Genomic DNA, 55,571 nt, shown 5'->3' on the forward strand with positions numbered 1-55,571 from the left:
GGACGCTCTTCAAGGAGTGGGGGCGGGCCGGGCTCTTTCCCTGGTACGTGGCGGTGCTGTGCCTGGTCTCCTCGGTGGTGTACCTGCGGCTCCCGGAGACGGCGCACCGGCCGCTGGAGCGCTGAGCGCGGGGGCGCGGGTGTGCCCGTCCGCCTCGCGCGCGTACCCGCTCGGACCCGGCCCGTACCGCCCGTGCCCGGTGCCGACCCGATCGGCGCCCGCGGACTTGCCGGGCGCCGTGCGGCGCGCGAGCGTCGCAAGCGAGGGCCCGGCGCGGCACGCGGGCGGTCTCCGGCTCGGAAACGGGAGTGGGCACCATGGGTACGCGGAGCAGGCAGGTGGCGATCGACCTGGGCAGTGCGCGGCTGCGGCTGCGCGACCAGCGGCAGGCGTGGTCGGCTCCGCACGCCGCGATCGTCGACGAGGAGGGTTCACTACGGGCCTGGGGCGATCAGGCGCTCGCGATGGCGGGGCGGCTGCCGCCGCGGCTGCGGCTCGTGCGCCCCGTCGTGGCGGGCGCGGTGGCGGATCTGCCGCTCGCCGCGCGGCTGCTGGGCTCGGCGCTGCGCGCGGCTTCGGGCAAGTCGCGGCGGTTGCGCGGGGCGCAGGCGGTGGTGTGCGTACCGGATCACGCGACGTCGCTGGAGCGGCACGTGCTGCGGCAGGTGTGCAAGGACGCGGGCATCAACCAGGTGCGTTCCGTGCCGCACTCGGTCGCGGCGGCGGCGGGCGCCGGGGTGAGCGGGAGCCCTGCCGGGGCGCTGCTCGTGGACATCGGGGAGCACCGCACGTCGGCGTCGATGATCGCGCTCGGCACGGCGCTCGTGACGCGGACGGTCAAGCGGGGCGCGGGCAGTGTGGACGCGTGGCTGATGCGGCACGCGCGCGAGGAGCACGCGCTGACGATCGGGGCGCAGGTCGCCGAGGAGGCGAAGCTCGGGGCGGCGCTTGAGACGGGCGCGCGGCTGCCGGTGCGGGGACAGGACAGGGACGAGGGGCTGCCGCGCGTCGGGGAGCTGACGGTGGCGGAGGTCCGTGCGGTGCTGCGCCCGGTGTACGAGGACGTGGTGCGGCTCGTCACGGGGGTGCTCGACGCCTCGCCCCCCGAGCTGGTGGACGACGTCTTCGAGCGGGGTGTGCTGCTGCACGGCGGCGGGGCGCGGCTGTACGGCCTCGACGCGCATCTGCGGCAGGAACTGGGGATGCCCGTGCACCTGGTGGAGTCGGGGGCCGAGACGGCGGTGGAGGGGGCGTGGCTGCTCGCCGCCGAGGGTCCTGTGCTCGAACTCGCGTGAGGGAGCGGGTCGATGGAGCGGAGAGGTGAGGGCGTATGACGGCTGCGGCGGGGCTGGCGCTGATGATCGTGGGGGCTGTGCTGCGGTACGCGGTGACGTGGCGGTTCGCGTGGGTGGATCTGCCCGTGCTGGGGAACATCCTGCTCGTGGGCGGTTTCGCGGGGCTCCTGCTCGGTCTGGTGCTCGCGCGCAGCAGGCGGCGGCTGGCGCTGGCGGTGGAGCGGGCCCGGGATTCGGCGACGTGGTCGGCTTCGGGCAGTGACGCGTATCCGCCGGAGCCGTACTACCGGGACCAGTACCCGCCGCATTGAGCGGGGGGCGCCTTGCGGGTGCGGGGTCGCTCGGGCCCGTACCCGCAAGGTGCCCGGACGCGGGACGCCGCCGCACCCTTCCTCGGGTGCGGCGGCGTCGCGTGCGGGTGCTGCGGCTGGGTCAGGCGGCGTGCCGGGCGCGGGCGCGGTGGCCGGCGACGAGCTCGGCGTAGCGGCGTCCGGAGGACTTCACGGTGCGTCCTTGCGTCTTGTAGTCGACGTGGACGAGGCCGAAGCGCTTGTCGTAGCCGTAGGCCCACTCGAAGTTGTCCATGAGGGACCAGGCGAAGTAGCCGGCGAGCGGGGCGCCCTTGCGGGCGGCGCGGGCGCAGGCGGCGAGGTGGTCCTCCAGGTACTGGATGCGCTCGGGGTCGTCGACGGAGCCGTCGGAGCCGACGACGTCGGGCCAGGCCGAGCCGTTCTCGGTGACGTAGATCTTCCGCGCCCCGTACTCCTCGGTGAGCCGGAGCAGCATGCGTTCGATGCCGTGCGCGTCGATCTCCCAGTCCATGCCGGTGCGCGGGACGTGCAGGCGGCGGACGGCGCGGGCGTGGGGCTGGGGGCCGCCGGGGTCGTCGGTGACCACGGACGGGAAGTAGTAGTTCAGGCCCAGCCAGTCCAGCGGCTGCGCGATGGTGTCGAGGTCGCCGGGCTGCTCGGGCAGGGTGACGCCGTAGACGTCGACCATGTCCGCGGGGAAGCCGCGGCCGTGCACCGGGTCGAGCCACCAGCGGTTGGTGTGGCCGTCCATGCGGCGGGCCGCCGCGGCGTCGCCCTCGGACCCGGTGGCGGGGTCGACGGGGTTGAGGTTGAAGACGATGCCGACCTCGGGCTCCGGCGCGGCGGCGCGGATCGCCTGGGTGGCGAGGCCGTGGCCGAGCAGGAGGTGGTACGAGGTGCGGACGGCGGCCTCGATGTCGGTGAGCCCCGGGGCCATGGTCCCTTCGAGGTGCCCGATCCAGGAGGAGCAGAGCGGTTCGTTGAGGGTGGCCCAGCGCTTGACGCGGTCGCCGAGGCGGTCGGCGACGACCTCGGCGTAGCGGGCGAAGTGCTCGGCGGTCGCGCGGTTCGGCCAGCCGCCCCGGTCCTGGAGAGCCTGCGGGAGGTCCCAGTGGTAGAGGGTGACGAAGGGTTCGATGCCCTCGGCGAGGAGGCCGTCGACGAGCTTGTCGTAGAAGTCGAGGCCCTTGGCGTTGACGGGGCCGTCGCCGCCGGGGACGACGCGGGGCCAGGCGACCGAGAAGCGGTAGGCGCCCGCGTTGAGTTCCTTGATGAGCCCGATGTCCTCGCGCCAGCGGTGGTAGTGGTCGCAGGCCACGTCGCCGGTGTCGCCGCCGGCGACCTTGCCGGGGGTGTGCGAGAAGGTGTCCCAGATCGAGGGCGCCCGGCCGTCCTCGGCGACGGCGCCCTCCACCTGGTACGCGGCGGTGGCCACGCCCCAGGTGAAGTTCTCGGGGAGTGCGGCGTAGTCGAGTCCCTCGGTCACGGGGGTCCTTCCGTCGCGGGTCATTTGACGGCTCCCGCGGTGAGGCCGGTGACCAGGTACTTCTGGAGCAGCAGGAAGCCGGCCACGACGGGCACGCTGACGACGAGGGAAGCGGCCATGACCTGGTTCCAGTAGACGTCGTTGAGCGTCGAGTAGTTCTGGAGTCCGATGGCGAGGGTGCGGGTCTCGTCGTTGGTGAGCACGGAGGCGAAGAGGACCTCGCCCCAGGCCGTCATGAAGGCGTACACGGCGACGGCGACGATGCCGGGGATCGCGGCGGGCACGACGACGCGGAAGAGCGCGCCGAGCGGACCGCAGCCGTCGACCATGGCGGCTTCGTCGAGTTCCTTGGGCACCGAGTCGAAGTAGCCGATGAGCATCCAGATCGCGAAGGGCAGCGAGAAGGTCAGATACGTGATGATCAGGCCGAGCCGCGAGCCGAAGAGCGGGATGCCGGTGGCGTTGCCGACGTTGACGAAGAGGATGAACAACGGCAGCAGGAAGAGGATGCCGGGGAACATCTGGGTGGAGAGCACCGAGACGGTGAAGACGCGCTTGCCGCGGAAGTTGTAGCGGCTGACCGCGTAGGCGGCGAAGATCGCGATGACCACCGAGCAGATCGTGGCGGACCCGGCCACGATGAGCGAGTTGCTGAAGTAGTGCGCGAGCGGCACCGTCTTCCAGATGTCGATGTACGGCCGGATGGTCAGGCCGCTCGGTATCCAGCGGAACTGCCCGGTGACGTCCTTGAGGGGCTTCAGCGAGCTGGTGATCATGACGAAGATCGGCAGCGCAACGAAGATCGTCAGGATCGTCAGGAAGACGACGCGGATGGCCTGGAAGGAGCGCGGGGGCGCCATCGGGGAGCGCCCGGTGTGGAGCACCTGCGTGCTCTTGGCCGCGGGGGTCTTGCCGGGGGGGCCGTCGGTCTTGGCGACGGGTGCGGCGCTAGACATCGGAGCCCTTCTTCCTCGACGTGAAGAACAGGTACAGCCCCGTGACCACGAGCAGGAACAGGAGCAGCAGGACGGACATCGCCGAGCCGGTGCCGAAGTTCCAGGTCACGAAGGAGGACTGGTAGATGTGGATGGAGATGAGGTCGGCGTTCTTCGGTGCCGAGTCCCCGAAGAGGAGGTACGGCGTGTTGAAGTCGTTGAACGTCCACAGGAACAGGACGAGCACGAGGACCTGGTTGACGGGGCGCAGCGAGGGCAGGGTGATCTTGCGGATCTGCTGCCAGGTGCCGGCGCCGTCGAGGGCCGCGGCCTCGTAGAGGTCCTTGGGGATGTTCTGGAGCGCGGCCATGACGATGAGGAAGGCGAAGGGCCAGGTCTTCCAGACCGCGACGACGACCAGGGAGATGAAGCTGTTGTTGCCGATGAGCCAGAAGGAGCGCTCGTCGGTGAGGTGGAGCTGGTCGTGCAGGACGTGGTTCACCATGCCGTTGTCGTGCTGGAGCATGAAGTTCCAGGTGATGACGGCGGCGTAGATGGGCAGCGCGTACGGGGTCAGGAAGAGCGCCCGCAGGAAGCCGCGGCCCTTGAAGTTGTCCTGGAGGAAGATCGCGGCGGCGACGCCGATCAGCCAGCAGAAGGCGACGGCGAGGACGCAGAAGGCGCAGGTGACCCAGAAGGAGTGGAGCAGGGCTTCGCCGACCGGCTTGTCGAAGTCGACGGCGAGCTTGAAGTTGTCGAGGCCGGCCCAGGGGGCCTGCCCCCAGTTGCGGATGTAGAACTGGGTGAGCTCCTTGAAGGCCATGAAGATCCCGACGACCATCGGGATCATGTGGATCAGGAGCTCGAAGAGCAGGGCGGGGAGGAGCAGCAGGTACGGGAGTCCCACGCGGCGGACGCGGTCGGGAAGGATCGGCTTGCGCCGTTTCCTCTTCCCGACCAGGCCGGGCCCCGCGACGGGGCCCGGCGTCGCCTGCGCTTCAGGCAGGGTGTCGGTCATGGTTCAGTTGCTCACTTCGGCATCTGCTGCTCGGCCTTGGTCAGGGCGGCCTTCACGTCGGCGGTGGTGATCTCCTTCTTGCCCGCCGCGTCGGCCCACAGGTCCTTGATGGCGGTACCGACCGCCGTCTCGAACTGGGCCTCGTTGGGCACCTGCGGGAGCGCGGTGGCGCTCTTGAGCAGGGTGTCCTTGATGGTGCCGGCGCCGCCCTGGTTGAACGCGGGGTCCTCCTGCGCGTCCTTCACCGGCGGGACGGAGCCCCACGTCTTGTTGAGGAAGGTCGACTCCTCCTTGCTCGTCATGAACTTGACGAACTTGAGGGCGCCTTCCTTGTTCTTCGTGTTCTTGAAGACGGCCATGTTGATGCCGGCGACCATGGAGTTGGTCTGCTTGTCGGTGCCCGGGGTGCCGGACTGCACCGGGACGGGCGCGACGCCGTAGTCCTCGGCCTTCATGCCGTGGGCCTGGAAGGTGGTGTCGGCGGCCTGCCACAGGACCATGCCGACCTTGCCGCTGGCGAAGTCGTTGAGGCTCTGGTTCTGGTTGTACTCGGCGTTGCCGGGGGCGATGATCTTGTCCTTGCCCATCCAGTCCACGTACTGCTTGACGGCGGCGACCGCGCCGTCGGAGGTGAAGGTGGGCTTGCCGTCGGCGTCGAAGAAGTCGGCGCCCCTCTGCTTGCCGAGGACGAAGGCCTGGTGGATGTTGTTGGAGAGGTTGCTGCCCTCCAGCGCGGTGCCCCAGGTGTTGCCCTTGGTGAGCTTCTTGCCGTCCTCGACGAACTCGTCCCAGGTGACCGGGGGCTTGGCGATGCCCGCGTCGGCGAAGAGCTTCTTGTTGTAGTAAAGCGCGTAGGCCAGGGAGTACAGGGGCACGGCGGCCGGGTTCTTGCCCTCGGCGCCGGTGGAGCCCACGGCCGAGTCGACGAAGCGGTCGCGGCCACCGATCTTCTTGTACGCCGCCTCGTCCCACTCCATGAGGGCGCCGGTGGCCTGGAGCGAGGCCGACCAGGTGTTGCCTATGTTGAGGACGTCAGGGCCCTCACCGGAAGTGGTGGCGGTGAGGATGCGGTTGAGGAGGTCGGACCACGGGATGACCTCCAACTTGACCTTGATACCGGTCTGCTTGGTGAACTTCGCGAGTTCCTTGGTCAGGACCTTCTTGTCCACCGCCACGCTCGCCCCCTGGTTGGAGGCCCAGTACGTGAGGGTCTTGGGCGAGGAGTTGTCACTCCCGCCGTCGCTCCCGCCGCCGCAGGCGGAGGCGGTGAGGGCGAGGGTGGTGACGAGACTGGCAGCGGCAGCGGCTCGCAGTCTGCGCATGTCGGTATGCCCCTTTCCGGGGGGTGGCCAAGGAAGAGTGAAGGCGTTCAGTCCCTGAACGGCCTCACGACTTAATTTAGGACGTGAGTTAAAACCTGAGAGAAGGTCGCGTCAAGGGCTCCGGCGGGGGTATGTTGCGGTCCGGGAAGGGGCAAGATGGTGCAACGGCACAGACGAACCGTGCGTGACCTGCGAAGAGGCAACCGCGCAGCAGTTTTGCAACGGTTGTATTTCGACGGCCCGATGAGCCGTCAGGCACTACTCCCCGCCACCGGCTTGAGTTCGGGTTCCATCAGCAACGTCGTCACTGAGCTGACGTCGGACGGGCTCCTGGAGGAGGCGGGTGTCGTCGAGTCGGACGGCGGCAGACCGCGCACCCTGCTGCGCGTCGCGCGCGGCGCCGGGTACCTCGTCGGGGTCGACATCGGCGAGACGAAGGTGCGCACCGAGCTGTTCGACCTGGCGATGTCCGAACTCTCCCGCACGGAGACCAGCCTGACGGGTGTCGGCTACGACGTCGACCTCATCGTGCGCGCCGTCGCCGAGGGGATCACGGCAGTGCTCGCGGAGGCGGGGGTCCCCGCGGACCGGCTGCTCGGCGTGGGCGTCGGCGTGCCGGGCATCGTGGAGCGCCCCGACGGCGAGGGCGCGCTCGTTTTCGGGCAGACGATCGGCTGGGACGCGGTCCCGTTGGAGACGCTGCTGCGCACGGCGACCGGACTCCCCGCCGAGGTCGGCTTCTTCGTCAACAACGGCGCGAAGGCCCTGGGGCAGGCCGAGTTGTGGTTCGGCGGCGGCCGGGGCAGCGAGGACGTCGTCATCGTGCTCTTCGGCTCGGGTGTCGGCGCGTGCATAGTGACCCGGGGCGCGATCCAGGGCGGGATGCACGGCAGCCCGAGCGAGTGGGGTCATCTGACTGTCAATGTCCGTGGCAGGCGCTGCCGTTGCGGGGCCCGGGGCTGCCTGGAGGCGTACGCGGGGGCGGAGGCGCTCCTGGAGCGCTGGCGCGAGGTGGGCGGGTCGCTGCCGGCGGGGGCCAGCGAGGAGGAGGGGGTCACGGCACTCCTGGCGGCCGCGGACCCGGGCAGCGGGGGCGGGGCCGACCCTGTCGCCGTCGCGGTCCTGGAGGAGACCGCCGAGTACCTCGGCGCCGGGCTCTCCGACCTCATCAACCTCTTCAGCCCCGAGCAGGTCCTGATCGGCGGCTGGGCCGGGCTGCAACTCGGCCCGCACATCCTCCAGTCGGTACGCCGTCACGCCGACAGCTTCGCGTTGCGGCGCCCGGCGGGGAAGGTCTCGATCGGCCTCGGCCTGCTCGGCGCGGACGCGGTGACGGTCGGCGCGGCGACGCTCGTGCTGGCCGACTTCTTCGCCAACGGAGGGCGCAGGGACGCCCCGCTGCGCGAGGAGGATGTCGCCGAGGCGGGGACCGAACGGCGGGCGGCCCACGTGCTGGGCGGCAACTAGGCCGCGTCCGGCGGATCTTCGCGGGTCCGCCGGACACGGCCTGGGGCGCGTACGTGCGGAGTCGGCCGGGACCGTCCGCCATGAGGCGGGCCCCTCGTCGAGCCACGCCGGGCGGGCGCGGTCACCGGTCGCGCCCGAAGCACGCCGGCACCACGGGCGGGAGAGCGTAAGGCACCAACCGGCGTGCGGGGGCGGGGTTTTCCGTCCGCCGGGCGGACGCGTGGGGGACGCTCTTCCGCTCCGGGGGCCTCCGCCGCGCGCGTCCCCAGGCGCGGTGGTGCCCGCTCCGGCTCGTACTCCCGACGGTTCCGGCGGCGTGAGCCGTGCGCCGCCGCGGCGGCCGGGCGCGGGCCCGTCGCCCACAGGCCCGCGCTCACGCCTTCTCCCGCCCCTCCCCCGTCACGCCTTCGGCCGCACGTTCCGCCGTCCCGTGGCCCCATTCGGGTGTGCGGGACGGGTGACTCCCCTTCGTGAGCGGCGAATCCGCGGGGCGGGATGCAGGGTGGTCGAGTCCGTCGGGCAGCCCTCGGCTCCTGGTGGTTCACGAAATGGACCCGGCACCGGACGGTGCGGACGGGTCACGTGACTTGCGCCCGGGGACGGGGCGCGCCACGTTCGTACTGTTCCCTGTCCCTCCCCCGTCCGGAAAGGCGCGGTGCTTTCATGCGGATCACCGTCTTCGGTGCCTCCGGTCGCGCAGGTCGCGCCTTCCTGCACGCCGCCGCGCGCGCCGGTCACGAGTGCACCGCCGTCGTGCGCGACCCGGAGCGACTCGCCGGGGCGCCGGCCGCACGGGTCGTCCGCGGCGGGCCCTTCGAGGAGGGCGGGGTGAGCGAGGCGCTGGCGGGCGCCGACGCCGCCGTCGTCGCCTACGCGCTGCGCGGCGGGCGCCGCAACGTGCCGCTGTACTCGCGCGGGACGCGCACCATCGTGGACGCGATGCGCCGGACACGGGTGTCCAGGCTCCTGGTGCTCTCGGAGGCGGCGTACGGCCCGCACACGGCGGGGCCGCTCAACCGCACCGTCTCGGCGCTGTACCGGGCGACGGCCCGGCCCGTGATCCGGCAGCGCGAGGAGCAGGACGCGATCATCGCGGCGAGCGGCCTGGACTGGACGATCGTGCGGCCTGTCATCCTCGTGGAGGGTCCCGCGCACGGGCATCGCAGGGCACCCTTCACGCCGCACCACTCGCGCGCGCCGCGCACGACCTACGCGGACCTCGCGCACGTCCTGCTCGACGCGCTGGACGACCCGGCGACGTACCGGCGCGACCTCTACCCCTGATCAGCCCGGAGCGGCCCCGAGCGGCAGCGCGCTCTCCTCGCGCCACTCCCCCTCCGCCGTGTACACGGTGAGGCTGAGCCGGCTCACCCCGGCGTGCAGCGGGAGCGCCGCGCCGTACTCCTCCTCCAGCGGTCCGTAGACCGCTCGGTCGGTGCCGGGCGCGGCGTGGGTGGCCAGGGTGAGGTGCGGCGGAAGGCCGTCGGGACCGAACAGGCCCCGGTACGGGATCGCCTGCGGCCAGGCGCGGCGCAGCGCGGCGGACAGTGCGTGGAGCACCGGGTGGGGCTCGGGGGCGAGGTGCAGGACGCCGGGGAAGTGGCCGAAGCGCGCGAAGCGCAGCGTGAAGGGCGGGTGGGCGGCGACGAGGGCGGCCAGTGCGGCGCGGGACGCCGGGCCGAGCGAGGAGCGCGGCACGAAGGGATGCAGCACGCTCACGTGGGCCGGGAAGCCGGTCCTGACGAGCGCGTCGGCCGCCGGGACCCGGATGCTGAGCGAGGTGTCGCCCACGCGGTCGCCCCAGTCGGCGGGAGCGGGCTCGGTGGCGGGGGACGGCGCGGGCACGGAGGGCATCGTTTCACGGGGCGGCGGTACGGGCACGGGGTGGTCCCGCGCCCGTACCGCCCTCGCCCGCTCGCTCAGTGCACGGTGTGGAGCGCTGCCGTGTGTTCGCGGATCTGGTCGGGGGTGAGGTAGACGTCCGTGTGCTCGAACTCCTGGAGCGTGCCGGCCTTCTGGTCCTGGAAGCCGGTGCGGACGAAGTCGTCGCCCGCGAGCGCGTTGAGCATCCAGTTGGTGAGGACGCGGGTCTTCGCGACGCCGGTGCGCAGCGCCGACCAGTGGTAGCCGCGGGCGACGGCCTGCGCGGGGACGCCGCTGAGGTTGATGCCGAGCGGGCGCGAGACCGCGTCGTGGCCGCCGAGGTCGACGACGAGGCCGAGGTCCTTGTGGACGTACGGGCGCAGCGGCTGGTGGAGGATCGTGGCGAGGACGTTGTCGGCGGCGATGCGGCCCTGGCGCATGGCGTGCTGCGCGGTGGGCGGGCAGATGGCGTCCTCGCCCTTGGTGAGGTCGGGCACGGCGGCGGCGTCGCCGAGTGCGAACACGCCGTCGAGCCCGGGAACCGTCAACTCGGGGGTGACGGCGAGCCTGCCCCGTACCGTCTCGCGCTCCAGCGTCCTCATGAGCGGGCTGGCCGCGACGCCGGCGGTCCAGATGAGGGTGCGGCAGGGCAGGGTGCGGCCGTCCGTGAAGGTGACCTTCTCGGGGCCTGCCTCGGCGATGGAGACGCCGAGCGAGACCTCGATGCCGCGCTCGGTAAGGACGTCGAGCGCGGCCTTGCCGAGTTCGACGCCCAGTTCGGGCATGAGCTTGGGCGCGATGTCGATGAGGTGCCACTTGATCAGCGAGGGGTCGAGGCGCGGGTAGTGCTTGACCGCGCTCGTGGTGAGGCGCTGGAGGCAGGCGGCGGTCTCGGTGCCCGCGTAACCGCCGCCGACGACGACGAATTGCAGGCGCGAGGCACGTTCCTCCTCGTCCTCGCTCGCGTCGGCGAGATCGAGTTGGGCGATGACGTGGTCGCGGATGTAGGCGGCCTCGGCGAGCGTCTTCATTCCGCGCGCGTTCTCGGTGAGCCCGGGGATGTCGAAGGTGCGGGTGATGCTGCCGGGGGTGAGGACGAGGATGTCGTACGGCTCGTCGACGATCTCTCCGGTGACCTTCTGGACGATGCACACCTTCTTCTCGGTGTCCACGCCGATCGCGCCGCCGGGCAGGATGCGGGTGCGGTGCTTCTGGCTGCGGCGCAGCGAGACGGCGACGGACTGGGGGGTGAGGACGCCGGAGGCGACCTGCGGGAGGAGCGGCAGGTAGAGCTGGTACGAGAACGGCGCGACGAGAGTGATCTCCGCCCGGCCCGGTGGGATGCGGCGTTCGAGCCTGCGGACGCACCCCACCCCGGCGAAACCGGCGCCCACTACGAGAATCCTGGGTCGTGCCACGATTGCGTCCCTTCTCAGGGGTCTGTGCGGTCTCCGGGCCGGTGCGTGCGTCTCCGGTCCCGGACGGCTTCCGCTCGCCTGCCCGCTCAGCGGCGTGTGTCACGGACCATCTTTGCCGAAGGGGCGGGCGCGCGCTTGTCGAACGGGGCGGACGGGGGCGTACCGGACGCGGGCGGCGGGGCGGCGGGCAGGCGGTGGGCGGTGGGCAGGCCGGGGCACGTGGCCGCGGACGCGGGCGGCCCCGTATCCGGGTGGGATACGGGGCCGTGTCGCGCGGGTGCGCGCGTGTCGTGTCGCCGTGCGGGCGGGCCGGTCAGCCGGTCGTGGCGGCGAAGACGTGCAGGATGCCTCCTTCGGCGGTCTTCGGGAGGGTGACGCTCGCGAGGGTCTTGCCGCTCGTGAGGGTCACCGGCGCGGTGGCGAAGAGGTAGGCGTTGACGGGGTCCTTCCCGCCGCCGAGGGTGTCGCGGTAGGCGGAGGTGACGGCGACGGTGTTGCCGTAGGAGGGCTTGTCCCCGCCGCCGCCGAGGGTCCAGTCGGAGAAGCCGAGGTCGGCCTGCTGGGTCGTGCCGTCGGTGTAGGTGAGCGTCATGGTGCCGTGCGTGTCGCCTTCGGCGGCGCTGCCGAGCAGGCTGAGGCGGGTCGCTCCGTCCTTCGTGGGGACGGTGAGGGTCTGCCCGCCGCCGGCGACCTCGATGTTGTCGGGTTCGCCCGCGCCGGTCTCCGGCAGCGTGAAGGTGAAGTCGCCCGAGGTGACGGTCTTGCCGGGGGCTGCGCCGCCCGCCGCGAGGGCGGTCGCGGAGTAGCTCCAGCCCTCGCCGTCGAAGTTGGCGCCGGCCTTGGCGTCGTCCTCGGAGACGCCGTCGTTGTTGAGGTTCCACAGGACGCTGTTCTTCGCGGCGACCGTGACGGTGAGCTTCGCGCTGGGCAGTTCCTTGCCCGAGGCGGTCCGCAGGGTCACCGGGATCTGGCGGAAGCCCTCCTTCGCGCTCCCGGTCGCGGCGACCGAGAGCGTCGTGCTCGCGGTACCGCCGGAGGGGACGGCGAGGGTGCCGGACGCGGGGTTGACGGTGAGTCCTTCGGGCGCTTCGGCCTTCCAGGTCACGGTCTCGGCGCGGTCCTGGAGGGTGCGCACGGTGAGGTCGGTACGGGTGTCGGCGCCGCCGGGCGAGGCCTTGAGGGCGCTGGGGCTCGTACTCGTGAAGTACGTGTCACCGCCGCCGGGGAAGGACGGCGGGGCGTCGGACGCGGCCGTGCCCCACGCGGTGTCGGGGTGCGTGCCGAGCGTGTAGTCGAGGGTGCCGCCGTGCTTGACGAGCGTGTCGGGCACCCAGGTCTTCGTGCTGGTCCTGCCGTTGACGCGCAGGCCGTGGATGTACGTGTGGCTGTCGTCGGCCGCCGGGGCGTTGACCGTGATGCGCTTGCCGTGGCCGGTACGGACGACGGCGCGGGGGAAGAGCGGCGCGGTCAGGACGAGGTCGGCGCGGCTGGGGTTCTGCGGGTACATGCCGAGCGCGGAGAAGACGTACCAGGAGGACATGGTGCCCGCGTCGTCGTTGCCGGGGATGCCGCCGGGGGTGTCGGTCCAGAGCTGGTCGATCTCGGCGCGGACGGTCTCCTGGGTCTTGGTGGGGGCGCCCAGGTAGTTGTAGAGGTACGGGGTGTTGATGTCGGGCTCGTTGGTCGGGTCGTAGCGCGTCGCGTCCTTGGCGGAGAAGTCGAACTTCCCGTCCTTGTCGCGGAAGAAGGCGTCGAGGCGGGCGCTCGCCTTGTCGTCGCCGCCCATGGCGCGGGCGAGGCGGGCGACGTCGGAGTAGACCATCCAGGTGTAGCGGGCGCTGGTGCCCTCGACGAAGCCGTTGCCCGTGCCGGGCGTGAAGACGCCCGCCCAGGTGCCGTCCGCGTTGCGGTTGCGGATGTAGCCGCCGTCCGGGGTCGCGGCCGGGTCGAAGACGTTGGTCCAGTTCCCGGAGCGGTCGAGGAACTTCTTCTCGTTCTTGCGGTCGCCCGTGGCGCCCGCGAGTGCGGAGATGCCGTAGTCCGCTGCCGCGTCCTCCAGGGTCTCGGCGGCGCCGCCCCAGCAGTGGCAGTCGTCGGCGGGGACGTAGCCGAGCTTGAGGTACTGGTCGAGCCCGGGGCGCTGGCCGACGCACTCGACGTTGCAGCCGGAGCTGTCGGAGTCGTTGGCGGTGGGGACGGTCGCGGCCTTGACGAGGGACTTGAGCGCGCCCTTGACGTCGAAGTCGGTGCCGCCGAAGGCGTGGATGCCCGCGAGGGCCGGGCCGGCGGGGTCACCGGACATGACGCTGGTCTTGCCGTGCTGGAGGAGCCAGCGGTCCCACTCGCCGCCCCGCTGGGAGGCGTACTGGTAGAGGGACTGGGCGTAGTCGCTGCCGGCCTTCGGATTCAGGAGCGCCATGAGCTGCACCTGCGCCCGGTACTGGTCCCAGCCGGAGAAGGTGCCGTACTGGGCCTTCTGGCCGTGCGAGAGGCGGTGCGTCTTGTCGTCGGCGCCGGTGTAGCGGCCGTCGCTGTCGCTCGTGAGGGTCGGCTCCAGCATCGAGTGGTAGAGCGCGGTGTAGAAGGTGCGGTACTGGGCGTTCGTGCCGCCGCCGACCTGGATGGCGCCGAGCGCCTTGTCCCAGGCGCGGCCCGCGTCGCGGGCGACGGCGTCGAAGCTCTTGCGGGACGGGTTCTCGGCGCGGAGGTTGGCCTCGGCGCCCGCGTCGCTCACGTACGAGAGGGCGACTTTCGCGCCGACCTCGGTGGTGCCCTTCGGGAACGTGACGTAGGCGCCGGAGCCCTTGCCCGCGACGGGGTTGCCGCTGGAGCTGTAGCCGGTGCCGCCGCTCGCGTCGGTGGTGTCCGGGCGCAGGGTCTGGTCCTGCCAGGTGCCGGTCTTCGCGAAGGGGGTGTCGAAGTGGATCGTGTAGTGCAGCGTGTAGAGCGCCTTGCGGTTGTTGGCGCTCTGCGGGCCGCAGAAGTTGCCGGCGTCGATGGAGCCGGTCACGGTCTTCTTGGCCGCGTCGATGTGCACGCGGGCGTCGGCGCTGCCCGACTCCGCGTTGGAGCCGCGGACGAGGAAGCTCGCCGCCTTGCCCGCGGGGAAGCCGAAGCGGCCCGAGCCGGTGCGCTCGGTCGCGGTGAGGTCGGCGGAGGCTCCGTTGGCGAGCTTCACCTCGTAGCGGCCCGCGCTCGCCTTCTCGTCGTCGTGCGAGAAGGCGGAGGCGTAGACGGAGTCGTTCGTGTCGGCGGTCGGGGAGGTGGTGACCTCGCCGGGGTAGGGCATGAGGGGCACGTCGCCGTTCGCGCCGGAGCAGCCCACGCCGTTGAGGTGGGTGAGGCTGAAGCCGCGGATCGAGGTGGCGTCGTACTGGTAGCCGCCGGGGGCCGGGTTGGAGACCTGGTTGCCGCGGGTGGTCTGGGGGCTGAACGCGAGCATGCCGAAGGGGCGGACGGCGCCGGGGTAGGTGTTGCCCGCGTTGGCGGAGCCGATGAGGGGGTCGACGTAGGCGGCCGGTTTCTGGACCAGGGCGGGGTGCCCGGTCTTCGCGGCCGCGGGCGTGGCGGCGGTGGCGGCCGGGGCGAGCGCGGTGAGCCCGAGGGCGGTCGCCGCGGTGAGGGCCAGGAGGCCACCGGCCTTGGTGCGGACGGGACTTCTGCGTTGCGTCACTCTCTTGACACTGTTCCTCTCCCCGGGCGGGCCCGGGACGGCGCCGGACAACGTTGTCAAACGCGAGCGATGCTCCTCCCGAGGCTGAAGCGACGTCAAGGGGTGCGCGACAAGATCGTCCCTGAATGCCAGTCAGGTCGGCCCGTCGATCGCGCACCGGAATCAACGCAACCACGGGTTGACGTTCTCCCAGTCGTCAACCTAAGGTTGCCCGCATGACAGAGCAGACACCGGCACATCGCGCAGTACGGCTCGATGATCTGATCGACGCCATCAAACGGGTCCACACCGGACCCCTGGACCAGCTCACGGACGCGGTGCTCGCCGCGGAGCACCTCGGAGAGGTCGCGGACCACCTGATCGGCCATTTCGTCGACCAGGCACGTCGTTCGGGTGCCTCCTGGACCGATATCGGCACTTCGATGGGCGTGACGCGGCAGGCGGCGCAGAAGCGGTTCGTACCGAAGGACACCGGAGAGGTGGCGGCCCTCGACCCCGAACAGGGCTTCAGCCGCTACACAACGCGAGCCCGCAAGGTCGTGGTGGCCTCGCAGACCCGGGCACGGGAGCACGGGCACACGCGCATCGCGCCCGCGCACCTCGCCCTCGGCCTCCTCGACGAGCCGCAGAGCCTCGGTGTGGTCGTCCTCGCGGATCAGGGCGTGACGCGCGAGGCGGTACGGGAGGCGGCGGAGGCGGCGCTGCCGCCGCGCGGCGAGGAGGACCTGCCGACGCTCATCCCCTTCGACGCGGCGGCGAAGAAGGTGCTCGAACTGACCTTCCGCGAGGCCCTGCGCCTGGGCCACAACTACATCGGCACCGAGCACCTGGTCCTCGCGCTCCTGGAGCACGAGAACGGCGCGGGCGTCCTCGCGGGCCTCGGCGTCGAGAAGGAACGGACGACGGAACTGCTCGCCGGCCACCTGCGGCGCATCCAGGCACAGGTGGAGGAGGCCCGGCAGAAGGAAGGCGGCTGAGCCGGCGAGGGAGCAGCCGAGCAGAGGGAGCCCTCCGCTACCCTAGGTTGACAGAGGAGCGGAGGGCTTCGTCACCCTCCGACGCCTAGCTCTGCTCTGCCCCCCTCCACGGCCGGAGCGTCGTCGTCGTGTCGGACGGAGCGGACCTCAGACGCTGTCGCGGGAGCGCGGCTTGGCGACGGAATCCGTGGCCGCGTCCCCGCCGAAGACCCACAGTGCGAGCCCGAGGCAGCTGAACGCGGCGCCGAGGGCACAGACCGCGCCCCACCCGGCCACCGCGTACAGGGAGGTCGCACAGAGGGCGCCGGTGGCGCTCCCGATCGCGTAGAAGACCATGTAGCCGCCGATGAGCCGACTGCCCGCTTCCGGGTACAGCGCGTGAATGAGCGTCTGGTTGGTGACGTGGACCGCTTGCACGGCGAGATCGAGCAGGACGATGCCGGCGGCGAGGGCCCACAGCGAACTGCGCGTGAAGGCCAGCGGCACCCAGGAGATGGCAAGCAGGGCCAGGGCGGTGCCGGTCGTCCACCGGGCGAGCCCGCGGTCGTTCAAGCGTCCCGCGACGGTCGCGGCGAGGGCGCCGGAGACACCGATCAGCCCCAGGGCCCCGATCGCGCTGTGCGACCACCGGTAGGGAGGTTCACTGAGGGGCAGCGCGACGCTGCTCCACAAGGTGCTGAAGGCGGCGAAGATCAGGAGGCAGAACAGAGCGCGCGAGCGCGGAAGTCGCTCCTTCAGGAAGAAGGTGACGGTGGAACGCAGCAGCGGTCCGTAGCGCGTGAGGGCGGGGCGCGGGACGTCGTGGCGCGGCAGTACGCGGCTCAGTACCAGCGCGAGCAGTGCGGTGAGGGTCGCGGAGGCAAGATAGACGGCGCGCCAGCCCGCGAGGTCCGCCACAAGACCCGAAACGGTACGGGCGACGAGAATTCCGGTGACGACACCGCTGGTGACAAGGCCGACGACCCGGCCGCGCTCCGCGGGCGGCGCCAGGGAGGCCGCGAAGGCCACCAGCGTCTGCGTGACCACGGCCAGCAGTCCCGTCGCGGCCACACCCAGGAGCAGGATGACCGCCGTCCGGGCGGTGGCCACGACGGCGAGCGCGAGGACCAGGAACAGAAGCTGGGTCACGACGAGCCGACGGCGATCGGCCATGTCGCCGAGCGGCACGAGCAGGAAGAGTCCGAGTCCGTATCCGGCCTGCGTCAGGGTGACGACGCCGCCGACAAGAGCCGGGCTCATGCGCAGATCATGACCGATCGTCACCAAGAGCGGCTGGGCGAAGTAGACGTTCGCGACCGCGGCCCCGCAGGCGATGGCGAACACCAGACTGAGACCACGGGACAGGGCGGACGGGAAACCACCCTCGGACCGGGCCTCGTCGACCGGCGCCACGGCGGCGCCCTTCGTGCGCGCGACGGTCTCGTCGTCACCTGGCATCGACACTCCCCCACCGATTCGGTTTCATCTTGCTACCAGGCTGGACCTTAGCATCCTGGTAGCATGTTGCAACCATTCCGGAACGAAAGAGGAGCCGCCATGGTCGCCAGGACGCGCTTCGACACCAGTGATTGCCCTGTCGCGCGATCGGTGGACGCCATCGGCGACTGGTGGTCACTGCTGATCGTGCGGGACGCCTTTGACGGGAGCAGGCGCTTCGGGGAGTTCCAGCGCAGTCTCGGCGTGGCCAAGAACATCCTCGCCGCGCGGCTACGGACTCTTGTCTCCGGCGGCATCCTCGCCGCCGTCCCCGCCTCGGACGGCAGCACCTACAAGGAGTACGTGCTGACCGGCAGGGGCGAGGCGCTCTTCCCCGTCATCGTGGCACTGCGGCAATGGGGCGAGCAGAACTTCTTCGCCCCGGACGAACCGCATTCACAGCTGGTCGACCGCCGGGAGGGACAGGTGCTCAGGCCGTTGGAGGTCCGGTCCCGCGACGGGCGCAGCCTGAACCCGGCGGACACGACGGTCTACAAGGTCACCGCGCCCGAGGACTGACATGGGGTCCGGGCCACGCGGCCGGGCGGCAGGCGGCGGCGGTCGGTACGGACGCGTCGGAGCGACGTCGCGTGGGGAGGTGACCGGCCGCGCCGGCTCGTCCGGTGGTCCCCCGGCGGGGCGGGTGCGACGGTCGAGGAGGGGGCGGGAGCCTGTGCACTCCCGGCCGGTGCGCGGAGTTCACCGGCGCGGCGCACGGTGGTGCGCGGCGACTCGCCCCGGGCGCCGGGGCTTGTCGCGTACGAGAGCACGACGCCGTGGTAGGGGCCGTGGGGTGACGCGGGCGGGGACCGGCGTCGGGCCCGTCTCCCGCGCGGTGCGCGGCGCGCCGGGCGGGGATCAGCCCCTGCGGCTCGGCGCTCCGCTCAAGACGCAGTCGCCGCACAAGGAGCCGCGTGGGGTGCGGTAGTAGAGGCAGCAGCTGTTGCGGCGGTAGGCGACGCCGAGGTCCGGGTCGTACAGGTAGGTGCCGTCGTCGCCGAGGTCGCGGGTGCGCAGGAGGCGGGCGGCGAGGGGACCGGGGTCCTGGGCGGGGTCGGGGACGCGGTCGAGGAGGACGCGGACCGTGCCGGTGAGGGCGGAGGCGGTGTTGCCGCGCAGGATGCGCGGGGAGAGGCCGTAGCGGGCGCGCAGGTGGGTGTGGAGCGGGGCGAGGTGGGCGGTGAGGAGGGTGTGCAGGGCGGGGACGGGGTCCTCGGCCGCCGGGCGGGCGGTGGGCCCCGGTGCCCAGAGGCTGGGCGCGCCTTCGGGCGAGAGGGTGAAACGGAGCCGGTCGGGGCCGAGCTCGGGAACGCCGCCGCCGAGTGCCACGGTGCCGAGGGCGAGGGACCACAGCCGGGCGACGTGCCCGAGGTGCACGGTCGAGGCCGCGACGCGTCCCGCGCCGGTGCCGAGGCGGGCGCCGACGAGGGCCGTCCAGTCGTCGAAGGCGGCGCCGGGGAGCGCGGCGAGGGGCCGGTAGGCGGCCGCGTCGGACGGAGTCGTGGTGGCGACGGCGAAGTAGGGGCCGAGCGGGGCGAGCCGGGCGAGGAGGCCGGCTGTGGTGGGGGCCGTCATGGGCTGGTGTCCGTTCCCGGCGCGGGGCGCGCCGCGCACGGGATCGTTTCACAGTGCCGGGTGGCTGCCGCCCGGGGTGGGCACGCTCGTACGCTGAACCCGGGACGCGACCGGTGCTCCGGGAGTCCGTGGCCGCCGCGGGCGGCCGTCCGGAGGTCGCGTGAGGACGGCGCGACGCGCCCGTACGGCCCGGTACGGCGCTCGTACGACTTGGGACGGAGCAACGCGCACACCATGAGGATCGATCTCACCGACACCACTTCCAGCGACATCAACAAGGCCCTCGTATCGGCCCGCCGGGCGCTCGGCACCCCGACCGTGGGGCGGGTGCTGACCCTGCTCGTCGTCACGGACGAGGAGGACGCGTACGACGCGCTGCGCGCCGCGGGCGCCTCCGCGCGCGAGCACCCCGCGCGCATCCTGCTCGTCATCCGCCGCACCTCCCGCTCCCCGCACCGCCGCGCGCTGGCGCGTCTCGACGCCGAAGTGCGGGTGGGCGCGGACGACGCGGGCGCGGGCGAGATCGTGGTGCTGCGCCTGTACGGGGAGGTCGGCAAGCACGCCGACTCGGTCGTGCTGCCGCTGCTGCTCCCCGATGTGCCGGTCGTGACCTGGTGGCCGTACGGCGCCCCGGAGAACCCGGCGGCCGACCCGCTCGGCGCCCTCGCGCGGAGGCGTATCACCGACGCCTACGCCTCCGAGGACCCGATGGCCTTCCTCGCCGGGCTGCGCCGCTCGTACACCCCCGGCGACACGGACCTCGCGTGGACACGGCTCACGCTGTGGCGCTCGACGCTCGCCGCCGCGCTCGACCAGGTCCCCGGGCCGGTGCGGTCCGCCGTGGTGGAGAGCGAGGCGGACAACCCGAGCGCGGAGCTTCTCGCGCGGTGGCTCGGGGCGCGGCTCGGGGTCGACGTCGGACGGGTCGTCACGGGTGGTCCCGTGATCACGGCGGTACGGCTCGGCACGGCGGCCGGGGAGCTGAGCGTGGAGCGGCCCGACGGCCCGCTCGCGAGCCTCGCGCTGCCCGGACGCCCGCCCCGCCCGCTCGCCCTGGGGGTGCGCGCGCTGCCGGAGCTGCTCTCGGAGGAGTTGCGGCGGCTGGACCCGGACGAGGCGTACGCGGAGGCGTTGCACGCGGAGGCGGGGGCGGGCGCGAGGCCCTGAGCCGCGAGCCTCGCGCGGGCCCCGCCCCGGGCGGTACGTACGCCGGGGCGGGGCCTTCGCGCCGCGGGGGGCCGCCCGGCTGGCTCCCGTACGTCCGCAGGGCACGTCGCGCGGGCCCGCGCGTACACAGGGGAGGGCGGCCCGCGCGTGCGGGATACCCGCGTGGCCCGCCGAGCTGGGGTCGCGCCGGAGAACGTGAGTGCGTCGCGGTGTCGGATGCGGGGCCGGTGCGGGAGATCCCGTCCTCACAGGTGCGCGAACGCGCCGCGCGTCCCACACTTGTGCCTGCGCCGTGTGTCCGTCCCGGTCCTCGTGCCCGTGGCGGGCGGCACCGCGCGACGGAGACGCCCACGCCATCGGAGGCACCGTGAAGATGCTGATCAACGTCGCGGAGACCGTCGTCGCCGACGCCCTGCGGGGCCTCGCCGCCGCGCATCCCGAACTGACGGTGGACATCGAGAACCGGGTCGTGGTGCGCCGCGACGCGCCCGTCGCCGGGAAGGTCGCGCTCGTCTCCGGGGGCGGCTCGGGGCACGAACCGCTCCACGCCGGCTTCGTCGGGCCCGGGATGCTCGACGCGGCCTGCCCCGGCGAGGTCTTCACCTCGCCCGTGCCCGATCAGATGGTGCGCGCCGCCGCCGCGGTCGACAGCGGTGCGGGGGTGCTCTTCATCGTGAAGAACTACACCGGGGACGTCCTCAACTTCGACATGGCGGCCGAACTCGCCGAGGAGGAGGGTATCGGGATCGCGAAGGTCCTCGTGGACGACGACGTCGCCGTGACCGACAGCCTGTACACGGCGGGGCGGCGCGGTACGGGCGCGACGCTCTTCGTGGAGAAGATCGCGGGCGCCGCGGCCGACGAACGCCGCCCGCTCGCCGAGATCGCGGACCTCGCGAGCCGCGTCAACGCCGCCTCGCGCAGCTTCGGCGTCGCGCTCTCCGCCGTGAGCACCCCCGCCAAGGGCGGCCCCACCTTCGACCTGCCGCCCGGTGAGCTGGAACTCGGCGTCGGCATCCACGGCGAACCCGGCCGCGAGCGGCGTCCGATGATGACCTCGGGCGAGATCGCTGACCACGCCGTGCACGCCGTGCTCGACGACCTCGGCGGCGAAGGACCGGTGCTGCTCCTCGTCAACGGCATGGGCGGCACGCCGCTTTTGGAGCTGTACGGGTTCACGGCGGAGGTGCACCGCGTCCTCGGCGAACGCGGCGTCCCGGTCGCGCGTTCGCTCGTCGGCAACTACGTCACGTCGCTCGACATGGCGGGCGCCTCGGTGACGGTGTGCCGGGCGGACGAGGAGATGCTGCGCCTATGGGACGCGCCCGTCGCCACGTCGGGGCTGCGCTGGGGGCGTTGAGACCGGCTCCCAGCCGTGGACGTGCGCACGTACGGGCACGGCGGGCGGCAGCATGGGGCACGATCGGCCGCGCGGCACGACAGGCGCGCACCACGGCACGAAGGGGTGACGGGACGGACATGGGCGACGACGACAGGGACAAGGGCGGCCCGGGTGGTCCGGGCACGCTCGACGCGGCGTTCTTCCGGCGGTGGCTCGACGCCGCCGCCGCGCTGATCGACGAGGAGGCCGAGCGGCTCACCGCGCTGGACTCGGCGATCGGCGACGCCGACCACGGCTCCAACATGCGGCGCGGCTTCTCGGCCGTGCGCGAGTCGCTCGCCGCCGACGAGCCCGCGAGCCCGCAGGCGGTGCTCGCGCTCGCCGGGCGGCGGCTCGTCTCCACGGTCGGCGGGGCCTCCGGCCCGCTGTACGGGACGCTGCTGCGCCGGACGGGGAAGGCACTGGGCGAGGCGCTCGGCGAGCGCACGGACCCGGACCGTACGGAGTTCGCCGCCGCGTTGCGCGCGGGGATCGAGGCGGTCTCGGCGCTCGGGGGCGCGCAGCCGGGCGACAAGACGATGATCGACGTGCTCGTTCCGGCCGCGGCGGCCCTGGACACCTCGTGGGAGGCGGCGGCCGAGGCGGCGCGCGAGGGCGCGGCGGCGACGGTGCCGCTGCGGGCGCGCAAGGGGCGGGCGAGCTATCTGGGCGAGCGCAGCGAGGGGCACGAGGACCCGGGAGCGACCTCGGCCGCGCTCCTCGTCGGGGCGCTCGCCGACACGGCGGGGAAGGCGGGCGCGTGAGTACGGAACGGGGTGGTGTGGGGCTCGTCGTGGTCTCGCACTCGGCGACGGTCGCGCAGGCGGTGGCACGGCTCGCCGCGCAGCTCACCGGTGCGGCCGACGACGTCAGGATCGAGGCGGCGGGCGGTACGGAGGACGGCGGGCTCGGGACGAGCGCGGACCTCGTGGTGCGGGCGGCGCACGCCGTGGACCAGGGCGCGGGGGTCGCGATCCTCGCCGATCTCGGGAGCGCGGTGCTCACCGTCAAGGCGCTGCTCGCCGACGGCGGCGAACTGCCGGAACAGAGCGTGCTCGTGGACGCGCCGCTCGTCGAGGGGGCGGTGGCGGCGGCCGTCGCCGCCTCGGCGGGCGCGGACCTGGAGGGGGTACGGGCGGCGGCCGCCGAGGCGTACGACTACCACAAGCGGTGACGCGTAGGCGCGGGCCCCGTCAGGGTGCCGTCTCGCGCAGGTAGCGGGCGACGCGGGCCCGTCCCGCCGCGTGGGCCGCTTCGGGGTCCTCGACGGGGCGGACGCGGGTGTCGGGGAAGAGCAGGTACAGGACCTCGTCCTGTGTTCCCGCCGCCTGGGGGGCGCCGCCGAGACCGAGCGAGAGCGCGGCGGCGTACGAGGCCTCGCCGATGACGTCGACGGGGCCCGTGTCGCCGACGACGGCGTACCGGACCCGGCTGCCGTGCACGAGGACGGCGAGCGTGCCGCCCGTGACCCCCGAGGTGGCGGGACGCCAGCGCGCCGAGGGGCCGGGGACGACGACGTAGGGGACCTTGTCGGCGCTCAGCGGGCGCCCGTCGGAGCCGTTCCACGCGGTCGTCGCTTGGAAGTACGGGCCCGAGGCCGCGTTGCAGACGGGGCCGGGCCGCCCGTCGCAGTCGACGTCGAGGTCGGCGGTCCAGTGCAGCGTGCCGCCCTCGCCCGCGCACAGGGGCACTTCGGGCGCGCGCGCCGCGTCGCGGCGGAAGAGCCCGGCGGAGATTTGCCGGCAGGAGTGGGCGGCGCGGGAGCGGAGGGCGCCCGCGGTGACCGGGGCGGGGCGGGGAGTGGGGGGCCGCGAGGCCGTCGGGGAGGCGGAGGGGGACGGCGAGGTGGCGGGGGCCTCGGTGGGGGACGCGGGAGCGGTAGGGGCCGGGGGCCGCGTCGCGCGCGAGGCGAGGGTGGGGGTGCGGGGCGGGGGCGGTGTCCGGGGCGAGGCGGCGGGGGCCGGGGGCGCCGGGCGGGACGCGGGGGTGGCGGGAGGGCCGCCGCGGAGCGGCCCGGTGCGTGGCGGTGGTGTCGCGCGCGGGACGGGCGGCCCGGGGTGCGGGGACGCCCGGAGGGGCGCCGGGGGCGCGGGCGCCCCCGCGGGAGGGGGCGGAGCGGGGGGCGCGCAGGCGAGGGGGACGAGGGAGAGGGCCACGGCGAGCAGGGCTTGGCAGGACCTGCGGGCGGCGGCCCCCGGCCGCGGGCACGACGGCATCGAGGACGTCAACCGATCTCCAGCGAACGCACGAACGGATGAACAAACCGTCGGGGACGCTAACCCCCCGCCGCCCCGGGCCCGGCTGAGCCGGGGCGTGACGCGCGGGAGGTCACCCGGCTACCGGTACGGCGGTGGGGCCGCCCGGGCCCCTCAGGCGCCCGCTCCCCCGTCCACCGGCAGGATCGCGCCGGTCACCATCGACGCCCGGTCGCTCAGCAGCCACGCCGCCGCCTCCGCCACCTCGCGGGGCTCGGCCATGCGGCCCAGCGGGACCGTGGAGGTGATGCTGTCGACGACGCCGGGGGTCGCCGCCTCCCACGCGTCGATCATCTCCGTCGCCGTGCCGCCCGGCGTGATGCCGTTGACGCGGATGCCCTCGCGCGCCCAGGTCACGGCGGCGCTCTCGGTGATGCTGTTGAGGGCGCGCTTCATCGCGCCGTAGGCGGGAAGCGCCGGGTTGGCGCGGCGGCTGCCGATGCTGGACGTGTTGACGATCGCTCCGCCGCCGGAGCGCCGCATGAGCGCGGCCTCCGCGTTCATGGCGGTCCAGTGCGCGCGGAAGTTGACGGCGAACTGCTCCTCGATCACCTCGTCCGCCGTCGTGTCGAGCGGACCGGGCTCCTGGCCCGCCGCACCGTTGTTGAAGGCGCCGTCGAGGCGGCCGTGCAGCTCCGCGACGCGGTCGACGGCCGCGCGGATGCTCGCGGGATCGGCGAGGTCCAGCGGGACGGCGTCGGCGACGCCGCCGCCGTCGCGGATCTCCTTGACGATCACGTCGAGCGCCGCCGTGCCGCGTGCCGCGAGGACGACGGAGGCGCCCTCGGCCGCGAAGAGGCGGGCCGCCGCCGCGCCGATGCCGCGGCTGGCGCCGGTGACGAGGACGACCTTGCCGGTGAGGAGGCCGAGGGGGGTGTGCGCGCTGTTCTCTGTCATGCCCTCAGCCTCGGCCACGCGCCGTGCCGGATACAGGCACAAGCGGTACCAGGATGCCGCCGCGCGCGGGGAGGACACTGGGCGTATGGACAAGCAGGAGCTGGGTGCCTTTCTCCGCAGCCGCCGCGAGCGGCTGCTCCCCTCGGACGTCGGTCTCCCCGCGGGCCCGCGCCGCCGTACCCCGGGGCTGCGGCGCGAGGAGGCCGCGGTGCTCGCGCACATCTCCACTGAGTACTACGTACGGCTCGAACAGGGCCGCGCGCCCCGCCCCTCCGGCGAGGTCCTCGCCGGGATCGCGGGCGCGCTGCGTCTCACGGAGGCGGAGGCGGCACACCTGCACGTGCTGGCCGGGACCCTGCCCGTGCACGACACCGCGCCCGAGCGGGAGGTGCGGCCGAGCATCCTCGCGCTCCTGCGACGGCTGCCGCACACGGCGGGGTTCGTCCTCTCGGCGACGTTCGAGGTGCTCGCGTGGAACGATCTCGCCGCCGCGCTCATGGAGGACTTCGGGACGCTCGACCGCGCGGAGCGCAACCTGGCGCGCCGGGCGTTCCTCGCCCCGGAGGAGCCCGGCGCGCCGCTGTACGGGATCTCCGACGCCGCCGAGTTCCGCCACCACGTCGTCACCGAGCTGCGGGCCGCTCTCGCCCGTTATCCGAAGGATGCCGGTGTGACGGGGCTGATCGACGAACTGCGCGCGGGTTCCCCGGACTTCGCGCGGTTGTGGGAGCGGCACGACGTGCAGGCCGCGCACGTCCTCACGAAGACGTTCCACCACCCGCTCGCCGGGGAGGTCACCGTCGACTGCGACATCCTCGGCCTCGACGGGAGCGGGCAGCGGCTCGTGCTCTACAGCGCGCCGCAGGGGTCCCCGAGCGCCGAGGCGCTGGCGTTCCTGGGCGTGCTGGGGGCGGAGGCGGGCCGGGGCCGCTGAGGGTCCCCGGCCCGGGAGAGGGCGTCGGGCCGCGGCGGTCCGGCGTCCTCCCCGCGCTCAGTGGGCGAAGCCCCAGTCCAGCACCTTCGTGGCATCGTCGAAGCGGCCCGTGTCGTCGCCCAGGATGACGCCGATCAGGGTGCGGTTGTCGCGCTCGGCGGCGAAGACGACGCAGTAGCCGTCCTCCGGGCCGCTGCCGGTCTTGACGCCGAGGGCCCCGTCGTAGGTGCTCAGCAGTTCGTTGGTGTTGTTCCAGGTGTAGTACCGGGTGTGGCCGTTGGCCGCGGGTGCCTCGGTCTTGTACTGCGTGTTCTTGACGACCTCGGCGAACACCGGCTGGAGCATGGCACGCTGGCCGAGCTTGGCGAGGTCGCGGGCCGTGCTGTGGCCGTTGCCCTCGTTGATGCCGTCGACCGAGTCGAAGTGCGTTCCCTTGAGGCCGAGTTGCTGCGCCTCGGCGTTCATCTGCGCGATGAAGTCGGCGATCCGCGCCTCCTCGGTGTCCCCGTTGCCGAAGTTGTCGGCCAGGGCGCGGGCGGCGTCGGCGCCGGAGGGGATCAGCATGGCGTGCAGGAGCTGCCGGGCCGTCAGGGTGTCCCCGGTCTGGAGGTCCGCCGTGCTGGCGCCGACCTTCGCCACGTAGTCGCGGTACTCCTGCTTGACGGTGATCTGCCGGTCGAGCCACTCGGGGTGCTTGAGCACCACGACCGCCGTCATGATCTTGGTGGTGCTGGCCACCGGCACGCTCTCGTCGGCCTTGGCCCCGGCCCACAGCTCCCGCTCCTGGCTGCCGTCGCGCGCGTCCAGGAGGAAGGCGTGGTCGGCCTTGATGGCGGGGCCGGCCTGCTCGTCCGTCCGGGCGGCCGTTCCCTGGTCCGTCTCGGTGGCCGTGGCGTGCGGGGTGTCGTCCGGGGTGGCGGCCTGCGCCAGTCCTGCGGCACCGATCGGGAGCGCCGCTCCCACGAGGGCGACCGAGGCGATGCGGACACCGGTGCGGTGAAAGCGGTTGGGACGGGCGTGTGCACCCATGAAGTCTTTTTCCTCCTACCGGCGTGGACGCCGGACCGTACGTGCCCGGGGCCCGGCGGGCGTGACGCCGGCCGCGACGCCCGGGATGGCCCCCGGGAACGTCCCGGGGATACACCACTCAGACGATCATGGCGGGCACGTTTCGCTCAAGGAACCGCATGATCTCGTCACAGGGCCCACACGCGACGGTCCGATCATCACCATGTGGGACAAAACCTGCGGCGGGTTCAGTGCCGGATCAGGCCCCCGACCGGGACGGGCGCCACGTGCCCGGTCGGCGGGCGCTCGCGCGCCAGGGCCAGGCCGACATCGACGAGGGAGGAACGGACGAGCGCCGGGACGTCCGCGAGCGGGGTCCACACAGACTCCGCGATCGCGCCGCCGGGTTCGGGGCGCGGGGTGCCACCCGTGACGCGGACCTCGTAGAAGACGCCCACGTTCTGGTGGTCGGACAGGCCGGGCGCGGGACGCTCGGCGGCCGGGATGAACCGGGAGTCGACGCCGAGGAGCCGCTCCACGACCGCCGTGCACCCCGTCTCCTCGGCGACCTCGCGCAGCACCGCGTCGAAAGGGTCCTCCGCGTGCTCGACCCGGCCGCCGGGCAGGGTCCAGGTGCTCCCGCCGCCCGGCGGGGCGTGCCGGGCGAGCAGCACGCGGTTCTCCCGGAGGCACACGGCGTACGCGGCGAGGCGGAGGCTCATCCGGGGACCGTAGCAGGACGGCCCGTCAGCCCAGTTCGCCGAGCACCACCTCCGCCAGCGGTCCCGCCGACGCCGGGTTCTGACCGGTGTGCAGGGTGCGGTCGCTCACCGTCTTCGGGGCCCAGGGCTCCCCCTCCTGGACGTCGGTGCCGAGGGCGGTCAGGCGGTCCTGGAGGAGCCAGGGAGCGCGGGAGGCGAGGCCCGACCCCGTCTCCTCGGCGTTGGTGAACGCGGTGAGGCGGTAGCCCGCGAAGGGGCTGTTCCCCTCGGCGTCCGCCGTGGCGAGGAGCGCGGCGGGGCCGTGGCAGACGAGGGCGAGCGGCTGCCCGGAGGCGAGGGAGCGGGTGAGCAGGGCCGCCGAGTCGGGGTCGTGGGAGAGGTCCTCCATGGGGCCGTGGCCGCCGGGGTAGAAGACGGCGGCGTACGCCTGCGGGTCGGTGCCGGCGAGGGGACGCGGGCGCAGCAGCGGGGTCATCGTGTCGAGCGCCGCGCGCAGCCGTTCGGCGCCCTCGGCGCCGCCCGTGAAGGAGGGGTCGAGGCTCAGCGGGTCGACGGTCGGGACGACCGCTCCGGGCGTCGCGACCTCGACGTCGTACCCGGCCTCGGTGAACACGCTCCACGGCGCGACGGCCTCGTCGGCCCAGAAGCCGGTGGGGTGGCGGGTGCCGTCGGCGAGGGTCCAGTGGTCGGTGCCGGTGAGGACGAAGAGGATCGTGGGCATGAGGGGCTCCTTGGTACGGGGGGTCAGGGGGTTCTTGTGCCCCGGCCGGTACGGGTCACGGGGTCCCTGCCCGTGCGGGCGCCCGGGTCCCGGCGGGGCTGGGCCGGAAGGATGAGGTCTTCACCTGCGCGGCGGCAGCCGGGGGCCGCGCGGGTGCGGTGGGCCCGGCGCGGACGTGGGCTGGGCAGCGGCCCGCACGGTCCTCCCGTCGCGCGCCCGCCCGGGCGCCGCCGTGCCGCGCCCGAGGACGGTCCCCATGCCTTGCGCGACTTCCCTGACAGCGACCGTGCTGGGCGCCTGCGCCCTGCTGACGTTCACCCCCCGCGCCCACGCGGACGGCGCCCCGGCGCGGGACCCCGTGACGGTCCGCGCGCAGGGCTCGACGGTCCGCCTCACGACGTCGGCGTGCCCTCGGGGCGGCACGGCGACCCTCGTCCCCGTGGGGCGCGGCGCGGCGGACGCGGGCTACGCGGTGGACCTGGCGCCCGGTGGTCGTGTCCGTACCGCCTCGTGGCTCGCGGTCGACGACGGGCGGTACGCGGCCCGGGTGCGGTGCGCCGACGGGACGCGGCTGAGCGGGTCCGCCGTCCGGGTGCCGGGGCCCGTACCGTCCCCCAGCGTGACTCCGGAGCCGGAGGGCACGGGCACGAAGGGGTCCCCGGTGCCGCATCGCAGTGGGCCGGCGACGGCGAGCGCGTCGCCCTTGGACCCGTACGCGGACGCGGGGATGGCGGAGTCCCCGGCGGGCGTACCCGGTGAGATGCCGAAGGGCGGGGTGCGGGGCGGGCTCGGCGGCAGCGCGAAGGCGGAGCGGGACGCGCCCGGCGCCTTCGACGCGGGGATCGCGCTCGTCGCGGCGGGGGGCGTGGGGGCGCTGGTGTGGTGGCTGCGCAGGCGGGTGTGGGGGCGGTGAGGGGCGGCTCACGGACGGAGGGCCGCGGCCGGGACGGGCATCGGGCGCTCACCGGTTCGGCTCCGCCCGTGCGGCCGGTCCCCGCCGCGTTTCAGCTCCGCCGCTCCCCCGGCAGCGCCTCGGCGATCCAGCCGATGGGCAGTTCCTCGTTGTCGACCGTGACCGCCTCGACCGCGTCGTTGTCGGGATTGATGTCGGCCTCGACGCCCTCGCCCGCGAAGCGCGGATAGCCGCTCGTCCCCTCGGCGCCCGTGGGGCGGACGACCGCGCGGCGCAGTTCCGTGCCGTGGTCGAGGTGTCCCGCCTCGTCGGTGACCTGGGGCTTGAGCACGACGGTGTACGTGGGATCGGCTGGCGTCGGTGTCATGGGCCCGGAGTCTAGGACGGCCGGGCGCGGGGGCCGGGGCGCCGCGCCCGGCCCGCGCCCCCTAAGAGCGCCGCACGGCCGGGGAGGCGTCGTGCCGGAAGGCCGTGCGTGGCGCGGTCCCCGGCGCGAGACTGGGCGCATGGCGATTCGGCGCAGCGCGGGCCTGCTGGTGCACCGCACGACGAACGAGGCGGGGCTCCAGGTGCTGCTCGGGCACATGGGCGGTCCGCTGTGGGCGCGCAAGGACGCGGGGGCCTGGTCGGTCCCGAAGGGCGAGTACACCGAGGAGGAGGCGCCACTCGACGCGGCGGTGCGCGAGTTCGCCGAGGAGCTGGGCGCCCCTGCCCCGCCGGGGCCGTACACGCCGCTCGGCGAGGTCCGGCAGGGCGGCGGCAAGCACGTGACGGTGTGGGCCGTGGGCGGGGACTTCGACCCGGCGGCGCTGCGCCCGGGGACGTTCACGATGGAGTGGCCGCCGCGTTCGGGGCGGCGCCAGGAGTTCCCCGAGCTGGACCGGGTCGGGTGGTTCGCTCCCGAGGAGGCGCGCGGGAAACTCGTGAAGGCGCAGGGCGCGTTCGTGGACCGGCTTCTGGAACACCTGGGCTGAGGCGGCCGGGGCATTCGGTCTCGCACGCGGGGCAGGTGTCCCGTACGGCCCCGTTTGCACGCCTGTCGCAGGCGCGCGAGCGTGGGAGAGGACGAGTACCTGCCAGGAGGAGAGCCATGCCCATCGCGACGGTGAACCCGGCCGACGGCGAGACGGTCCAGACGTTCGACGCGCTGTCCGGGGACGAGGTGGAACGGCGGCTCGCGCGCGCGGACCGCACGTTCGCCACGTACCGTACGACGTCCTTCGCCGAGCGCGCGCGGCTGCTGCGCGCGGCCGCCGATCTCCTGGAGAAGGAGGAGGCGGAGATCGGGCGGACGATGACCCTGGAGATGGGCAAGACGTACGCGGCGGCGCGCGCCGAGGCGGCGAAGTGCGTCAAGGCGATGCGCTGGTACGCGGACCGCGCCGAGGGCCTGCTCGCCGACGAGCACCCGGAGCAGGGCGACGTGGAGGACTCGGGGGCGCGCGCCGCGCGGGTCGTGTACCGGCCGCTGGGGGTCGTGCTCGCGGTCATGCCGTGGAACTTCCCGCTGTGGCAGGTCGTGCGCTTCGCCGCGCCCGCGCTGATGGCGGGGAACGTGGGGTTGCTCAAGCACGCGTCGAACGTCCCGCGGACCGCGCTCTACCTGGGCGATCTCTTCCGTCGCGCGGGCTTCCCCGAGGGCGCCTTCCAGACGCTCCTGGTGCCCTCGTCGGCGATCGAGGCGATCCTGCGCGATCCGCGCGTGAAGGCGGCGACGCTCACGGGGAGCGAGCCGGCCGGGCGCTCGGTGGCCTCGATCGCGGGCGACGAGATCAAGCGGACGGTCCTGGAGCTGGGCGGCAGCGACCCGTACCTCGTCCTGCCCTCGGCGGACGTCGGGAAGGCGGCGCGCACGGCGGTGACGGCACGCGTGCAGAACAACGGGCAGTCGTGCATCGCGGCGAAGCGCTTCCTCGTGCACGCGGACGTGTACGAGGAGTTCGCACGTGACTTCGTCGCAGGGGTCGCGGCGCTGCGGGTCGGCGACCCGATGGACGAGACCACGGACGTGGGACCGCTCTCCAGCGAGCGGGGCCGGGCGGACCTGGAGGAGCTGGTGGACGACGCGGTCGCGAAGGGCGCGCGCGTCCTGACCGGCGGGAAGCGGCCCGAGGACCGCTCGGCGGGCTGGTTCTACGAGCCGACGGTGCTCGCGGACATCACGCCGGACATGCGCATCCACCGCGAGGAGACCTTCGGGCCGGTCGCGACGCTCTACCGCTTCGCCGACCTGGACGAGGGCATCCGCCTCGCGAACGACACGTCGTTCGGGCTCAGCTCCAACGTGTGGACGCGGGACGCCGCCGAGAAGGAGCGCTGCGTGCGCGACATCGAGGCGGGCGGGGTGTTCTTCAACGGCATGACGGCCTCGCACCCGGCGCTCCCCTTCGGCGGCGTCAAGCGCTCGGGGTACGGGCGCGAGCTGGCGGGGCACGGGATCAAGGAGTTCTGCAACGCGACGACCGTGTGGGAGGGTCCCGAGGACTGAGGGGTCTTCCGGGACGGGAGGACTTCCCGCGGTACGGGAGGGGGCGCCCAGGGACGGCCGGGGCGCCCCCTCCCGTACCGCACGCCCTCAGTCCCCCTCCCCCGCCAGTCCCGCGAGGATCTTGTCCGGCGTGAGCGGCAGGTCCCTGAAGCGGACGCCCGTCGCGTGGTGGACGGCGTTGGCGAGGGCGGCGGCGGTGCCGACGATGCCGATCTCGCCGATGCCCTTGCTGCCCATCGGGTTGAGGTGCGGGTCCTCCTCGTCGAGCCAGTCCGCCTCGATGTCCGGCGTGTCGGCGCAGGCCGGCACGTGGTAGGCGGCGAGGTCGGCCTCGACGAAGGCGCCCGAGGCCGGGTCGAGCGAGCTGCCCTCGGTGAGGGCCATGCCGAGGCCCATGACCATGCCGCCCCTGAACTGGGAGCGGGCGGTACGCGAGTTGAGGATGCGGCCCGCCGCGTAGTGGCCGAGCAGGCGCCGGGCGCGCACCTCGCCGGTCACGGTGTCGACCTGGACCTCGGCGAAGTGGGCGCCGAAGGCGTGCCGCGCGTACGGGGACTCGGCGCCCGCGAGGTCGGTCGTGTCGGAGGTGACGGTGAGCCCTTCGGCGGGGACGGAACCACCGGTCTCACCGAGTGCTTCGAGGAGTTCCGTGCACGCCTGGTGGACGGCCCAGCCCCAGGATGCCGTGCCGGAGGAGCCGCCCGCGAGCGGGGCGCGGGGCAGGTCGCTGTCGCCGAGGGCGAGCGTGACGCGGTCGAGCGGGACGCCGAGCGCGTCGGCGGCGATCTGCGCGAGGACGGTGCGGGCGCCCGTACCGATGTCGGTGGCGTTGATCCGTACCGCGTACGTCCCGTCGGGGCGCGCGGTGACCTCGGCCGTCGACGGCGAGACGAGGACGGGGTACGTCGCCGCAGCCACGCCGGTGCCGAGCAGGAGGCGCCCCTCGCGGCGCACGCCGGGGCGCGGGTCGCGGTCGTGCCAGCCGAAGCGCTCCGCGCCTTCGCGCAGGCACTCGACGAGGTGGCGGCTGCTGAAGGGGCGGCCGGAGTCGGGCTCCGTGGCGGGCTCGTTGCGCACCCGTAGCGCGACGGGGTCGATCCCGGCGGCCTCGGCGAGTTCGTCCATCGCCGATTCGAGCGCGAACATGCCGGAGGCCTCGCCGGGGGCGCGCATCCAGGAGGGGCTGGGGACGTCGAGGGGCAGGACGCGGTGGGTCGTGCGGCTGTGGGGCGAGGTGTACATGACGCGGGCGGGGACGGCGGCCTGTTCGACGAACTCCTTGATCCGCGAGGTGTGCGTGATGATCTCGTGGGCCAGGGCGCTGATCGTGCCGTCCTCGGCGGCGCCGAGCCGCACGCGGTGCAGGGTCGGGGCGCGATGCCCGACGACGGCGGGCAACTGGCGGCGCGGCAGGGCGAGTTTGACGGGCCGCCCGACGTGCAGCGCCGCGAGTGCGGCGAGGACGGGTTGCGGGCGCGGGGTGCCCTTGGAGCCGAAGCCGCCGCCGACGTGCGGGGAGTGGACGGTGATGTCCTGTTCGGGCATGCCGAAGAGCGTGGCAAGGGCGGTGCGGACGGCGTTGGTGCCCTGGCTGCTGTCGTGGACGACGAGCCGGCCCCCCTCCCAGGTGGCCACGCTCGCGTGCGGCTCCATGGGGTGGTTGTGGAGCGGGGCGATGCGGTAGGTGCGGTCGACGCGGACGGGGGCTCCGGCGAAGGCGTCGGCGAAGTCGCCGCGTTCGCGGTCGGCGGGGTTGCCGCCGTTCGCGTCGTGCGGGCGGTAGATGCCGGGGTGTCCCGGGCGCAGTTCCACGTCGTGCGGGTCGGTCTCGTAGTCGACGCGCAGGGCGAGCGCCCCGGCGCGGGCCGCCTCCAGGGTCTCGGCGACGACGAGGGCGACGTACCAGCCGAAGTGCGGGACGCGCGGGTCCTGGAGGACGTGCAGCGTGGGGTCGTCGGGGACGGCGAGGGGGCGGGCGTTCTCGTGGCTGAGGACGGCGAGGACGCCGGGCAGGCGCAGGACCTCGGCGTCGTGCACGGCGGTGACGCGTCCGGAGGCGACGGTCCCGGGGACGGGCCAGGCGTGGACGAGGCGCGGTGGGAGGTGCTCGGCGGCGTATCGGGCGGTCCCGGTGACCTTGGCGCGGCCCTCGGCGCGCGGGACGCCGGTGCCGAGGACGGGGGCGGGGGTGTTCACGGCTGCGGCTCCGGGGCGGTCTGGGCGGTGGCGAGGTCGGCGAGGGTCGCGACGGCGAGTTCCCTGGCGAGGGGGACCTTGAAGGCGTTGTCGGCTTGGGGGTCCGCCTGGGCGAGTTCGGCGTCGGCGGCGCGGCGGAAGGTCTCCTCGTCGGCGCGGGCCCCGGTGAGGACGTCCTCGGCGCGCAGGGCTCGCCAGGGCCGGGGCGCGACGCCGCCGAGGGCGAGCCTGGCCTGCCGGACGGTGCCGTCGGCATCGAGGCGCAGGACGGCGGCGACCGAGACGAGGGCGAAGGCGTAGGAGGCGCGGTCGCGGGCCTTGCGGTACGCCGAGGGGGCCTGGGCGGTGGCGGGCGGCAGCGTGACGGCGGTGATGAGTTCGCCGGGGGCGAGGGTCGTGTCGCGTTCGGGGTGGGCACCCGGCAGGCGGTGGAGTTCGGTGACGGGGAGGGTACGGGTGCCCTCGGGTCCCTCGACGGTGAGTTCGGCGTCGAGCGCGGCGAGGGCGACGGCCATGTCGGAGGGGTGGGTCGCGACGCAGGAGGGGGAGGCGCCGAGGATCGCCAGGTCGCGGCTGTGGCCTTCGATCGCGGCGCAACCGCTGCCGGGGGCACGTTTGTTGCAGGGCTGGGCGAGGTCCTGGAAGTAGGGGCAGCGGGTGCGCTGGAGGAGGTTGCCGCCGGTCGTGGCGGCGTTGCGGAGCTGCCCGGACGCGCCGGCGAGGAGGGCCTGCGAGAGGACGGGCCAGTCGGCGCGGACGCGGGGGTGCGCGGCGAGGTCGCTGTTGCGGACGTTGGCACCGACGCGCAGGCCGTTCTCGGGGGTGTCCTCGATGGTGTCGAGCGGCAGGGCGCTGAGGTCGACGAGGGTCGCGGGGGTCTCGACGCCGAGTTTCATGAGGTCGACGAGGTTGGTGCCGCCGCCGAGGTAGCGTGCCGCCGGTCCGCGTGTGTGGGCCTCGATCGCCTCGGGAACGGTGCGGGCGCGGACGTAGCCGAAGGGTTTCACCGGGCGGCCTCCGCGACGGCGCGGACGAGGTGCGGGTAGGCGCCGCAGCGGCACAGGTTGCCGCTGAGCCGTTCGCGGATCTCGGCGTCGTCGAGCGGTACGGGCCCGGGCGGGCGGCCGGGCGGTGTGACGAGCGAGGGGTGTCCGGCCTCGGCCTCGGCGAGGACGCCGAGCGCGGAGCAGAGCTGGCCGGGGGTGCAGTAGCCGCACTGGTAGGCGTCGTGGGCGAGGAACGCCTCCTGGAGCGGGTGCAGGCGCTCCCCGTCCGCGAGTCCCTCGACGGTGGTGACCTCGGTGTCCTGGCACGTGACGGCGAGGACGAGGCAGCTGTTGACGCGTCGTCCGCCGAGGAGGACGGTGCAGGCGCCGCACTGGCCGTGGTCGCAGCCCTTCTTGGTGCCGGTGAGGCCGAGGTGTTCGCGCAGCAGGTCGATGAGCGCGGTGCGGTGGTCGAGGGCGGGAACCTCGTACACGGTGCCGTTGACACGGAGGGTGAGGTCCGAGTGGTGGAGGCTCTCGGCGCTGAAGCGGGGCTCGGCGGGGGCGTTCTCCGGCTGGGGCACGGGCTTCCTTTCCTGGGTACGCGGTCGGGCGGCCGTCCGGCGGGCCGCCTCGGGCTGGGGCGTCCCGCTCCTGGTCACGGGGGTGCGGGGGCCGTGGTGCCGGGTCAAGACTGCGGTGGCGCGGGCTCCGAGGCCCGCCGGGCACGGGCGGGAGGGGGCCCCGTCACTCGACTGCCACACGCGGCGGCGAGGAGCGTGACCCGTTGTGTGCCCGCGCGTTGGAGAGGGCACAGCGGTCACGGGGTGTGGCCGCTGCCTCTTGGAAGGAATACAGACATGTCGCGTATCGCGAAGACCGCCGCCGTTCTCGCGGGCACGGGTGCCCTGGTCGCCGCCGGCGCGGGCCTCGCCGCCGCCGACGCCGGTGCCCAGGGCCTGGCCGCCGGTTCCCCGGGCGTCCTGTCGGGCAACGCCGTGCAGGTCCCGGTCCACATCCCCGTGAACCTCTGCGGCAACACGATCGACGTCATCGGTCTGCTCAACCCGGCGTTCGGCAACACCTGCGCCAACGTCGACGGCGGCCACGACCACGGTGGCTACGGCGACGAGGGCTACGGCAACTGAGCCGACCGGCCCCGTTGTGACGGCGGGCCGACCGGGCACCCGTGCGATCCGGTCGGCACCCGCCGGTGACGAGGAACGGCCCCGGAGCGCGCTCGCGCTCCGGGGCCGCCGCGCGTTGGTTCACGCGTACCGGTAGATCCCGCTGTGGTCGAGCAGTTCCGAGGGCTTCACGTCCCACGGGGGCATGGGGTCCCCCAGGGTCGGGACGCGGCCCCGCTGGGAGTTGCCGAGCGGGAGCGGCCGGTCGGGCAGGTAGCCGGAGCGGGGGTTGGCCTGCTGCCAGCGGGACCAGACGAGGTCGACGAAGGCGTGGTGGAGCCAGAAGACGGGATCGTTGGGCGAGGCGCCGCTGAGCATCGTGCCGCCGACCCAGCGGTGGACGCGGTTGTGGTTGCGCCAGCGCGCGTTGCCCCGGCCGCTGCCCCAGCCCTCCAGCTTGTTGCGGAAGCCGCGCGAGGCGGTGGAGTCCCAGGGCGGCGAGTCGTACGTGGGGTCGGAGACGGCCTCGTCCAGGTCGCGTGCGGTGGGCAGGTCCATGGGGTCCTGGGGGCGGCCGAAGGCGCGGCGCAGGTAGGGGCGGTCGTCGGTGGACTCGGTGAGGGTCCAGTCGCCGCGGGCGTGGGCGAAGGCCCCGGTGGTGACCTGCTCGTCGGAGGCGCGCCCGTTCCCGCCGAGGAAGTCCTCGCGCCACAGCGCGGCCTTGGCGGTGCGGTCCTTCGTCCAGTCCCAGTAGGGGACGGTGACGCGCGCGTCGATCTTGCGCAGGTCGCGTTCGAACTCCAGGAGGAACCGGCGGTGCCAGGGCAGGAAGGAGGGCGTCATGTGGGCGGCGCGCAGGCCCTTGGAGCCGTCGGAGGTGTAGTAGCGGATGTGGGTGCGGACGTAGTCGTCGTAGCGCCCCGAGCGTTTGAGCGCGAGCACGGCGGCGACGAAGCGTTCGCGTTCGGCGGCGCTCAGGTCGCGCTGGTTCTTGCGGGTGTACGTCATCGGGCGGTCTCTCCTGCGGGTCACTTGGCCGCGCGTCAGGCGCCGTACGCGGGGGTGCTGAGCCGGGCGCCGCCGAGTTCGTCGACGGCGGCGCGCGCCGCGGCCCGGGGGCTGGGGTACGAGGTGAAGTGGTCGACGGCGCTGACGAAGCCACCGCCCGCGCGGGGCATGAGGTGCAGGGCGCGGCCGTCGATCGTGGCCCAGTCGGGGCCGTACGCGAGGCGCCTGCCCCGGTAGGTCTCGGCGGCCGCGGCACCCGGAGCCGGTGCGGCGGTCTCGCCGGTGGTGCGCAGGAGCGGGGCGAGGGCGCCCGCGGTCCCGGCGAGACCGGTGAGGGCGAGGAGGGCGCCCAGGAGGCCGCGGCGGTGGGGGCGCGGGGGCGCGGAAGGTGCGGGCGGTGTGGCCTCTGGGGGTGCGGAGGGGGCCTCGGGGAGCGGTGCGTGTTCGAGGGGGGTGAGTGCGGCCATACGGGCGGGGCTCCGTCCTCGTCGTCGAGTGCGCTGGTGGGGGCGGGGGTGCCACCCGCCGGGCACAACGAGCGGTGCGGGGCGCGGTTGCTCGCCCGTACGGCTTCATCGGTCAGGGTCCGAAGGCGGGAGAGGCGTGGGAGGGGCCGTGAAAGCCCTCAATTCCTGGTGAATCGCCCTGGATAACAAGGAATCAGGAAACAGGAGTTGAAGGCAATGAGCGGCCAAAAACCCATCCGTGCACAGGACTTGACGTGTTCGTAACATCGGTGAAGCATCGTCACGCACAGTCCGCGACCCTTGGAGTGGCGCAGATGCCCTTTCCCCCCACGAAGTCCCGCACCGATCCCCCCACCGGTTCTCCCCACAGAACCGCCGGGTCCCCCCGTTCGCGCGGCTGGCGCCGCGCGACCGTACTCACCGCCGTCTCGGCCCTGCTCACGCCGCTGTTCCTGCTCGCACCCACGGGGCAGGCGACGGCGGCGGACCTGCCGGGCGGCGGGGACCTCGGGCCCAACGTGAGGGTCTTCGACCCCTCGACCCCCGATATCCAGGGTCAGGTCGACACGATCTTCAAGCAGCAGGAGTCCGCCCAGTTCGGCGACGGGCGCTACCAGCTTCTGTTCAAGCCCGGCACGTACGACAACCTCAATGTCCAACTCGGCTTCTACACCTCGATATCCGGGCTCGGCATGAGCCCGGACGACACCACCTTCAACGGTGACGTCACCGTGGACGCGGGCTGGTTCAACGGCAACGCGACGCAGAACTTCTGGCGTTCGGCGGAGAACCTGGCGCTCAACCCCGTCAACGGCACGGACCGCTGGGCCGTCGCGCAGGCCGCGCCGTTCCGCCGGATGCACGTCAAGGGCGGGCTCAACCTCGCCCCGGACGGGTACGGCTGGGCCAGTGGCGGCTACATCGCCGACAGCAAGATCGACGGCGAGGTCGGCCCGTACTCGCAGCAGCAGTGGTACACGCGTGACAGCACGGTCGGCGGGTGGACCAACGGCGTGTGGAACATGGTGTTCTCGGGGGTGAACGGCGCCCCGGCGCAGGGCTTCCCCGAGCCGCCGTACACCACCTTGGACTCGACGCCCGTCTCGCGCGAGAAGCCGTTCCTGTACCTGGACGGGAACGACTACAAGGTGTTCGTCCCCGCCAAGCGGGAGAACGCGCGGGGCACCACCTGGGAGGGCGGCAACCCGGCGGGCGAGTCCCTCTCGCTCGACCAGTTCTACGTGGTCAAGCCCGGTACGAGCGCCGACACGATCAACCAGGCCGTCGAGCAGGGCCTGCACCTGCTCTTCACGCCGGGCGTGTACCACGTGGACAAGCCGATCGAGATCAACCGTCCCGACACGGTCGTGCTCGGCCTCGGCTACGCGACGATCGTGCCGGACGGCGGCGCGACCGCGTTGCGCGTCGGCGACGTGGACGGCGTGAAGGTGGCCGGTCTCCTCGTGGACGCGGGCACCACCAAGTCGGACGCGCTCGTCGAGGTCGGCACGAAGGGGACGCACACCGATCACGCGGCGAACCCCACCTCGCTCCAGGACGTCTTCATCCGGGTCGGCGGCGCCGGTCCCGGCAAGGCGGACAACGGCATGGTGATCAACAGTGACGACACGATCATCGACCACACCTGGATCTGGCGGGCCGACCACGGCGACGGGGTCGGCTGGGAGACCAACCGCGCGGACTACGGGTTCACGGTGAACGGCGACGACGTCCTCGCGACGGGGCTGTTCGTCGAGCACTTCAACAAGTACGACGTGCTGTGGAACGGTGAGCGCGGGCGCACGATCTTCTTCCAGAACGAGAAGGCGTACGACGCGCCGAACCAGGCCGCTGTCCAGGACGGCACCACGAAGGGCTTCGCGGCGTACAAGGTCGCGGACTCGGTGCAGACCCACGAGGGCTGGGGGCTCGGCAGTTACTGCAACTTCACCGCCGATTCCTCGATCCAGCAGGACAACGGTTTCCAGGCCCCGGCCAATCCGGGCGTGAAGTTCCACGACCTGCTCGTGGTCTCGCTCGGCGGCATGGGCCAGTACAACCACGTCATCAACGATGTCGGCGGCGCCACCTCGGGCACCGACACGATCCCCTCGCAGGTGGTGTCCTGGCCGTAGGGCCCGGCAGCCAGCACCCCGAGGACAGCCGGGGCCCGGTCACCTTCGCCGGACGGTGACCGGGCCCCGGCCCGTGTCGTGGCAGGGGCGGCGGTACGGGGCGCGGCGGTCCGGCGCGTACCGGCTGCGCTCAGCGGCCCCCCGTCACCCGCAGGACCGCGCCGGTCGCGTACGAGGACTCGGGCGACAGGAACCAGGCGACGGCGGCGGCGATCTCGGAGAGTTCACCGATGCGCCGCAGCGGAACCCCGGCGGCCATCCGCGCCGGGCGCTCCGGGTCGGGGTGGAAGTCGGTCACCACGGCGCCGGGGGCGACGGAGTTGACGCGGATGCCGGAGGGGCCGACCTCCTTGGAGAGCCCGATGGTGAACGCGTCGACGGCGGCCTTGCTCGCCGCGTAGTGGATGAACTCGCCGGGCGAGCCGAGCGTCGCGGCGCCGGAGGAGATGTTGACGATCGCGCCTTGGATGCCGTCGCGCTCCCAGTCGCGCACGGCGCGGCGCGCGCACAGCAGACAGCCGAGGACGTTGACGTCGAGTGCGCGGCGCATCCCTGCGGCGTCGGCGTCGGCGAGCCTGCCGATCGGGCCGCTGACACCCGCGTTGTTGACGAGCCCGGTGACCGGGCCGAGCGCGCTGGCCGCCTCGTCGAAGAGCCGCTCGACGTCGGCCTCGTCGGCGGTGTCCCCGCCGATGGCGACGGCCTTCACGCCCCGGGCCCGCGCGTCCTCGGCGACGGCCTCGGCCTCCTCGCGGCCCGCGTGGTAGCCCACCGCGACATGGTGGCCCTCGTCGGCGAGCCGCGCCACGACGGCGGCGCCGATCCCCCGGCTGCCCCCGGTGACCACGGTGACCTGCTGACCGGACATGACCCCTCCGCATGACTCGCTCGCTGTGGCCCACACTCTAGACAGGACGTCACCTGCCAAGACGCCCGGCCCCGGCACGCGCGAGGCGTACCGGGGCCGGGCGGGGGCACCGAGCCGGGGAGGTGGCTCGGCGCGGGCTCAGCGCCTGCGGAAGGACTTCAGGTAGCCGCCGGCCGGGGTGCCGACGCCGGTGACGTCGTCGTAGCCGGGGACCGCCTTGAGCGAGGCGTCCTTGCCGAGGACCCGCAGCGTGGTCCTCGTTCCGTCGCTGTCGTCGTAGCTGTTGACGTAGTCGGTGCGGACGACCGCGAGCCCCTTGCCCTGGCCGAGCGGGCTGTCGGTGACGTCGTGGTAGGCCGAGGTGCCGTACCGGTCGTAGATCGCCGGGTTGGCGAAGCCGATCGGGACACCGTGCTGCGCCTGCTGCGCGAGGGCCTGCACACCGGCGACGACGGGCGCGGCGAGGGACGTGCCGCCGATGCGGTACTCGCTGTACTGGAGCGAGCCGTCGGGGAAGGTCTGCGTCTGGCCCACGAGGAAGCCGGTGTTCGGGTCGGCGACCGCGGCGATGTCGGGGACGGTGCGCATGGCCTTCTCGCCACCCGCCTTGGCGAGTTTCCCGGGCACCACTCCGCGCTGGTAGAACGGCTGCGCGATGAGCTTGCTGGTGCCGCCGCCCGCGCCGGAGGTGTAGGCGCCGGGGAAGCCCGTCCAGGAGTCGCCGTCCGCGGCGAGCGGGGCGTTCTGTGTGCCCCAGCCGGTCTCCCACTGGTACTTGTCGCCCTTGCCGACCGCGAGCGAGGTGCCGCCCACGGCGGTGACCCACGCGGAGTTCGTCGGCATGTCGACCTGCTTCGTCCCGCTCGACGCGACGTTGTCGCCGTTGTCGCCGGAGGAGAAGTAGAAGCCGATGCCCTCGACCGCGCCGCGCTGGAACACCTGGTCGTAGGCGGCGGCACTGGCCGTCGTCTCGTTCGACTCCAGGTCGCCCCAGGAGTTGGAGACGATGTCCGCGAGGCGCCCGTCGACGACCTTGTTGAGCGAGTCGAGCAGGTCGTCGTCGTAGCAGGAGGCGGCACCGGCGTAGACGATGTTCGCGTCCGGGGCGACGGCGTGCACGGCCTCGACGTCGAGGGTCTCCTCGCCGTACCAGCCGGAGGCGCCGCATTCCTCGGTGCTGTTGTAGTCCGTGGGCAGGACCTGGGTGAGCTGGCCCTTGCGGTACTTCTGGTCGCCGTTGCGCTTGGCGTACTGGCTCGCGTCGGCGGCGATGGTGGGCGAGGCGTAGGCGTCGGTGATGGCGACGGTGACGCCCTTGCCGGTCTCCTTGCCCGCGCCGTACGCGGCACGCAGCTGCTTGCCCGTGTAGCCCTTGACGGCGTACGGGGCCTTCGAGCCGAAGGCCGAGGGCAGCTTCTTGTTCGTCTTCGAGCCGAAGTACGTGGAGAAGGGCCCGGCGTTGCGGAAGACGGCGTCCGGCGGGGGCAGTGTCTCGTCGTGCCGCGCCTTGTGCGGGGCGTTGTCGAGACCCGTCACGGTGAGGACGGCGCCGTGCAGCGAGGCCGGCACCGAGGGGGCCGAGAGCGGCGCGTGGTAGGTGTGGCCGCTACGCGCGTAGTTGTGCAGCTTGGTGGAGAAGGCGCGCTCGACGGCGGAGGCCCGGCCGCTGACGGTCAGGTAGTTCTGGTTCTGCTCGGTGACCTTGAGCCCGGCACCGTGCAGCCAGGACGTGATCTCGCTGATCTGCCGCGCGTCGGCGCCGAATCGCTCCTGCGTCTGCCGCGCGGTGAGGTACTTGCCGTAGGAGGGCGAGGAGGGGTCGGAGACCTGGGTGGCGTAGCGGGCGAGGCCCGCCGCGTCACGCCCGGCCAGGTAGACCCGGACGGTGAGCTGCTTGCCCGCGGACAGGGCGCCGCGGTCGGCGGAGCCCTTGGCCCAGTGCGGAGTGAGTCCGGCGAGGGTCTGACGGTTGGCGGAGTGGCCGGAGTCGGCGGACGCCGCGGGAACGGCGAGCGCGAGACACCCGACGGCCAGCGGCAGCGCGGCGGCCCGCACCAGCGCGGCGCGCGAACGGGGACGAACAGGTCTCATGAAACCCCCTGGGGTGACGGAGGGATGAGGTGCGGTCTTCCAGGACACGGCCGCACGCATCGTTCACTCTGTCGATCAAGTGTTCACGTGGGGTCCATGCGTTGGTCTGGGAAGTACCAAGGGCGGACCACGGCAACGCCAAAGCGTCCCTCAAGTAGGCCCGCCACAAAGGGACATGACGCCCTTTCCGGCACCACTCCCCCGCCTCACGCCACCCCGCACACCTCTCCGTACACGCGTATTGTACATTTGTTCTTATGAAGCAGGAGGACAGCCCCGGCACCGATCCGGGAAAGAGTGGGCCACGGCGCCCGCGCCGACACGATCCGGCGCGCAGGACGCGTGTGCTCGACGCGACGCTCGGCGTGCTCGTGAGCGACGGCGCCGCCGGAATCACCCACCGCAAGGTGGCCGCCCGCGCCGACGTCCCGCTCGGCTCCGTCACGTACCACTTCGCGAGCCTCGCCGAGCTGCGGGCCGCCGCCTTCGCCCGCTACGTCGCCCTGCGCACCGAGGAGTTCGCCGCCGCCTTCGCGGAGGTACGGGACCGGGCGGGGCTGCTCGACGCGCTCGTCGCACAGGTGCGGGAGGCGACGGAGCGGCGGCGGAGCGCCGTCCTGGGCTTCGAGCTGCACCTCGCCGCGCTCCGCGACCCGGGGCTGCGGGCGCTCACCGAGGAGTGGACGGCGGCGAGCCGCGCCGTCCTCGCCCGCTTCACCGGCCCGGCGACGGCGAGCCGCCTCGACGCGCTCCTGGAGGGCCTGATCCTGCGCGCCCTGCTCGCCACCGCTCCCGAGCCCGAGGAGGAGACGCGCGCCGCGCTCTCCGGGCTCCTCGGCCTGCCCGCCTGACCACCACCCCTACGACATCGCGGAGTTCCCCGTGCCCGACCGCCCCCTCCTCGCCGTCCCCGACGCCGCGCTCGACGACCTGCGGGCCCGCTTGCGCGCCGCGCGCCTGCCCCGGGCCTGGCCGGGCGTCGCCCCGTGGGCGGCGGGCACCGAGCCCGCGGAGCTGCGGCGGCTCGTCACGTACTGGGCGGAGGGCTTCGACTGGCGCGCCCGCGAGAGAGAACTCAACGCGCTGCCCTCGCACTTCGCCGACATCGACGGCACCCCGGTGCACTACCTGCGCTTCGACGCCGAACGAGCGGACGCGCTGCCGCTGGTCCTGACCCACGGCTGGCCCAGTTCCGTGCTCGAACTCGTCCCGCTCGCCCGCCGCCTCGCCGAGCCCTCGCGCCACGGCGGCGCCTCCCGCGACGCCTTCACTGTCATCGTGCCCTCGCTCCCCGGCTTCGCCTTCTCACCCCCGCGTCCCGCGCTCGGCGGTGCGCGGCAGACGCACGAGGTGTGGCACCGCCTGATGCGCGAACACCTTGGCTTCACGCGGTACGGGGCGCACGGCGGCGACCTCGGGGCGGGCATCACGGCACGGCTCGCCGAGGCGTACCCGCGGGAGGTCACCGGCATCCACGTCCTCGCGGTACCCGCGCCCGCGGAGCCGGAGGGCCTGGACGCCGAGGAGCGCGCGTATCTCGACGAGGTCGCGCGGTGGCAGCGCGGCGAGGGCGGCTACCAGCACGAGCAGAGCACGCGCCCGCTCACGCTGAGTCCCGCTCTCGCGGACTCCCCCGCCGGGCTCCTCGCCTGGATCGTGGAGAAGTACCGCGCCTGGACGGACTGCGGCGGGGAGCTGCGCACGCGGATGAGCGACGACTACGTCCTGACGCAGGCGTCGCTGTACTGGTTCACGGACACGATCTCCACCTCGTTCCTGCCCTACTGGGAGTACGACCAGGGTGTGACCCGCCGCGTCACGCGTGTCCCCGTCCCCGCCGCCGTGGCCGTCTTCCCCGCCGACCTGACCCGTCCGCCGCGCCGCTGGGCGGAGCGCACTCTCGACGTCGCGCGCTACACCGCCATGCCGCGGGGCGGTCACTTCGCGGCATGGGAGGAACCGGAGCTTCTCGCCGCGGACTTGAGGGAGTTCTTCCAGGGCGTCCAAGCCGCGTCCTGAGCCCCTGTCACGATGCGGACGCCTCGGCGCCGGTCCCGTAGCGCTCCGCCGCTGCGCGGGCGTGGGCCGCGCAGCGGGCGCGCAGGGTGGGCGGGGCGAGGACCTCCGCGTCGGCGCCGAGGGGGGCGAGCTGCTCGAAGGCGACGTCCTCGGACTCGGTGGGGACCGTGACGGTGACGCGGCCGTCCGGGGCCGGTGGGCCGGGTATCGGCCCGTCGGTGCTCGCCGGGCCGAGCGCGGCGGGCAGGCGGCGCAGTCCCTCGGGGGTCAGGCGCAGCGTGACGGGGGTGCGCAGCAGGGCGCGGGCGAAGCGCTCCGCCTCGGCGCGCCAGTGGGCGGCGAGGTCGAAGGAGGCCACACGCGTGAAGGGCTCGCCCGGTTCGAGCGCCGTGAGGCGTTCGACGCGGTACGTGCGCCACGCGGCCGTACGCGTGCCCTCGCCGGGGACCCGCCCGACCGCGTACCAGACCCCGGCTTTGAGGACGAGCCCGTACGGCTCGTAGAGGCGGCTGATGGTGCGGGCGGGGCGGTCCTCGCGCGCGGGGCGCGCGTAGCGGAGACGGACCGTGCGGTCGTCCCACACGGCGCGGGCGAGGTCCGGGAGGAGCGGGGGCGCGACCGGTTCGCGGAACCAGGCGGGGGCGTCGAGGTGGAAGCGGCGGACGGAGGACTCGGCGGCGGCGCGCAGCGAGGGGAGCAGGGTGGCGGCGAGCTTGAGGCGCGCGGTGCCCGCCGCCTGGGCGAGGCCGAGGTCGGCGAGCGCGGTGGGCAGCCCGCCGAGGTAGAGGGTCTCGGCCTCGGTGGGGTGCAGGCTCGTGAGGCGGGTGCGGTGCCCCGGGGCGAGGTGGTAGCCGCCCGCCCGGCCGCGCTCGGCCCGTACCGGTATGCCCGCCTCCTGGAGCGCCCGCGCGTCGCGGATCACGGTGCGTTCGGAGACCTCCAGCTCGCGCGCGAGCGCGGCGGCGGTGAGGCCGGGCGAGGACTGGACGAGCAGGGCCATGCGCAGGAGGCGGGCGGCGCGCATCGGCTCAGAGCGCCGCGGCGTTCCGGCCGTCCACGTCGGCCTGGGTGCGCGCGAACCAGGCGGACTCCTCCGTATCGAGCGCGCGCTCGATGCGGAAGAGCGAGAAGCGCTCCAGCGGCGGGAGGGCGTCGAGCGCGAACCAGCCGACCTCCAGGGACTCCTCGTCGGCGACGAACGCCTCGCCGCCCGTGGCGCGGCAGCGGAAGGTGATGTCGAGGAACTGGCAGCGGTCGCCGTTGGGGTAGACGATCGGCTTGAGGGTCTCGACGAGGACGAGGCGCTCGGCCTCGCAGTGCACTCCGGTCTCCTCCAGGACCTCGCGGACGATGGTCTCGGCGGGCTGCTCGTCCGGTTCGCAGATCCCGGCGGGCAGTGCCCATCTGCCGGTGTCGGCGCGGCGTCCGAGGAGGAGGCGTCCCGCGTCGTCGAGGACGACGCCGTTGACGCCGGGCAGGAGGAGAAGATCCTGGCCGATCTTCTCGCGCAGGCCGAGGATGAATTCCGGAGTGGGCATGCGTCGACCCTATCGGGAGGCGCCGCGCGGGTCCCGTGCGCGTGAGCCCCGCACCGGAGGGGGGCTCACGCGCACGCGCGGCGGGGCGGTCCGGGCGCCCGGACTGGGCTCAGGCGGCGCGGCGCGCGCGGACGGCCCGCGTGAGCACCCAGGCGAGGCCTGCGGCCGCGACGACGACGAGGGCCATCTCGGGGGCGATGCCGACACGGGTCGCGGGGGTCTCGGAGGTCCGCAGCGGGACGTCGTCGACGAGCGTCGCGGGGACGAACATGCCGGTGCGCTGGACGATCTTCCCGTCCGGGCGGATGACGGCGCTGACGCCGCTCGTGACCGGCACGGTGACGCTGCGGCTGTGCTCGACGGCGCGGACGCGGGACATGGCGAGCTGCTGGTAGGTCATCTCGCTGCGGTCGAACGTCGCGTTGTTGCTGGGGACGGAGATCAGCTCGGCGCCGTGGGTGACGGTGTCGCGCACGGTCCAGTCGAAAGCGGCCTCGTAGCAGGTGGCGATGCCGACGCGGGTGCCGTCGATGGTGAAGACGCCGGGGGTGGTGCCGCGGCTGAAGTCCTGGGCGACCATCGTCGTCCAGGAGTCGTTGATCTTGTGCAGCAGGGAGCGCATCGGCAGGTACTCGCCGAACGGCTGGATCTGCCGTTTGTCGTACGTGGCGGTGGGGCCCTTGCCCGGCAGCCACAGGACCTGCTCGTTGTAGAGCTTGCCGTCGTCCTTCTCGACGACGGCGCCGACCGAGATCGGGGCCTTGATCGCCCGGGCCGCGCTGTCGATCGCGGCGCTCGCGTCGGGGTTGCGGAAGGGATCGATGTCGGAGGAGTTCTCGGGCCACAGCACGAAGTCGGGGCGCTTGACCTCGCCCCGGTCCACGCGGCCCGCGAGCCGCTTGGTCTCCTTGACGTGGTAGTCGAGGACGGCGCGACGCTGGGCGTTGAACTCCAGGCCCGCCCGGGGCACGTTGCCCTGGACGACGGCGATCCGCGCCGTGCCGGCCTCCGCCTCGTCCGAGACGAGCGCACGCGAGGCGAGGGCGCCCGCGAGGGGCAGGAGGACCGCGACCCCGGCGGTGAGCGCGGCGGTACGGGGCAGGACGCCGCGCGCGCGACGCTCGTACAGTGCCCGCCCGGCCGTGTGGAGACCGAGGCCGCACAGGACGACGGCGAAGCCGAGCACGGGGGTGCCGCCGAGCGCGGCGAGCGGCAGGAAGACACCGTCGGCCTGACCGAAGGCGACCTTGCCCCAGGGGAAGCCGCCGAAGGGGACGCGGGCACGGGCGGCCTCGCCCGCCGTCCACAGCGCGGCCGCCCACAGCGGTGCGCCGGGCAGCCGCGAAACCGTGGCGATCGCCGCGCCGACGAGCGCGGTGAAGACGGCCTCGGCGGCGGCGAGGGCGAGCCAGGGACCCGGGCCGACCTCGACGCCGGTCCAGACGAGGAGCGGGAGGAAGTAGCCCAGGCCGAAGAGGTAGCCGAGGCCGAGTCCCGCCTTCCAGCTCCGGCCGTGCAGGACCCAGGCGAGCAGGGCGAAGGCGGGGAGCGCGAGCCACCACACCGTACGGGGCGGGAAGCTCAGGTACAGGAGCACACCGGCGAGCACGGCGCCGGCGGCGGGCACGAGGCGCAGCAATCGCCGCCCGCCCCGGGACGCGGGGGCGGGCGGCGAGGCTTCGTCCGGTGGGGAAAGGGTGACGGTCACGCTCCGGAGTTTACGGCCGGGGGGCTGGAGGTGGGTCTGTGGCGTGGGTCTCGGGTGGGACGGGCCGCGTCGCCGCCTCCCGCCCGGGTCACGCTCCGGCGGGTGTCTCGCCGGGGCCGCCGTGGGGTCCGTGGCCGCCGTGGGGTCCGTAGAGGTGCAGACGTCTGCGGATCTCGTGCACGGCGGACTCGGCGTCGTCGACGGTGAAGGTGAAGGTGCGGCCGTCGCCGAGGCGCAGGACGACGCCCTCGCCGCGGCGTACGACGACGGCGGTGCCGAGCTCCGGTCGCCAGCGGTAGCCGTAGCCGCCCCACTGGCGCGGGGTGACGGCGGGCGCGAAGTCGGCCTCGACGACGTGGGCGAGGGGGATGCTGCGGCGGGGTACACCGATGTGCCCGCACCGGATTTCCAGGGTCGCGTGGTCGACACGGACGGCGACGCTCACGAAGGCGAGGGTGCCGAAGAGGATGAGGAGCCCGGCGAGCAGGCAGCCGACGACCGACATGGCGAGCGCCGCGACGCCGGAGGTCCAGGTCGAGTTGACGGCGAGGGCGATGCCGAGGGCGACGCAGGCGACGCCGGCGAGGGCGAGTACCCATTGCACGCGGTTCGTCGCGGTACCCGTCCAGACCTCGGGGTGGGCACCGGCGTCCGCCGGGCCCGTGGGCGCGTCGTCATGGGGTGGATGCCTCATGGCGCCGAGGGTACTCAGAATCGGCGCGCCGGGAGGCTCCCGCGCACAGGTGTGTCCGGTGGAACCGGACACACCTCACGGGCTCAGCGGGCGGCGCCGACCCCGGCGAGGAGGCGGCCCTCGGCGTAGGCGAGGGCTTCCGGCGGCAGGGGTTCCTCGACGCCGCCGAGGAGGACTGTCAGCTCACCCGTTCGGGTGAGGTCCACGGGTCCGCCCGCGGCGCGGCGCAGGGCCTGCGCGGCGACGGCGGGGGCGGAACCGAGCAGCGTGGGCGCCGCGCCGCCGGGGCGGGTGAGCGCGGCGGCGATACGGGCCCCGACCAGCTCGTAGTGGGTGCAGCCGAGGACGACGACGCGGACCCCGGCGGGGGTGCGGGCGGCGGCGTCGGCGATCGCGGCCTCGGTCGCGGCCTCGTCGGCGTGCTGCACGGCGTCGGCGAGACCGGGGCAGGCCACCGCGGTGACATTGCCGCCGGGGGCGAATTCGGCGATGAGGCGGCGTTGGTAGTCGCTGCCGGTCGTGGCGGGCGTGGCCCAGATCGCGACGGGGGCCCCGAAGGCGGCGGCGGGCTTGATCGCGGGGACCGTGCCGATGACGGGGAAGGTGTCCTCGAAGCGGGCGCGGAGGGCGGGCAGCGCGTGCGTCGAGGCGGTGTTGCAGGCGATGACGAGCGCGTCGGGCTCAAGAGCGGCGGCGGCCTCGGCGGCACCGAGCGCGAGGCGGGTGATGTCCTCGGAGGCGCGCGGGCCCCACGGCATCGAGGCCGGGTCGCTGGAGAGCACGAGGTCCGCGTCGGGCCGCAGGCCGCGTACGGCGGCGGCGGCGGGGAGCAGGCCGATACCGGAATCGAGGAGCGCGATCTTCACCCGGCCACTTTATGTCATGGGGTGACGCTTCCCCACGGACTGCGGTGGCGAGGGTGCCGGTGAGGGGGCCGCCGCCACGGAGGGTCGGCGTGAGGGACTCCGAGGGCGGACGTCGGTGAAGGCCGGCGCTGGCCCCGCGGAGGCACCGCCGACTCCGCCTCCGACCCCGACTCCGCCTCCGCCTCCGCCTCCGCCTCCGCCTCCGCCTCCGCGAACGGCGTCGCAGGGCCGTCCCGGGCTCGCGAAGCCTTCGCGGGGCTCGCGGCGACGCCCCGGGGCCCGCGCTGACGACCCGCACGTTCGGTCCCGCATGTCCGGCCCCGTGGGTCTCCCCCGCTGGTGGCAGACTGCCGCGCGTGAGTGCCGTCATGTGGATCGCCGTCCTGTCCCTCGCGTCCTGGGTGTGGATGCTGCTCGCCCAGGGCTTCTTCTGGCGCACCGACGTCCGGCTGCCGAGGACCGGCGGGGAACCGGAGCGGTGGCCCTCGGTGGCGATCGTGGTGCCCGCGCGCGACGAGGCGGAGGTACTGCCGCTCAGCCTGCCCTCGCTGCTCGCGCAGGAGTACCCGGGGCGCGCGGAGGTCGTGCTCGTCGACGACGGCAGTACGGACGGGACGGGCGAGCTGGCGCGGGAGCTGGGGCGGCGCCCGGGAGCGCTGTCCTTGCGCGTCGTCTCGCCGGGCGAGCCGCCGCGCGGGTGGACGGGGAAGCTGTGGGCGATGCGGCACGGCATCGCGCTCGCCCGCGAGAGCGAACCCGAGTTCCTGCTCCTCACGGACGCGGACATCGCGCACGAGCCGGACAGCCTGCGCCGTCTCGTGGCCGCGGCGGACGGCGCGGGGCTCGACATGGTCTCGCAGATGGCGCGGCTGCGGGTCGCGAGCGGGTGGGAGCGGATGGTGGTCCCCGCCTTCGTCTACTTCTTCTCGCAGCTCTACCCGTTCCGCCGGGTCAACAGGGCCGCCTCGCGGACGGCCGCGGCGGCGGGCGGTTGTGTACTCCTGCGGACGCGGACAGCGGAGGCCGCGGGCATTCCCGACGCGATCCGGCAGTCCGTGATCGACGACGTCGCGCTGTCGCGCGCGGTCAAGCGCGCGGGGGGCCGCATCTGGCTGGGCCTCGCCGACCGCGTCGACAGCATCCGGCCCTACCCCGCGCTGCGCGACCTGTGGCGGATGGTCTCGCGCAGCGCGTACGCGCAGTTGCGGCACCACCCGCTGGTCCTGTTCGGCACCGTTCTCGGCCTCGCGCTCGTCTACCTCGTCCCGCCCTGCGCCCTGGTGGCCGGGCTGCTCACGGGCGGAGCGGCGACGGCGCTCGCGGGCGGGCTCGCGTGGCTCGTGATGACGGGCACGTACCTGCCGATGCTGCGCTACTACCGGCTGCCGTGGTGGCTCGCGCCGCTGCTGCCCGTGACGGCCTTCCTCTACCTGCTGATGACGGTGGACTCGGCGGTGCGGCACTACCGGGGTCGCGGCGCGGCGTGGAAGGGGAGGACGTACGCGGCGCCGGAGGCGATGGAGGCGGGCGAGGGCTGAACTCCCCTGCCGCGCGGGGGTGTCGGGACTTCCGCGCGGGGGCGTCGGGGCGTTGCCTGTACGTGTCCTGTGGACCGGTCGAGCGGCGTCCCGGGCGCGGTCTCACGGAGGGGTGCCCGCACTTCCCGGACCGGGACCCTGCGGGGGTCCACCGGACACCGGGCGAACCCCGGGTAACGCCATGGGAACATGCAATTCACGTTAATTTTCGGTGATCTGATGACCGTTTTGGTCGTCTTCGATCGCATTACGGGCGGGGACCCGACACGGACGCACAAAACAACCTTCTTATCGGTCTCCCCAACCAGCACATCGTGGGCTTAACTTATGTGCCATGACCTCCCCCCGCCCCACCTACGGCAGCGGCTACTATTCCGCGCCGTCCTTCCCGGACACTCCGATCTACGACTCGCTCGTAGCGGAGCGGGGCACACCGCAGATCGCGCCGATCCGGGTGCCGTCCCTGTACGAGCCGAGCGGGAGTTCCCTGCCCGCGCTCCCCCCGGCGCTGCCCGCCCTGCCGGCCGCGCCCGGCCCCGTGCCCCCGCCTCCCCCGGCGTACTACGGCCAGCCGCCGCAGCAGCCCATGGCGCCGCTGCCTCCCGCGCCGCAGCCGTACATCCCGCAGCAGCCCGCGCCGCAGCGCGGTGGCTACCCCGGGGTGCCGCAGCAGGGCGACTACCGGCCCGCTCCGCAGCCCGCGACGGGCTACGAGACGATGCGCCCCACAGCGCCGCGCCCGCAGCAGCCCGCCCCCGCCCCGTACCAGGACCCCTATCAGAGCGGCCCCTACCGGCCGTACTGAGCGCGGCGACAGCCGCCACCCGTCCGGGAACCGGGACGCCCGGCACCGCGCCCACGGGGCGTGCGGTGCCGGGCGTCGCGCGTTCGGGGCCGTGCGGCGGGAAGGCCGCACGTGAGCGGTGCGAAGACCGCACGTGAGCGGTGGGAAAATGGCGCTCATGCCCGCAGTCTCACTCGTCTCCGTCCACGTCCATCCGCTGAAGGCCGCCCGCGCCCTCGATGTCCCCGAGGCCGTCGTCGAGCCCTGGGGGCTCGCCGGGGACCGCCGCTGGATGCTCGTGAACGGCGAGGGGCACCAGCTGACCCAGCGTGAGGAACCGCGCCTCGCGCTGCTGGACGTGCGCGGGCGGGACGGCGGAGGGCTCGTACTGAGCGCTCCGGGTCACGCCCCCTGCCACGTGCCGGTCCCGGCCGGGGAGAGCGTCTTCGTGGAGCTGTTCCGCAACAAGGTCGAGGTCGTACCGGCCGCGGACGCCGCGTCCGCGTGGTGCGCCGCGTATCTCCGCCGTCCCGTACGGCTCGTGCACCTCGGCGCGCCCGCGAAGGCGCGCCCCGTGGACCCGGCGTACGCGCGGCCCGGCGACACCGTGAGTCTCGCCGACGGCTACCCGCTGCTGCTCACCAGCACGTCCTCGCTGGATGCCCTCAACTCCCTCATCGCCGTGGACGGGCTGAGCGCCGAGGGCCCCGTGCCGATGGACAGGTTCCGGCCCAATCTCGTCGTCTCGGGCGGCGCGCCGTGGGCCGAGGACGACTGGGGACGTGTGCGGATCGGCGAGGTCCTCTTCCGGGTGACGAAGCCGTGCGGGCGCTGCGTCGTGACGACCGTGGACCAGGCCACGGCGGTGCGCGGCAAGGAGCCGCTGCGGACCCTGGCGCGGCACCGCAGGCGGGAGGGGAGGGCGATGTTCGGCATGAACCTCGTCCCGGAGTCGGCCGGTTCGGTGCGCGTCGGTGACCGGCTGACGGTGGTCGGGGCGAGCGGCGCGGGGGCGGTCGCATAGCCTGCTGCCCGCCGGGAACGGGTACGGCGGGGCGTGGACCGCGGGCGCCGGGCGGCGCGGGCGGGGAAGGGGGTGGCGTGTCGTGCGAGCCATCGTGGGGCTGTGGACCTGGCGGCACAATCCGCTGCGGCGCGCGAGTGACCGGATCGAGGGCTGGGCGGGCCTGTCGACGCTCCTGCTGCTTCTCGTCCTCGTCCCGATCGCCGGGACGCAGGCGGCCTCGCACACGCGCGCCGCGCTTCTGCGGACCGTGGCGGAGCAGCGGCACGACCGGGCGCGGGTGAGCGCGACGGTGCTGGGCCCCGAGCGCGGCTCGCACTTCGACACCGACCCCGAGACCGGCCCGGGGCGGGTCGGCGAGGTCCGGGTCCGGGCCGTGTGGACGGGCCCGGACGGTGTGCGCCGCGCCGGTGTCGCGAACGCCCCGCTGACCGCGCCGCGCAAGGGCGACACCTTCCCCGTGTGGACGGACGCGCGGGGCCGTCTGATGCCGCGTCCGCTCGACGTGGCGAGCGCCGAGGCGCACGCCTTTCTCGCCGGCGTGGGCGCGGGCACCGCGGCCGTCCTGCTCCTGGAGGGCGGGCGGCGGCTCCTGATGTGGCGGCTGCGGCGGGCGAGGCTCGGGGCCTGGGAACGGGAGTGGCGGCGCACGGGCCCGGACTGGGGGCGCGCGGGCACAGGGAGCTGACGCGAGCACGCCGTACCGGGCCCGGGCACGTGCCGGTGGCCTGGGGCGGCACACGGTCAACTCCCGCTGTCCTCACACGCTACGGTGGACCGCGCGCCGGTCCGCAGGACACGCGTCATACTTCCCGCGTACGCACGAGGTGGGGGCACAGCAGCACATGGCACAGGGCACGGTCCAGGTGACGCACACCGGTACGTCGCGGTGGCGGCGCCGCACGGGCGAGTACGCCTCGCTCTCCGCCGCCCTGGAGGCCGCGGGGGACGGCGACGTCCTCAGCATCGGCCCGGGCACCTACCGGGAGAACCTCGTGGTGCGGCAGGCGGTGACGCTGCGCGCCGTGGACAACGCCGCGGGACCCGTCAGGATCGCGCCCACGGACGGCATCCCGCTCACCGTGCGCGGCGCCGCGCTCGTGCAGGGGCTGCACATCGAGGGGCAGGACTCGGCCGTGCCCGCCGTACTGGTCGAGGACAGCGCACCCGAGCTGGAGGGCCTGCGGATCATGACGCGCTCCGCCGTCGGCCTGGAGGTGCGCGGCGGGGCGCGGCCCACCGTCCGTGCCGTCACGGTCGACAACGCGGGGGGTCTCGGGATCGCCGTACTCGCCGGGGCGAGCGGCATCTTCGAGGACTGCGAGGTCGTCGCGGCAGGCCAGTCGGGGCTCGTGGTACGGGACGGGGCGCACCCGCGCCTGGAGCGCTGCCGGGTGCACCACGCCTCGGGGGCCGGTTTCGCCGTGACGGGCGAGGGCAGCGGCCTGGAGGCGATCGGCTGCGAGGTCTACGAGATCAAGGGCTCGGCGCTCCAGCTGAGCCAGCGCGGCACGGCGTACCTGACGGACTGCGCGCTGCACCGTACGACGGCGAACGGCGTCACGCTCGACACGGACGCGGTGCTCACGCTCGCCGACTGCCGGCTGCACGACATCCCGGAGAACGCGGTGGACCTGCGCTCGCGCTCGGTCCTGACGCTGACCCGTTCCTCCGTCAGCCGCTTCGGCCGCAACGGGCTCTCGGTGTGGGACCCGGGCACGCGCGTGGACGCCAATCAGTGCGAGATCCACGACTCGACCGGCGACTACCCGGCGGTCTGGGTGAGTGACGGGGCGACGGCGGTGCTCGACTCCTGCCGGGTGCACGACGTGCCGGACGCGCTCTTCGTCCTCGACCGGGGCTCGCGCGTCGACGTCGTGGACAGCGATCTCACGCAGGTGCGCAACACGGCGGTCTCGGTGAGCGACGGAGCGATCGCCCAGCTCGACGACTGCCGGATCACGAAGGCGTCGACGGGTGCGTGGTTCCGCGACCACGGCAGCGGCGGCACGCTGAGCGGGTGCGCGGTCGCGGACGTGCAGACCGGCGTCATCGTCACCAAGGGCGCCGATCCCGCCGTGGAGCGGTGCACGGTGACGGGCGCCGCCGAGTCCGGGTTCTACGTGTCGGCCGACGGGCGCGGCACGTTCACCTCGTGCAAGGTGAGCGACAGCGCGGGGTACGGCTTCCACCTCATCGGCGGCGACCGCACGACGCTGCGCCGCTGCCGTACCGAGCGGTGCGCGCGCGGCGGTTACGAGATCGCGGAGGGCAACGGGGGCAGCCCGGTCGTCGAGGACTGCGCGAGCGACGAGAGCGCGGCGACCCCGGCCGCGCCCGCCGCGGCGGCGCCCGTGCTGCCGCCGGTGGGCGGAGAGACGCTCGTACGCGAGACGGCCCCGGTCGGGCTGCTCGGCGCCGTCCCCGCACCCCGGCAGGGGGCGACGGCCCCGGAGGGCACGGTCGGGGACGAGCGGCCCGCGCGTACGCCCGAGGACGTGCTCGCGGCGCTCGACGCGCTCGTGGGGCTCGACAGCGTCAAGCGCGAGGTGCGGGCGATGACGGACATGATCGAGGTGGGCAGACGGCGCCAGGCCGCCGGACTCAAGGCGGCCTCTGCCCGCCGCCACCTCGTCTTCACCGGCTCGCCCGGTACCGGAAAGACGACGGTGGCGCGCCTGTACGCGGAGATCCTCGTGGCGCTCGGGGTCCTGCAGAAGGGGCACTTGGTCGAGGTCTCGCGCGTGGACCTGGTCGGTGAGCACATCGGCTCGACGGCGATCCGGACGCAGGAGGCGTTCGGGCGGGCGAAGGGCGGGGTGCTCTTCATCGACGAGGCGTACGCGCTCTCGCCGGAGGACTCGGGGCGCGACTTCGGGCGCGAGGCGATCGACACGCTGGTCAAGCTCATGGAGGACCAGCGCGACGAGGTCGTCGTCATCGTCGCCGGGTACACGGCGGAGATGGAACGCTTCCTCGCGGTCAACCCGGGTGTCGCCTCCCGCTTCTCACGGACGATCACCTTCGGCGACTACGGCCCGGAGGAGCTGCTGCGCATCGTGGAGCAGCAGGCGGAGGAGCACGAGTACGAGCTGGCGGACGGCACGGGCGAAGCGCTCCTGAAGTACTTCACGGCGATCCCGAAGGACGCCGGTTTCGGCAACGGCCGCACGGCCCGCCAGACCTTCGAGGCGATGGTCGAGCGCCACGCGGGACGGGT

51 protein-coding genes (2 of these 51 cut by a window edge) are annotated in these 55,571 nt (G+C 73.7%); 24 read left to right on the forward strand and 27 right to left on the reverse strand.

What is annotated here, in order from left to right:
• The 3 genes from ACIP4O_RS30045 to ACIP4O_RS30055 form a co-directional block, all read left to right on the forward strand.
• On the forward strand, positions 1–125 hold the final stretch of the coding sequence (locus tag ACIP4O_RS30045) for an MFS transporter (RefSeq protein WP_401579292.1). 1,186 nt of this gene lie to the left of the window's left edge; 125 of the gene's 1,311 nt are visible here — the last part of the coding sequence; its start codon lies off the left edge, out of view; the stop codon is at positions 123–125.
• A 213-nt stretch (positions 126–338) separates the two neighbouring features.
• Positions 339–1,295, forward strand: coding sequence for a rod shape-determining protein (locus ACIP4O_RS30050; RefSeq protein ID WP_401579294.1), 957 nt, complete (start codon positions 339–341; stop codon positions 1,293–1,295).
• Positions 1,296–1,330: 35 nt separating this feature from the next.
• Positions 1,331–1,606, forward strand: a complete 276-nt coding sequence (locus ACIP4O_RS30055; RefSeq protein WP_401579296.1) for a hypothetical protein — start codon at positions 1,331–1,333, stop codon at positions 1,604–1,606.
• Positions 1,607–1,727: 121 nt separating this feature from the next.
• Here the strand turns inward: ACIP4O_RS30055 and ACIP4O_RS30060 are convergent, their stop codons facing one another.
• From ACIP4O_RS30060 to ACIP4O_RS30075, 4 genes are all read right to left on the reverse strand, one after another.
• Positions 1,728–3,092, reverse strand: coding sequence for a GH1 family beta-glucosidase (locus ACIP4O_RS30060; RefSeq protein ID WP_401579298.1), 1,365 nt, complete (start codon positions 3,090–3,092; stop codon positions 1,728–1,730).
• A 20-nt stretch (positions 3,093–3,112) separates the two neighbouring features.
• Positions 3,113–3,952, reverse strand: coding sequence for a carbohydrate ABC transporter permease (locus tag ACIP4O_RS30065; RefSeq protein WP_401579403.1), 840 nt, complete (start codon positions 3,950–3,952; stop codon positions 3,113–3,115).
• Positions 3,953–4,040: 88 nt separating this feature from the next.
• Entirely contained in the window at positions 4,041–5,045 is a 1,005-nt protein-coding gene (locus tag ACIP4O_RS30070) for a carbohydrate ABC transporter permease (RefSeq protein ID WP_401579299.1), read from the reverse strand.
• A gap of 11 nt (positions 5,046–5,056) precedes the next feature.
• The gene (locus tag ACIP4O_RS30075; RefSeq protein WP_361333051.1) at positions 5,057–6,367 is read right to left on the reverse strand and encodes a sugar ABC transporter substrate-binding protein; all 1,311 of its coding nucleotides are present in this window, start codon (positions 6,365–6,367) and stop codon (positions 5,057–5,059) included.
• A 156-nt stretch (positions 6,368–6,523) separates the two neighbouring features.
• Between ACIP4O_RS30075 and ACIP4O_RS30080 the strand changes: the two genes are divergently transcribed.
• Positions 6,524–7,834 (forward strand): ROK family protein, encoded by a 1,311-nt coding sequence (locus tag ACIP4O_RS30080; RefSeq protein WP_401579301.1) that lies wholly within the window; start codon positions 6,524–6,526, stop codon positions 7,832–7,834.
• Positions 7,835–8,497: 663 nt separating this feature from the next.
• Positions 8,498–9,118, forward strand: a complete 621-nt coding sequence (locus ACIP4O_RS30085; RefSeq protein WP_401579303.1) for an NAD(P)-dependent oxidoreductase — start codon at positions 8,498–8,500, stop codon at positions 9,116–9,118.
• Here ACIP4O_RS30085 and ACIP4O_RS30090 read toward each other — a convergent pair whose 3' ends face one another.
• The 3 genes from ACIP4O_RS30090 to ACIP4O_RS30100 form a co-directional block, all read right to left on the reverse strand.
• Positions 9,119–9,688, reverse strand: coding sequence for a 2'-5' RNA ligase family protein (locus tag ACIP4O_RS30090; RefSeq protein ID WP_401579305.1), 570 nt, complete (start codon positions 9,686–9,688; stop codon positions 9,119–9,121).
• A 65-nt stretch (positions 9,689–9,753) separates the two neighbouring features.
• A complete protein-coding gene (locus ACIP4O_RS30095) occupies positions 9,754–11,115 on the reverse strand; it encodes an NAD(P)/FAD-dependent oxidoreductase (protein WP_401579307.1) in 1,362 nt (453 codons plus the stop codon).
• Between the two features lie 313 nt (positions 11,116–11,428).
• Positions 11,429–14,743, reverse strand: coding sequence for a GH92 family glycosyl hydrolase (locus ACIP4O_RS30100; protein ID WP_401579405.1), 3,315 nt, complete (start codon positions 14,741–14,743; stop codon positions 11,429–11,431).
• Positions 14,744–15,003: 260 nt separating this feature from the next.
• Between ACIP4O_RS30100 and ACIP4O_RS30105 the strand changes: the two genes are divergently transcribed.
• Positions 15,004–15,765, forward strand: a complete 762-nt coding sequence (locus ACIP4O_RS30105; protein WP_401579309.1) for a Clp protease N-terminal domain-containing protein — start codon at positions 15,004–15,006, stop codon at positions 15,763–15,765.
• Between the two features lie 147 nt (positions 15,766–15,912).
• On the opposite strand, the gene ACIP4O_RS30110 is transcribed toward ACIP4O_RS30105, so the two are convergent.
• Entirely contained in the window at positions 15,913–17,202 is a 1,290-nt protein-coding gene (locus ACIP4O_RS30110) for an MFS transporter (RefSeq protein WP_401579310.1), read from the reverse strand.
• A 99-nt stretch (positions 17,203–17,301) separates the two neighbouring features.
• On the opposite strand from ACIP4O_RS30110, the gene ACIP4O_RS30115 reads away from it, so the two are divergent.
• Positions 17,302–17,760, forward strand: coding sequence for a winged helix-turn-helix transcriptional regulator (locus tag ACIP4O_RS30115; RefSeq protein ID WP_401579312.1), 459 nt, complete (start codon positions 17,302–17,304; stop codon positions 17,758–17,760).
• A 339-nt stretch (positions 17,761–18,099) separates the two neighbouring features.
• Here the strand turns inward: ACIP4O_RS30115 and ACIP4O_RS30120 are convergent, their stop codons facing one another.
• Positions 18,100–18,816 carry a (2Fe-2S)-binding protein gene (locus tag ACIP4O_RS30120; protein WP_401579314.1) on the reverse strand — a complete coding sequence of 239 codons (717 nt, stop codon included), beginning with the start codon at positions 18,814–18,816 and terminating at the stop codon, positions 18,100–18,102.
• 234 nt (positions 18,817–19,050) lie between these two features.
• On the opposite strand from ACIP4O_RS30120, the gene opcA reads away from it, so the two are divergent.
• The 4 genes from opcA (at position 19,051) to dhaM (ending at position 22,538) form a co-directional block, all read left to right on the forward strand.
• Entirely contained in the window at positions 19,051–19,983 is a 933-nt protein-coding gene (opcA, locus tag ACIP4O_RS30125; RefSeq protein ID WP_361333092.1) for a glucose-6-phosphate dehydrogenase assembly protein OpcA, read from the forward strand.
• 367 nt (positions 19,984–20,350) lie between these two features.
• Entirely contained in the window at positions 20,351–21,343 is a 993-nt protein-coding gene (gene dhaK / locus ACIP4O_RS30130; RefSeq protein ID WP_361333095.1) for a dihydroxyacetone kinase subunit DhaK, read from the forward strand.
• 119 nt (positions 21,344–21,462) lie between these two features.
• Entirely contained in the window at positions 21,463–22,128 is a 666-nt protein-coding gene (gene dhaL, locus ACIP4O_RS30135) for a dihydroxyacetone kinase subunit DhaL (protein ID WP_401579316.1), read from the forward strand.
• Positions 22,125–22,538 (forward strand): dihydroxyacetone kinase phosphoryl donor subunit DhaM, encoded by a 414-nt coding sequence (dhaM, locus tag ACIP4O_RS30140; RefSeq protein WP_401579318.1) that lies wholly within the window; start codon positions 22,125–22,127, stop codon positions 22,536–22,538. Before dhaL ends, dhaM begins: the two co-directional genes overlap by 4 nt.
• A gap of 19 nt (positions 22,539–22,557) precedes the next feature.
• Here dhaM and ACIP4O_RS30145 read toward each other — a convergent pair whose 3' ends face one another.
• Complete coding sequence (locus ACIP4O_RS30145; RefSeq protein WP_401579320.1) at positions 22,558–23,055, reverse strand: glycoside hydrolase family 75 protein; 498 nt, start codon at positions 23,053–23,055, stop codon at positions 22,558–22,560.
• Positions 23,056–23,733: 678 nt separating this feature from the next.
• Positions 23,734–24,516, reverse strand: a complete 783-nt coding sequence (locus tag ACIP4O_RS30150; RefSeq protein ID WP_401579322.1) for an SDR family NAD(P)-dependent oxidoreductase — start codon at positions 24,514–24,516, stop codon at positions 23,734–23,736.
• Positions 24,517–24,601: 85 nt separating this feature from the next.
• Between ACIP4O_RS30150 and ACIP4O_RS30155 the strand changes: the two genes are divergently transcribed.
• Positions 24,602–25,450 (forward strand): helix-turn-helix transcriptional regulator, encoded by an 849-nt coding sequence (locus ACIP4O_RS30155; RefSeq protein WP_401579324.1) that lies wholly within the window; start codon positions 24,602–24,604, stop codon positions 25,448–25,450.
• A 57-nt stretch (positions 25,451–25,507) separates the two neighbouring features.
• Here the strand turns inward: ACIP4O_RS30155 and ACIP4O_RS30160 are convergent, their stop codons facing one another.
• From ACIP4O_RS30160 to ACIP4O_RS30170, 3 genes are all read right to left on the reverse strand, one after another.
• A complete protein-coding gene (locus tag ACIP4O_RS30160) occupies positions 25,508–26,479 on the reverse strand; it encodes a D-alanyl-D-alanine carboxypeptidase family protein (RefSeq protein ID WP_401579326.1) in 972 nt (323 codons plus the stop codon).
• Between the two features lie 227 nt (positions 26,480–26,706).
• Positions 26,707–27,180: an NUDIX hydrolase gene (locus ACIP4O_RS30165; protein ID WP_401579328.1), complete on the reverse strand. Its 474-nt coding sequence runs from the start codon at positions 27,178–27,180 to the stop codon at positions 26,707–26,709.
• Between the two features lie 25 nt (positions 27,181–27,205).
• Positions 27,206–27,901: a type 1 glutamine amidotransferase domain-containing protein gene (locus ACIP4O_RS30170; RefSeq protein WP_401579329.1), complete on the reverse strand. Its 696-nt coding sequence runs from the start codon at positions 27,899–27,901 to the stop codon at positions 27,206–27,208.
• A 256-nt stretch (positions 27,902–28,157) separates the two neighbouring features.
• Here ACIP4O_RS30170 and ACIP4O_RS30175 point away from each other — a divergent pair, with 256 nt between their 5' ends.
• Positions 28,158–28,814 (forward strand): serine/threonine protein kinase, encoded by a 657-nt coding sequence (locus tag ACIP4O_RS30175; RefSeq protein WP_401579331.1) that lies wholly within the window; start codon positions 28,158–28,160, stop codon positions 28,812–28,814.
• A gap of 91 nt (positions 28,815–28,905) precedes the next feature.
• Here ACIP4O_RS30175 and ACIP4O_RS30180 read toward each other — a convergent pair whose 3' ends face one another.
• Positions 28,906–29,181: a hypothetical protein gene (locus ACIP4O_RS30180; protein WP_401579333.1), complete on the reverse strand. Its 276-nt coding sequence runs from the start codon at positions 29,179–29,181 to the stop codon at positions 28,906–28,908.
• A 139-nt stretch (positions 29,182–29,320) separates the two neighbouring features.
• On the opposite strand from ACIP4O_RS30180, the gene ACIP4O_RS30185 reads away from it, so the two are divergent.
• Together ACIP4O_RS30185 and ACIP4O_RS30190 are read left to right on the forward strand one after the other, a co-directional pair.
• Positions 29,321–29,788: an NUDIX domain-containing protein gene (locus ACIP4O_RS30185; protein ID WP_401579335.1), complete on the forward strand. Its 468-nt coding sequence runs from the start codon at positions 29,321–29,323 to the stop codon at positions 29,786–29,788.
• A gap of 116 nt (positions 29,789–29,904) precedes the next feature.
• A complete protein-coding gene (locus ACIP4O_RS30190; protein WP_401579337.1) occupies positions 29,905–31,302 on the forward strand; it encodes an NADP-dependent succinic semialdehyde dehydrogenase in 1,398 nt (465 codons plus the stop codon).
• Positions 31,303–31,389: 87 nt separating this feature from the next.
• Here the strand turns inward: ACIP4O_RS30190 and ACIP4O_RS30195 are convergent, their stop codons facing one another.
• From ACIP4O_RS30195 to ACIP4O_RS30205, 3 genes are read right to left on the reverse strand one after another with little or no spacing between them, the layout of a single operon-like run.
• Positions 31,390–33,498, reverse strand: a complete 2,109-nt coding sequence (locus tag ACIP4O_RS30195) for a xanthine dehydrogenase family protein molybdopterin-binding subunit (RefSeq protein WP_401579339.1) — start codon at positions 33,496–33,498, stop codon at positions 31,390–31,392.
• Complete coding sequence (locus tag ACIP4O_RS30200; RefSeq protein WP_401579341.1) at positions 33,495–34,505, reverse strand: FAD binding domain-containing protein; 1,011 nt, start codon at positions 34,503–34,505, stop codon at positions 33,495–33,497. Before ACIP4O_RS30200 ends, ACIP4O_RS30195 begins: the two co-directional genes overlap by 4 nt.
• The gene (locus ACIP4O_RS30205; protein ID WP_401579343.1) at positions 34,502–35,068 is read right to left on the reverse strand and encodes a (2Fe-2S)-binding protein; all 567 of its coding nucleotides are present in this window, start codon (positions 35,066–35,068) and stop codon (positions 34,502–34,504) included. Before ACIP4O_RS30205 ends, ACIP4O_RS30200 begins: the two co-directional genes overlap by 4 nt.
• A gap of 276 nt (positions 35,069–35,344) precedes the next feature.
• On the opposite strand from ACIP4O_RS30205, the gene ACIP4O_RS30210 reads away from it, so the two are divergent.
• Entirely contained in the window at positions 35,345–35,632 is a 288-nt protein-coding gene (locus ACIP4O_RS30210; protein WP_361333140.1) for a chaplin, read from the forward strand.
• A gap of 120 nt (positions 35,633–35,752) precedes the next feature.
• Here ACIP4O_RS30210 and ACIP4O_RS30215 read toward each other — a convergent pair whose 3' ends face one another.
• Both ACIP4O_RS30215 and ACIP4O_RS30220 read right to left on the reverse strand, forming a co-directional pair.
• A complete protein-coding gene (locus ACIP4O_RS30215; RefSeq protein WP_401579345.1) occupies positions 35,753–36,619 on the reverse strand; it encodes a tyrosinase family protein in 867 nt (288 codons plus the stop codon).
• Positions 36,620–36,654: 35 nt separating this feature from the next.
• Complete coding sequence (locus ACIP4O_RS30220; RefSeq protein ID WP_401579347.1) at positions 36,655–37,086, reverse strand: tyrosinase family oxidase copper chaperone; 432 nt, start codon at positions 37,084–37,086, stop codon at positions 36,655–36,657.
• Positions 37,087–37,400: 314 nt separating this feature from the next.
• Here ACIP4O_RS30220 and ACIP4O_RS30225 point away from each other — a divergent pair, with 314 nt between their 5' ends.
• A complete protein-coding gene (locus ACIP4O_RS30225) occupies positions 37,401–39,221 on the forward strand; it encodes a coagulation factor 5/8 type domain-containing protein (protein ID WP_401579349.1) in 1,821 nt (606 codons plus the stop codon).
• A gap of 130 nt (positions 39,222–39,351) precedes the next feature.
• Here the strand turns inward: ACIP4O_RS30225 and ACIP4O_RS30230 are convergent, their stop codons facing one another.
• Positions 39,352–40,089: an SDR family NAD(P)-dependent oxidoreductase gene (locus tag ACIP4O_RS30230; RefSeq protein ID WP_401579351.1), complete on the reverse strand. Its 738-nt coding sequence runs from the start codon at positions 40,087–40,089 to the stop codon at positions 39,352–39,354.
• 138 nt (positions 40,090–40,227) lie between these two features.
• A complete protein-coding gene (locus tag ACIP4O_RS30235; protein ID WP_401579353.1) occupies positions 40,228–42,180 on the reverse strand; it encodes a protease pro-enzyme activation domain-containing protein in 1,953 nt (650 codons plus the stop codon).
• Between the two features lie 257 nt (positions 42,181–42,437).
• On the opposite strand from ACIP4O_RS30235, the gene ACIP4O_RS30240 reads away from it, so the two are divergent.
• Both ACIP4O_RS30240 and ACIP4O_RS30245 read left to right on the forward strand, forming a co-directional pair.
• A complete protein-coding gene (locus ACIP4O_RS30240; protein ID WP_401579355.1) occupies positions 42,438–43,031 on the forward strand; it encodes a TetR/AcrR family transcriptional regulator in 594 nt (197 codons plus the stop codon).
• A gap of 31 nt (positions 43,032–43,062) precedes the next feature.
• On the forward strand, positions 43,063–44,199 hold the full coding sequence (locus tag ACIP4O_RS30245; RefSeq protein ID WP_401579356.1) for an epoxide hydrolase family protein: 1,137 nt from the start codon (positions 43,063–43,065) through the stop codon (positions 44,197–44,199).
• Positions 44,200–44,206: 7 nt separating this feature from the next.
• Here the strand turns inward: ACIP4O_RS30245 and ACIP4O_RS30250 are convergent, their stop codons facing one another.
• From ACIP4O_RS30250 to ACIP4O_RS30270, 5 genes are all read right to left on the reverse strand, one after another.
• Positions 44,207–45,223 carry a helix-turn-helix transcriptional regulator gene (locus ACIP4O_RS30250; RefSeq protein ID WP_401579358.1) on the reverse strand — a complete coding sequence of 339 codons (1,017 nt, stop codon included), beginning with the start codon at positions 45,221–45,223 and terminating at the stop codon, positions 44,207–44,209.
• 4 nt (positions 45,224–45,227) lie between these two features.
• On the reverse strand, positions 45,228–45,737 hold the full coding sequence (locus ACIP4O_RS30255) for an NUDIX domain-containing protein (protein WP_361333161.1): 510 nt from the start codon (positions 45,735–45,737) through the stop codon (positions 45,228–45,230).
• 109 nt (positions 45,738–45,846) lie between these two features.
• Positions 45,847–47,445, reverse strand: coding sequence for an apolipoprotein N-acyltransferase (gene lnt, locus ACIP4O_RS30260; RefSeq protein WP_401579360.1), 1,599 nt, complete (start codon positions 47,443–47,445; stop codon positions 45,847–45,849).
• Positions 47,446–47,533: 88 nt separating this feature from the next.
• On the reverse strand, positions 47,534–48,139 hold the full coding sequence (locus tag ACIP4O_RS30265; RefSeq protein ID WP_361333166.1) for a hypothetical protein: 606 nt from the start codon (positions 48,137–48,139) through the stop codon (positions 47,534–47,536).
• Between the two features lie 83 nt (positions 48,140–48,222).
• Positions 48,223–49,005: a glutamate racemase gene (locus ACIP4O_RS30270; protein WP_401579362.1), complete on the reverse strand. Its 783-nt coding sequence runs from the start codon at positions 49,003–49,005 to the stop codon at positions 48,223–48,225.
• Positions 49,006–49,373: 368 nt separating this feature from the next.
• On the opposite strand from ACIP4O_RS30270, the gene ACIP4O_RS30275 reads away from it, so the two are divergent.
• From ACIP4O_RS30275 to ACIP4O_RS30295, 5 genes are all read left to right on the forward strand, one after another.
• Positions 49,374–50,543, forward strand: coding sequence for a glycosyltransferase (locus ACIP4O_RS30275; RefSeq protein ID WP_401579407.1), 1,170 nt, complete (start codon positions 49,374–49,376; stop codon positions 50,541–50,543).
• Positions 50,544–50,877: 334 nt separating this feature from the next.
• Entirely contained in the window at positions 50,878–51,348 is a 471-nt protein-coding gene (locus ACIP4O_RS30280) for a DUF6643 family protein (RefSeq protein WP_401579364.1), read from the forward strand.
• A gap of 157 nt (positions 51,349–51,505) precedes the next feature.
• The gene (locus ACIP4O_RS30285) at positions 51,506–52,351 is read left to right on the forward strand and encodes an MOSC domain-containing protein (protein ID WP_401579365.1); all 846 of its coding nucleotides are present in this window, start codon (positions 51,506–51,508) and stop codon (positions 52,349–52,351) included.
• Between the two features lie 82 nt (positions 52,352–52,433).
• Positions 52,434–53,039, forward strand: coding sequence for a hypothetical protein (locus tag ACIP4O_RS30290; protein ID WP_401579366.1), 606 nt, complete (start codon positions 52,434–52,436; stop codon positions 53,037–53,039).
• Between the two features lie 157 nt (positions 53,040–53,196).
• Positions 53,197–55,571 carry the 5' portion of a right-handed parallel beta-helix repeat-containing protein gene (locus ACIP4O_RS30295; RefSeq protein WP_401579368.1) on the forward strand. It continues 73 nt past the right edge of the window, so only the first 2,375 of its 2,448 coding nucleotides appear in the window; its start codon is at positions 53,197–53,199; its stop codon lies off the right edge, out of view.

This window comes from Streptomyces sp. NPDC088923 (assembly GCF_044749745.1).
GTDB lineage: Bacteria > Actinomycetota > Actinomycetes > Streptomycetales > Streptomycetaceae > Streptomyces.

Bases quoted from the DNA above. Each gene is read 5' to 3' on its own strand.
- ACIP4O_RS30055 (WP_401579296.1), top strand. From the start codon at position 1,331: ATGACGGCTGCGGCGGGGCTGGCGCTGATGATCGTGGGGGCTGTGCTG.
- ACIP4O_RS30065 (WP_401579403.1), bottom strand. From the start codon at position 3,952: ATGGCGCCCCCGCGCTCCTTCCAGGCCATCCGCGTCGTCTTCCTGACG.
- ACIP4O_RS30070 (WP_401579299.1), bottom strand. From the start codon at position 5,045: ATGACCGACACCCTGCCTGAAGCGCAGGCGACGCCGGGCCCCGTCGCG.
- ACIP4O_RS30075 (WP_361333051.1), bottom strand. From the start codon at position 6,367: ATGCGCAGACTGCGAGCCGCTGCCGCTGCCAGTCTCGTCACCACCCTC.
- ACIP4O_RS30080 (WP_401579301.1), top strand. From the start codon at position 6,524: ATGGTGCAACGGCACAGACGAACCGTGCGTGACCTGCGAAGAGGCAAC.
- ACIP4O_RS30085 (WP_401579303.1), top strand. From the start codon at position 8,498: ATGCGGATCACCGTCTTCGGTGCCTCCGGTCGCGCAGGTCGCGCCTTC.
- ACIP4O_RS30090 (WP_401579305.1), bottom strand. From the start codon at position 9,688: ATGCCCTCCGTGCCCGCGCCGTCCCCCGCCACCGAGCCCGCTCCCGCC.
- ACIP4O_RS30105 (WP_401579309.1), top strand. From the start codon at position 15,004: ATGACAGAGCAGACACCGGCACATCGCGCAGTACGGCTCGATGATCTG.
- ACIP4O_RS30110 (WP_401579310.1), bottom strand. From the start codon at position 17,202: ATGCCAGGTGACGACGAGACCGTCGCGCGCACGAAGGGCGCCGCCGTG.
- ACIP4O_RS30115 (WP_401579312.1), top strand. From the start codon at position 17,302: ATGGTCGCCAGGACGCGCTTCGACACCAGTGATTGCCCTGTCGCGCGA.
- ACIP4O_RS30120 (WP_401579314.1), bottom strand. From the start codon at position 18,816: ATGACGGCCCCCACCACAGCCGGCCTCCTCGCCCGGCTCGCCCCGCTC.
- opcA (WP_361333092.1), top strand. From the start codon at position 19,051: ATGAGGATCGATCTCACCGACACCACTTCCAGCGACATCAACAAGGCC.
- dhaL (WP_401579316.1), top strand. From the start codon at position 21,463: ATGGGCGACGACGACAGGGACAAGGGCGGCCCGGGTGGTCCGGGCACG.
- ACIP4O_RS30150 (WP_401579322.1), bottom strand. From the start codon at position 24,516: ATGACAGAGAACAGCGCGCACACCCCCCTCGGCCTCCTCACCGGCAAG.
- ACIP4O_RS30155 (WP_401579324.1), top strand. From the start codon at position 24,602: ATGGACAAGCAGGAGCTGGGTGCCTTTCTCCGCAGCCGCCGCGAGCGG.
- ACIP4O_RS30160 (WP_401579326.1), bottom strand. From the start codon at position 26,479: ATGGGTGCACACGCCCGTCCCAACCGCTTTCACCGCACCGGTGTCCGC.
- ACIP4O_RS30165 (WP_401579328.1), bottom strand. From the start codon at position 27,180: ATGAGCCTCCGCCTCGCCGCGTACGCCGTGTGCCTCCGGGAGAACCGC.
- ACIP4O_RS30170 (WP_401579329.1), bottom strand. From the start codon at position 27,901: ATGCCCACGATCCTCTTCGTCCTCACCGGCACCGACCACTGGACCCTC.
- ACIP4O_RS30175 (WP_401579331.1), top strand. From the start codon at position 28,158: ATGCCTTGCGCGACTTCCCTGACAGCGACCGTGCTGGGCGCCTGCGCC.
- ACIP4O_RS30180 (WP_401579333.1), bottom strand. From the start codon at position 29,181: ATGACACCGACGCCAGCCGATCCCACGTACACCGTCGTGCTCAAGCCC.
- ACIP4O_RS30185 (WP_401579335.1), top strand. From the start codon at position 29,321: ATGGCGATTCGGCGCAGCGCGGGCCTGCTGGTGCACCGCACGACGAAC.
- ACIP4O_RS30190 (WP_401579337.1), top strand. From the start codon at position 29,905: ATGCCCATCGCGACGGTGAACCCGGCCGACGGCGAGACGGTCCAGACG.
- ACIP4O_RS30210 (WP_361333140.1), top strand. From the start codon at position 35,345: ATGTCGCGTATCGCGAAGACCGCCGCCGTTCTCGCGGGCACGGGTGCC.
- ACIP4O_RS30215 (WP_401579345.1), bottom strand. From the start codon at position 36,619: ATGACGTACACCCGCAAGAACCAGCGCGACCTGAGCGCCGCCGAACGC.
- ACIP4O_RS30220 (WP_401579347.1), bottom strand. From the start codon at position 37,086: ATGGCCGCACTCACCCCCCTCGAACACGCACCGCTCCCCGAGGCCCCC.
- ACIP4O_RS30225 (WP_401579349.1), top strand. From the start codon at position 37,401: ATGCCCTTTCCCCCCACGAAGTCCCGCACCGATCCCCCCACCGGTTCT.
- ACIP4O_RS30230 (WP_401579351.1), bottom strand. From the start codon at position 40,089: ATGTCCGGTCAGCAGGTCACCGTGGTCACCGGGGGCAGCCGGGGGATC.
- ACIP4O_RS30235 (WP_401579353.1), bottom strand. From the start codon at position 42,180: ATGAGACCTGTTCGTCCCCGTTCGCGCGCCGCGCTGGTGCGGGCCGCC.
- ACIP4O_RS30240 (WP_401579355.1), top strand. From the start codon at position 42,438: ATGAAGCAGGAGGACAGCCCCGGCACCGATCCGGGAAAGAGTGGGCCA.
- ACIP4O_RS30250 (WP_401579358.1), bottom strand. From the start codon at position 45,223: ATGCGCGCCGCCCGCCTCCTGCGCATGGCCCTGCTCGTCCAGTCCTCG.
- ACIP4O_RS30255 (WP_361333161.1), bottom strand. From the start codon at position 45,737: ATGCCCACTCCGGAATTCATCCTCGGCCTGCGCGAGAAGATCGGCCAG.
- ACIP4O_RS30265 (WP_361333166.1), bottom strand. From the start codon at position 48,139: ATGAGGCATCCACCCCATGACGACGCGCCCACGGGCCCGGCGGACGCC.
- ACIP4O_RS30275 (WP_401579407.1), top strand. From the start codon at position 49,374: ATGTGGATCGCCGTCCTGTCCCTCGCGTCCTGGGTGTGGATGCTGCTC.
- ACIP4O_RS30280 (WP_401579364.1), top strand. From the start codon at position 50,878: ATGACCTCCCCCCGCCCCACCTACGGCAGCGGCTACTATTCCGCGCCG.
- ACIP4O_RS30285 (WP_401579365.1), top strand. From the start codon at position 51,506: ATGCCCGCAGTCTCACTCGTCTCCGTCCACGTCCATCCGCTGAAGGCC.